Annotated in this window: 55 protein-coding genes and 1 pseudogene (1 of these 56 running past the window's edge); 26 read left to right on the top strand and 30 right to left on the bottom strand. The window is 63.0% G+C overall.

Features of this window, described 5'->3' with window-relative positions:
* On the bottom strand, positions 1–597 hold the 5' portion of the coding sequence (locus ACTJKM_RS32095) for a hypothetical protein (RefSeq protein ID WP_058328377.1). The gene continues 3 nt to the left of window position 1, outside the view; 597 of the gene's 600 nt are visible here — the first part of the coding sequence; it begins with the start codon at positions 595–597; the stop codon falls past the left edge of the window.
* Between the two features lie 118 nt (positions 598–715).
* Complete coding sequence (locus ACTJKM_RS32090) at positions 716–1,168, bottom strand: hypothetical protein (protein ID WP_162764692.1); 453 nt, start codon at positions 1,166–1,168, stop codon at positions 716–718.
* Between the two features lie 259 nt (positions 1,169–1,427).
* Here ACTJKM_RS32090 and ACTJKM_RS32085 point away from each other — a divergent pair, with 259 nt between their 5' ends.
* Together ACTJKM_RS32085 and ACTJKM_RS32080 are read left to right on the top strand one after the other, a co-directional pair.
* On the top strand, positions 1,428–2,018 hold the full coding sequence (locus ACTJKM_RS32085; protein ID WP_058328375.1) for a VOC family protein: 591 nt from the start codon (positions 1,428–1,430) through the stop codon (positions 2,016–2,018).
* Between the two features lie 93 nt (positions 2,019–2,111).
* Positions 2,112–2,801: a glutathione S-transferase family protein gene (locus ACTJKM_RS32080; RefSeq protein WP_057251645.1), complete on the top strand. Its 690-nt coding sequence runs from the start codon at positions 2,112–2,114 to the stop codon at positions 2,799–2,801.
* Positions 2,802–2,829: 28 nt separating this feature from the next.
* Here the strand turns inward: ACTJKM_RS32080 and ACTJKM_RS32075 are convergent, their stop codons facing one another.
* The 3 genes from ACTJKM_RS32075 to phnF form a co-directional block, all read right to left on the bottom strand.
* Complete coding sequence (locus ACTJKM_RS32075; RefSeq protein WP_058328374.1) at positions 2,830–3,456, bottom strand: hypothetical protein; 627 nt, start codon at positions 3,454–3,456, stop codon at positions 2,830–2,832.
* 33 nt (positions 3,457–3,489) lie between these two features.
* A complete protein-coding gene (locus tag ACTJKM_RS32070) occupies positions 3,490–4,884 on the bottom strand; it encodes a selenium-binding family protein (protein ID WP_058328373.1) in 1,395 nt (464 codons plus the stop codon).
* Positions 4,885–5,044: 160 nt separating this feature from the next.
* Positions 5,045–5,782, bottom strand: coding sequence for a phosphonate metabolism transcriptional regulator PhnF (phnF, locus tag ACTJKM_RS32065; RefSeq protein ID WP_162764693.1), 738 nt, complete (start codon positions 5,780–5,782; stop codon positions 5,045–5,047).
* A gap of 84 nt (positions 5,783–5,866) precedes the next feature.
* On the opposite strand from phnF, the gene phnG reads away from it, so the two are divergent.
* The 3 genes from phnG to ACTJKM_RS32050 are packed head-to-tail and all read left to right on the top strand — an operon-like array spanning position 5,867 to position 8,055.
* Entirely contained in the window at positions 5,867–6,334 is a 468-nt protein-coding gene (gene phnG, locus ACTJKM_RS32060; RefSeq protein ID WP_113513064.1) for a phosphonate C-P lyase system protein PhnG, read from the top strand.
* Positions 6,334–6,942, top strand: a complete 609-nt coding sequence (gene phnH, locus ACTJKM_RS32055) for a phosphonate C-P lyase system protein PhnH (RefSeq protein ID WP_440639190.1) — start codon at positions 6,334–6,336, stop codon at positions 6,940–6,942. The genes phnG and phnH overlap by 1 nt, the downstream gene beginning before the upstream one ends.
* Before the next feature lie 3 nt (positions 6,943–6,945).
* Positions 6,946–8,055, top strand: coding sequence for a carbon-phosphorus lyase complex subunit PhnI (locus ACTJKM_RS32050; RefSeq protein WP_113513068.1), 1,110 nt, complete (start codon positions 6,946–6,948; stop codon positions 8,053–8,055).
* A 32-nt stretch (positions 8,056–8,087) separates the two neighbouring features.
* Here the strand turns inward: ACTJKM_RS32050 and ACTJKM_RS32045 are convergent, their stop codons facing one another.
* Positions 8,088–8,279, bottom strand: coding sequence for a hypothetical protein (locus tag ACTJKM_RS32045; RefSeq protein WP_162764694.1), 192 nt, complete (start codon positions 8,277–8,279; stop codon positions 8,088–8,090).
* 44 nt (positions 8,280–8,323) lie between these two features.
* On the opposite strand from ACTJKM_RS32045, the gene ACTJKM_RS32040 reads away from it, so the two are divergent.
* Genes ACTJKM_RS32040 through ACTJKM_RS32025 form a run of 4 tightly spaced genes read left to right on the top strand, consistent with a single transcriptional unit; the run spans position 8,324 to position 11,297 of the window.
* Positions 8,324–9,202 (top strand): alpha-D-ribose 1-methylphosphonate 5-phosphate C-P-lyase PhnJ, encoded by an 879-nt coding sequence (locus ACTJKM_RS32040; protein ID WP_058323252.1) that lies wholly within the window; start codon positions 8,324–8,326, stop codon positions 9,200–9,202.
* A complete protein-coding gene (phnK, locus tag ACTJKM_RS32035; protein ID WP_058323251.1) occupies positions 9,199–9,975 on the top strand; it encodes a phosphonate C-P lyase system protein PhnK in 777 nt (258 codons plus the stop codon). Before ACTJKM_RS32040 ends, phnK begins: the two co-directional genes overlap by 4 nt.
* A gap of 3 nt (positions 9,976–9,978) precedes the next feature.
* Complete coding sequence (phnL, locus tag ACTJKM_RS32030) at positions 9,979–10,686, top strand: phosphonate C-P lyase system protein PhnL (RefSeq protein ID WP_057251654.1); 708 nt, start codon at positions 9,979–9,981, stop codon at positions 10,684–10,686.
* The gene (locus tag ACTJKM_RS32025) at positions 10,683–11,297 is read left to right on the top strand and encodes a DapH/DapD/GlmU-related protein (RefSeq protein WP_057251655.1); all 615 of its coding nucleotides are present in this window, start codon (positions 10,683–10,685) and stop codon (positions 11,295–11,297) included. Before phnL ends, ACTJKM_RS32025 begins: the two co-directional genes overlap by 4 nt.
* Before the next feature lie 55 nt (positions 11,298–11,352).
* Here ACTJKM_RS32025 and ACTJKM_RS32020 read toward each other — a convergent pair whose 3' ends face one another.
* The 8 genes from ACTJKM_RS32020 to ACTJKM_RS31985 form a co-directional block, all read right to left on the bottom strand.
* The gene (locus tag ACTJKM_RS32020; protein ID WP_058328368.1) at positions 11,353–11,949 is read right to left on the bottom strand and encodes a DUF922 domain-containing Zn-dependent protease; all 597 of its coding nucleotides are present in this window, start codon (positions 11,947–11,949) and stop codon (positions 11,353–11,355) included.
* A gap of 186 nt (positions 11,950–12,135) precedes the next feature.
* Positions 12,136–12,660, bottom strand: a complete 525-nt coding sequence (locus ACTJKM_RS32015) for a DUF992 domain-containing protein (RefSeq protein WP_057251657.1) — start codon at positions 12,658–12,660, stop codon at positions 12,136–12,138.
* Positions 12,661–13,003: 343 nt separating this feature from the next.
* Positions 13,004–14,722 carry a dihydroxyacetone kinase family protein gene (locus tag ACTJKM_RS32010; RefSeq protein ID WP_113513070.1) on the bottom strand — a complete coding sequence of 573 codons (1,719 nt, stop codon included), beginning with the start codon at positions 14,720–14,722 and terminating at the stop codon, positions 13,004–13,006.
* A 13-nt stretch (positions 14,723–14,735) separates the two neighbouring features.
* Complete coding sequence (locus ACTJKM_RS32005; RefSeq protein WP_440661612.1) at positions 14,736–15,674, bottom strand: sugar phosphate isomerase/epimerase family protein; 939 nt, start codon at positions 15,672–15,674, stop codon at positions 14,736–14,738.
* Between the two features lie 44 nt (positions 15,675–15,718).
* On the bottom strand, positions 15,719–17,257 hold the full coding sequence (locus tag ACTJKM_RS32000) for a tripartite tricarboxylate transporter permease (RefSeq protein ID WP_058328364.1): 1,539 nt from the start codon (positions 17,255–17,257) through the stop codon (positions 15,719–15,721).
* Positions 17,258–17,291: 34 nt separating this feature from the next.
* Positions 17,292–17,792, bottom strand: a complete 501-nt coding sequence (locus tag ACTJKM_RS31995) for a tripartite tricarboxylate transporter TctB family protein (protein ID WP_058323244.1) — start codon at positions 17,790–17,792, stop codon at positions 17,292–17,294.
* 61 nt (positions 17,793–17,853) lie between these two features.
* A complete protein-coding gene (locus tag ACTJKM_RS31990; protein ID WP_440639184.1) occupies positions 17,854–18,840 on the bottom strand; it encodes a Bug family tripartite tricarboxylate transporter substrate binding protein in 987 nt (328 codons plus the stop codon).
* A gap of 75 nt (positions 18,841–18,915) precedes the next feature.
* The gene (locus ACTJKM_RS31985; RefSeq protein WP_058328362.1) at positions 18,916–19,959 is read right to left on the bottom strand and encodes a 4-hydroxythreonine-4-phosphate dehydrogenase PdxA; all 1,044 of its coding nucleotides are present in this window, start codon (positions 19,957–19,959) and stop codon (positions 18,916–18,918) included.
* 203 nt (positions 19,960–20,162) lie between these two features.
* Here ACTJKM_RS31985 and ACTJKM_RS31980 point away from each other — a divergent pair, with 203 nt between their 5' ends.
* The 3 genes from ACTJKM_RS31980 to ACTJKM_RS31970 all read left to right on the top strand — a co-directional run bounded on the left by ACTJKM_RS31980 (position 20,163) and on the right by ACTJKM_RS31970 (position 26,715).
* Positions 20,163–20,849 carry a GntR family transcriptional regulator gene (locus ACTJKM_RS31980; protein ID WP_058328361.1) on the top strand — a complete coding sequence of 229 codons (687 nt, stop codon included), beginning with the start codon at positions 20,163–20,165 and terminating at the stop codon, positions 20,847–20,849.
* 230 nt (positions 20,850–21,079) lie between these two features.
* Positions 21,080–24,724 carry a FecR domain-containing protein gene (locus ACTJKM_RS31975; protein WP_440661610.1) on the top strand — a complete coding sequence of 1,215 codons (3,645 nt, stop codon included), beginning with the start codon at positions 21,080–21,082 and terminating at the stop codon, positions 24,722–24,724.
* A 17-nt stretch (positions 24,725–24,741) separates the two neighbouring features.
* Positions 24,742–26,715, top strand: a complete 1,974-nt coding sequence (locus ACTJKM_RS31970) for a CHASE2 domain-containing protein (protein ID WP_280938117.1) — start codon at positions 24,742–24,744, stop codon at positions 26,713–26,715.
* Positions 26,716–26,739: 24 nt separating this feature from the next.
* On the opposite strand, the gene ACTJKM_RS31965 is transcribed toward ACTJKM_RS31970, so the two are convergent.
* The 6 genes from ACTJKM_RS31965 to ACTJKM_RS31940 form a co-directional block, all read right to left on the bottom strand.
* Positions 26,740–27,456, bottom strand: coding sequence for an ABC transporter ATP-binding protein (locus ACTJKM_RS31965; protein WP_058323239.1), 717 nt, complete (start codon positions 27,454–27,456; stop codon positions 26,740–26,742).
* On the bottom strand, positions 27,437–28,201 hold the full coding sequence (locus ACTJKM_RS31960) for an ABC transporter ATP-binding protein (RefSeq protein ID WP_058323238.1): 765 nt from the start codon (positions 28,199–28,201) through the stop codon (positions 27,437–27,439). The genes ACTJKM_RS31965 and ACTJKM_RS31960 overlap by 20 nt, the downstream gene beginning before the upstream one ends.
* Positions 28,201–29,205 (bottom strand): branched-chain amino acid ABC transporter permease, encoded by a 1,005-nt coding sequence (locus tag ACTJKM_RS31955; protein ID WP_440661609.1) that lies wholly within the window; start codon positions 29,203–29,205, stop codon positions 28,201–28,203. The genes ACTJKM_RS31960 and ACTJKM_RS31955 overlap by 1 nt, the downstream gene beginning before the upstream one ends.
* Positions 29,202–30,068, bottom strand: coding sequence for a branched-chain amino acid ABC transporter permease (locus ACTJKM_RS31950; protein WP_440661607.1), 867 nt, complete (start codon positions 30,066–30,068; stop codon positions 29,202–29,204). The genes ACTJKM_RS31955 and ACTJKM_RS31950 overlap by 4 nt, the downstream gene beginning before the upstream one ends.
* Before the next feature lie 177 nt (positions 30,069–30,245).
* Positions 30,246–31,418: an ABC transporter substrate-binding protein gene (locus ACTJKM_RS31945; protein WP_113513081.1), complete on the bottom strand. Its 1,173-nt coding sequence runs from the start codon at positions 31,416–31,418 to the stop codon at positions 30,246–30,248.
* A 366-nt stretch (positions 31,419–31,784) separates the two neighbouring features.
* On the bottom strand, positions 31,785–33,095 hold the full coding sequence (locus ACTJKM_RS31940) for an aspartate aminotransferase family protein (protein ID WP_058328357.1): 1,311 nt from the start codon (positions 33,093–33,095) through the stop codon (positions 31,785–31,787).
* Between the two features lie 97 nt (positions 33,096–33,192).
* Between ACTJKM_RS31940 and ACTJKM_RS31935 the strand changes: the two genes are divergently transcribed.
* Entirely contained in the window at positions 33,193–34,041 is an 849-nt protein-coding gene (locus ACTJKM_RS31935; protein WP_058323235.1) for a LysR substrate-binding domain-containing protein, read from the top strand.
* Positions 34,042–34,059: 18 nt separating this feature from the next.
* Here the strand turns inward: ACTJKM_RS31935 and pdxR are convergent, their stop codons facing one another.
* A complete protein-coding gene (gene pdxR / locus ACTJKM_RS31930; RefSeq protein WP_113513083.1) occupies positions 34,060–35,493 on the bottom strand; it encodes a MocR-like pyridoxine biosynthesis transcription factor PdxR in 1,434 nt (477 codons plus the stop codon).
* Between the two features lie 79 nt (positions 35,494–35,572).
* Here pdxR and ACTJKM_RS31925 point away from each other — a divergent pair, with 79 nt between their 5' ends.
* The gene (locus tag ACTJKM_RS31925; RefSeq protein WP_113513085.1) at positions 35,573–36,304 is read left to right on the top strand and encodes a pyridoxamine 5'-phosphate oxidase family protein; all 732 of its coding nucleotides are present in this window, start codon (positions 35,573–35,575) and stop codon (positions 36,302–36,304) included.
* A gap of 38 nt (positions 36,305–36,342) precedes the next feature.
* On the opposite strand, the gene ACTJKM_RS31920 is transcribed toward ACTJKM_RS31925, so the two are convergent.
* Positions 36,343–36,861 carry a substrate-binding domain-containing protein gene (locus tag ACTJKM_RS31920; RefSeq protein WP_280938116.1) on the bottom strand — a complete coding sequence of 173 codons (519 nt, stop codon included), beginning with the start codon at positions 36,859–36,861 and terminating at the stop codon, positions 36,343–36,345.
* Between ACTJKM_RS31920 and ACTJKM_RS31915 the strand changes: the two are divergent.
* Positions 36,860–36,991, top strand: a pseudogene (locus tag ACTJKM_RS31915) (ABC transporter permease); the annotation flags it as partial. The gene ACTJKM_RS31920 and the pseudogene ACTJKM_RS31915 overlap by 2 nt on opposite strands.
* A 188-nt stretch (positions 36,992–37,179) precedes the next feature.
* Positions 37,180–38,664, top strand: a complete 1,485-nt coding sequence (locus ACTJKM_RS31910) for an MDR family MFS transporter (protein WP_440661605.1) — start codon at positions 37,180–37,182, stop codon at positions 38,662–38,664.
* A gap of 162 nt (positions 38,665–38,826) precedes the next feature.
* On the opposite strand, the gene ACTJKM_RS31905 is transcribed toward ACTJKM_RS31910, so the two are convergent.
* Positions 38,827–39,813 (bottom strand): cyclase family protein, encoded by a 987-nt coding sequence (locus tag ACTJKM_RS31905; RefSeq protein ID WP_082663614.1) that lies wholly within the window; start codon positions 39,811–39,813, stop codon positions 38,827–38,829.
* Between the two features lie 114 nt (positions 39,814–39,927).
* Here ACTJKM_RS31905 and ACTJKM_RS31900 point away from each other — a divergent pair, with 114 nt between their 5' ends.
* From ACTJKM_RS31900 to ACTJKM_RS31870, 7 genes are all read left to right on the top strand, one after another.
* Positions 39,928–40,824, top strand: coding sequence for a LysR family transcriptional regulator (locus tag ACTJKM_RS31900; RefSeq protein ID WP_440661603.1), 897 nt, complete (start codon positions 39,928–39,930; stop codon positions 40,822–40,824).
* Positions 40,825–41,011: 187 nt separating this feature from the next.
* On the top strand, positions 41,012–41,800 hold the full coding sequence (locus ACTJKM_RS31895; protein WP_440661602.1) for a DUF899 domain-containing protein: 789 nt from the start codon (positions 41,012–41,014) through the stop codon (positions 41,798–41,800).
* Entirely contained in the window at positions 41,797–42,066 is a 270-nt protein-coding gene (locus ACTJKM_RS31890) for a hypothetical protein (protein WP_440661601.1), read from the top strand. The genes ACTJKM_RS31895 and ACTJKM_RS31890 overlap by 4 nt, the downstream gene beginning before the upstream one ends.
* A 301-nt stretch (positions 42,067–42,367) precedes the next feature.
* A complete protein-coding gene (locus ACTJKM_RS31885; protein ID WP_113513097.1) occupies positions 42,368–42,721 on the top strand; it encodes a hypothetical protein in 354 nt (117 codons plus the stop codon).
* A 155-nt stretch (positions 42,722–42,876) separates the two neighbouring features.
* Positions 42,877–43,197, top strand: coding sequence for a FliM/FliN family flagellar motor switch protein (locus ACTJKM_RS31880; protein ID WP_057251683.1), 321 nt, complete (start codon positions 42,877–42,879; stop codon positions 43,195–43,197).
* Between the two features lie 268 nt (positions 43,198–43,465).
* On the top strand, positions 43,466–45,232 hold the full coding sequence (locus ACTJKM_RS31875) for a peptidoglycan D,D-transpeptidase FtsI family protein (protein WP_440661598.1): 1,767 nt from the start codon (positions 43,466–43,468) through the stop codon (positions 45,230–45,232).
* A 237-nt stretch (positions 45,233–45,469) separates the two neighbouring features.
* On the top strand, positions 45,470–46,237 hold the full coding sequence (locus tag ACTJKM_RS31870; RefSeq protein ID WP_058328347.1) for a 3-hydroxyacyl-CoA dehydrogenase: 768 nt from the start codon (positions 45,470–45,472) through the stop codon (positions 46,235–46,237).
* A 66-nt stretch (positions 46,238–46,303) separates the two neighbouring features.
* On the opposite strand, the gene ACTJKM_RS31865 is transcribed toward ACTJKM_RS31870, so the two are convergent.
* Positions 46,304–46,915 carry a helix-turn-helix transcriptional regulator gene (locus ACTJKM_RS31865; protein ID WP_113513101.1) on the bottom strand — a complete coding sequence of 204 codons (612 nt, stop codon included), beginning with the start codon at positions 46,913–46,915 and terminating at the stop codon, positions 46,304–46,306.
* 167 nt (positions 46,916–47,082) lie between these two features.
* Here ACTJKM_RS31865 and ACTJKM_RS31860 point away from each other — a divergent pair, with 167 nt between their 5' ends.
* The 3 genes from ACTJKM_RS31860 to ACTJKM_RS31850 all read left to right on the top strand — a co-directional run bounded on the left by ACTJKM_RS31860 (position 47,083) and on the right by ACTJKM_RS31850 (position 48,803).
* On the top strand, positions 47,083–47,691 hold the full coding sequence (locus tag ACTJKM_RS31860) for a superoxide dismutase (protein ID WP_058328345.1): 609 nt from the start codon (positions 47,083–47,085) through the stop codon (positions 47,689–47,691).
* A gap of 152 nt (positions 47,692–47,843) precedes the next feature.
* A complete protein-coding gene (locus ACTJKM_RS31855; RefSeq protein WP_440661596.1) occupies positions 47,844–48,440 on the top strand; it encodes a flavin reductase family protein in 597 nt (198 codons plus the stop codon).
* Between the two features lie 30 nt (positions 48,441–48,470).
* On the top strand, positions 48,471–48,803 hold the full coding sequence (locus ACTJKM_RS31850) for a tetratricopeptide repeat protein (protein ID WP_058323222.1): 333 nt from the start codon (positions 48,471–48,473) through the stop codon (positions 48,801–48,803).
* Positions 48,804–48,875: 72 nt separating this feature from the next.
* On the opposite strand, the gene ACTJKM_RS31845 is transcribed toward ACTJKM_RS31850, so the two are convergent.
* The 6 genes from ACTJKM_RS31845 to kdgD form a co-directional block, all read right to left on the bottom strand.
* Positions 48,876–50,156 (bottom strand): TRAP transporter large permease, encoded by a 1,281-nt coding sequence (locus ACTJKM_RS31845; RefSeq protein ID WP_058323221.1) that lies wholly within the window; start codon positions 50,154–50,156, stop codon positions 48,876–48,878.
* Positions 50,157–50,678, bottom strand: a complete 522-nt coding sequence (locus ACTJKM_RS31840) for a TRAP transporter small permease (RefSeq protein WP_058328344.1) — start codon at positions 50,676–50,678, stop codon at positions 50,157–50,159.
* Positions 50,679–50,759: 81 nt separating this feature from the next.
* On the bottom strand, positions 50,760–51,737 hold the full coding sequence (locus ACTJKM_RS31835; protein ID WP_440661595.1) for a TRAP transporter substrate-binding protein: 978 nt from the start codon (positions 51,735–51,737) through the stop codon (positions 50,760–50,762).
* Between the two features lie 129 nt (positions 51,738–51,866).
* Positions 51,867–52,739 carry an amidohydrolase family protein gene (locus tag ACTJKM_RS31830; protein WP_245296177.1) on the bottom strand — a complete coding sequence of 291 codons (873 nt, stop codon included), beginning with the start codon at positions 52,737–52,739 and terminating at the stop codon, positions 51,867–51,869.
* Between the two features lies 1 nt (position 52,740).
* Positions 52,741–53,877, bottom strand: coding sequence for a mandelate racemase/muconate lactonizing enzyme family protein (locus ACTJKM_RS31825; protein ID WP_113513107.1), 1,137 nt, complete (start codon positions 53,875–53,877; stop codon positions 52,741–52,743).
* An 18-nt stretch (positions 53,878–53,895) separates the two neighbouring features.
* The coding region (gene kdgD / locus ACTJKM_RS31820; protein ID WP_440661593.1) for a 5-dehydro-4-deoxyglucarate dehydratase at positions 53,896–54,797 on the bottom strand (902 nt) is incomplete at its 5' end.

The raw sequence follows: 54,797 nt of genomic DNA, 5'->3' as shown, positions 1-54,797 counted from the left end.
TTGCTCCGACGATCCCGTATCTTGCGTGACTGCCAATTCGACCACCGCGGCCTCGCCATCATCGAACCAGTTGGGCGCGCCGTAGAGGTTGTCACGCGGCTTGTAGATCTGTTTGCCGATGGACAGAGAAACCTTCTCCGGCTCCGGGCGATCCGCCGGCCATTCCCAGACCGCGATGAGCTTTTCCGGCATGTTTGGGTTGATGGCACTCGCGATCCATTTGTCCCTGGCGAGATAATAGACCGGCTCCGGCGATGCGATGACTCGCTCGTCCTTGATCGCGATCAGGTTCATAAAGGCATTGCTGGTGGTAACCGATCGGTTGTCGAGTTCGATATCCACCATCAGGAATCGCTTCGGCTCGAACGGCTTGGTTCCGGTCGGCGGCACGGAAGCCATGGTGGCGTCGTTGATCGTCACCCGCCACCGGCCGGTATCGATCGCCTCACCCTTGGCTGCGGTGACGGCAGGCACCGGATTCGCCGCATCATAGACTGCGGTCGCAAAGGAGACCGCAGCCGCAGCCATTCCGCCGATACCGGTGACCAGCATGATCAAAAGACGCTGCCTGATTTTCGATCGTTGCACGACCGGCATTTGTCCTCCGTCCGCCCCTTCGGATGTTGCAACCGGAAGATAGGGAGGTTCGCACGGAAAATCAAAACACGCGTATCGGGGCAAGCGTCTTTGTCGGCCCGCGTCAGGACATCAGTACCTAGATCCGTTGCATCTCGATCGGCGCCGGCTGATGACGCCAGTTCGTAGCAGGCAGCCCTCTTTCGAAGGTCGCGCGAATGGACAATGGCCTGCCTGTTGCCTGCGAAACCACCATGAACATCTGCAATTCAGGGCCACGCCGAACGAACTGAATACCGAAATGCTTGCCGCCATAGGCGCCAGCGACTGTGGATTTCCACTGCCCGGTCCCTGCGGCAAGCTCGAGGTCCAAAAAGTTCTCGATGTTCATGACGGCTTGCCAGCCGTTGTTGCTCGTGACCGTCAGCAGGTCGCCATGTCTTACGATGCCGATGTAGCACTGATCGCAACGCCCGGCCGTCGAAGTCAGTTGCCGCCATTGCCCCGCAAAGGCAGAGCCGTCCGCCCGCGCCGCGCCTGCAAGCGAAAAAGACAACAGGCAGACAACACCGACTCCCCGGAGAAATTTCACACTTCAACTCCCTGATTGTTCCCAGCCATCAGGCCGTTTGGAGCGTTGCCGACACATTCACTGATTGCACAATACACACACAGCAACCCAGAAGAAAATAGTTGAGATGTCGGATGCTTTCCGACCGCTTTGCGGGCAGCTTGCCCCCGCATTGGCGCTTGCCTTCTTGCCGCGACGGACGACAATCGAGTGGAGCGGAAAAGGGTGAAACCAGATCCCGTTTCGTCCTGTGTCCTCCGCTTCACCTGGGAGGCCTTCGATGCGAAAACTGCAGTCGCAAGGGGTTCATCACATCACGCTCGTCGGCGCCGACCGACAGACGTCGATCGATTTCTGGGAGGGGCTTCTCGGCATGCCCTTCATTTTCGAGCAGCCGAATCTCGACCGGGCGAGCGAAAGCCATCTCTATTTCGACCCGGGCGATGGCCGCCTGATCACCATCTTCACCGACGAGAACCGCAAGCCCGATCCCGAGCGAACCCCGACGGACATCGGCTGTGTGCACCACATCGCCTTTGCCGTTTCGCGCGCGACCTTCACCCAGGCGGTGGAGCGGCTCGACGAACGAAGTGTCCGGCACAGCGGCGTCAAGGACCGCGGTTTCATGGACTCGATCTATTTCGAGGACCCGCTTGGGCTGCTGGTCGAGCTTGCCTCCTATCGCTTCGAGCCACCACCGGGCCACAGCCACGCCGAGGTGCTGATGGAAGCACATAAGGTCAGGGTCGCACGCGGCGACTACAATATCGCCGAGGTGCACCTGGCCGATGCGATCGAGACACTGATCGAGCGCGCACGGCCAACGCTGTCGTCCGACCGGGAGCCGAAGGATCCTTATCGGCCGCGATAAAGCGCGTCGTGGTCCACGCCTGTCGTTCAACGCACGCGACCGCGCCGGCGAGCGAGCCGGAACTGCGGGATCGCGAGCAAAGGGAGGAGTGACATGCCTGCAATCAAGCTCAACGTGATCAAGCCCAGCGTCAACAACATGACGGCGCGCGTCTTCCTGAGGGCAGCCAAGCTCGACTTCAGCGAACAGGATGTCTACGGCCAGACCCGGACGGCCGAATACCTGGCGAAGGCACCGTCGCATCTGACACCGATGGTGGAGACTGCGGATCTGCCTAAGGGAGCCCTATGGGAGAGTTGCGCGATCATGCAGTATCTCTGCAACAAGCACGGGCTCGACGAATTCTATCCGAGGGACCCCGAGGCCCGCGCCATGATCGATAGCGCGATGTTCTATCTGATCGGCACCTTCTACCCCTATCTCGCCCGGGCCACCTATCCGGCACTGAACTTCCCGCTCTATCCGGGCGAAGTTGGTTGCAGCGATGCGGATGCGGAGACCAAGGAGAAGGCGCGCCGCGCAGCAGTCGAAGCGCTTGCCGAGCCGCTCGACGTCTTTCGGGCGTTCTATATCGGCGACAAACCCTTCATCGGTGGTTCCACCCCCTCGATCGCTGACATCAGGCTTGCGGCGACCCTCGAATTCCTGGCGGCAATCGACTACTCGCTGCCGGACTGGGCGAAGACCTACGTCGCCAACATGGAAAAGACGCTCGGCAATGCCTACACCGAACCGGCGACCGATGTGCGCGGCTACATCAGTTACGTGAAGGCCCAAAGGTAGACGCTCCGCCGGCTGCCACGTAGCAGGCTCATTGAACGAGAAGCACGATACCGGTTGCACCCAGCGCCAGCGTCCAGAGGCGATCGAAGTTGATCCACGCCGAGCGGAGTGCCGCAAGGCCGAGCCATTCGAAGACGGCGAGCGCGACCGCGGCGACGACGGCCAGCATTGCTGCACCATGAACCGCAACGGCGGCGAGCGCGACGGGAAGCGAACCTGCGATTGCGAGATCCCCGGGACTATCCGCCACGCAGAGGCTGAGGACCGCCGGCACCAGCATCAGGCCCGCCCCGTGGCTCGTCGCCATCAGGAAGGACCAGAGGCCAAGGCCGGCCATGCTGGCGCGCATGCCAACTCTCACCCGATGGCGGTGTCCGTAAAGCGCGCCGTAGGCGGCGACGCTGAGTATGAGCAGCGCCGCGACAAGCCTGAAACTGTGCGGCTCCAGCGCCGCGCCGAATGTGACGACCACTGCCAGCGTCAGCGCGGCGGAGACGGCATGACCGGCAGCAATCGGAGCAAGTGACAACCACACGATCCGACGGTCCTGGCGGTGAAGTCCGAGCGCCACGGCAAAGAGCCAGCCCATCGCCGGATTGATGCCGTGAAAGGCGCCGAGGGCGGCAATCGAAAGCCACGGCCAGAACGTCGTCATTCGCCCCGACAGGACTGCACGATCGTCCCCTCCCTACGGGTAGCAATAGGAGTCGGACGAGCAGTCACCGCCTTCGAGACGGACCTGATGCGGGCGATGGCCCTTCGGCCAGTCGACGAAGAAGTTTTCGTCGAAGGTGATGCCGCCACCGTCGGCGACGTCCAGTTTGACCATCCACCCGTCGATACCTTCGGGGTAGAACTGCGGATCGATGGCACCATAGAGCGAATTGGTGAAATAGACCCGCTTGCCGTCCCGGCTGATCTCCACCATCTGCGGCCCGCCATTCAGCGCTCCGTTCTTGGCCTTCGGATGGGATGCACGCGAAACGATGCCGCCGATCCGCACACGGCCCGTCTCCTTCGGCGCAAAGGGGTCAGAAACGTCGTACTGGATCATGTCGCCGGTGCCCCAGCAGGAAACGTAGAGGAACCGGTCGTCCATCGACAGGTCGATATCGGTGACGAGCGGCGCGACAGCGCTGAAGCCCTTGAGCACGGGGGGCAGCAAATCCGGATCGGCCGGCTCCGCCGGTATCTCGATCACCTTCTTCACCGCCCATCGGTCGCCGTCGCGATACCAGGTCCAGATCGACGCCGAGAGGTCCTTGAGGCTGATGACGCAGCCGACGAAGCCATAGGCCTTGGTCGGATCATGCGCAGGCCGCAGCTCGAAGACGAGCTGGTGCTCCTCGCCGAAATCGATCTCCTGCAGGTGCTTGCGCTTGTGTAGGTCCCAGAAGTGCAGCCGGCGGCCATATTTCGAACCGAGCAGCACCTCGGGAACCAGCCCGTTTTCGAACGTATCCGGCGTGCCCCATTCGCTGGTGATCATCGTGTCATGGCCGAGATGCCACCAGAAATCATAGGCAAGCTTCTGCGGCCCACGATCCATTTCCCATTGGCCGAGCACATCGAAACTCTGGTGGTCCAGCAGGAAGATGCCGCCGGGCGCCTTGCCGTCACGATCCGCGAGCGCGTTGATGTAGATGCCTTCGGGACCGCAATGGGTGGTGTGCAGCCGCGAATAATTTGCCTTCTCGGCAATTTCCGAAGGCTCGATCACCCGCACGATCTTCGGATTGCGCGGGTCCGGCTTGGTGTCGATGATGTGCAGACGGGAGGACCTCAACCCCGGCACTACCAGATAGCGGCGCTCGACATGCGGATGCGGCGCATTGGGGCAAAGACAGGAAGAGCAGGCATTCCAGCCGAAATGATGCAGCTCGTCGCCGACGTTCGGCATGTCGACCTGGCCGACGATCTGCGAATAGCTTGGCGACGCCGGATCGACGTCGACGACCGCAATCGCATCCGGCCGCTTCCGCTCGGGATCGAACGCCGCCACATAGGCGAGCGTTTCCTTGGGAGCCTTGGCCGCCATGCGCGGTGATGGATAGAAGGAAGGATCGGGTCGCCACGTCGCCATTGCCATTCTCCCCTACGAGAATTCTAAATGCGCGGTTCCTGATGCAGGTTCCGGTCATGCGGCAAAAACGCGTCGGAAATGCGGCCTATCCGCCACATTTCCCCGATGGAGTGCTTGAGGCCGGGTGCGGATCCTGTCGCCGTGGGCAGCCGGCGGCGTTCTATGTCTCAATCCGCAGTTTCATTCGGTCAGCGGCAAATCGGGTGCGGGAATACTCCACTGGAGAGCCGTCGAGATCGGCATTCAGCGATTGCGCCTCAAGCACGATCGCGCCCGGCGAGAGCTTCAGCATCGAAAGCTCCTCCGCGTCGGCATGCCGGGCGACGATCTCGGTCGAGGCGCGCACATAGTCATCCAAGCCGTGGGCGGCGAAGGCCTTGGTGACGGAATGCAACCGTTCGAATTCTTCGGCCATGCGCGGAAAACGATGCGCAGGATAATAGCTCGAGGATACCGACAGCGGTCGGCCATCGCCGCTGCTGACAGTCTTGAGCTCGATCACCGTATCGCCCGGCGCAATGCCGAGTGCCTTTGCGATCTCGCCGCTTGCCGGCAATTCGGCGTGGCCGAGCAGCCTCGTGCCGATCTCCTTCACTTGGCGACCGAGCCCTTGCGAGAACCGCGTGCGCTTCGAGATCGGGTAGCTCACCCTTTCCTTGCGCTCGATCATCGTGCCGCGTCCCTGGACCGCGCGCACCAGTCCCTCTTCGGCAAGAGCCGCAAGCGCGCTTCTGACCGTATGCCGGTTGACGCCGAATTCGCCCGCAAGCACCGTCTCAGGCGGCACCATGCCGGCCGCATCGTAGTCGCCATTGCTGATTGCCAGTCGGATCCGGTCGGCGATCTGCCGCCAGAGAGCGACGCCGGTCTGGCGCTCCACCACTTTTCGCATTGCCATGTCACAAGCCTGTCATTTGCGGACGTTATGGAAAAGTATAAGATGTACAGTTGTCTAGATCAATAGACATTTGAGGTGAAAATGATGGATGCGAAGCTGAAACAGGAAAGCCCGCCGGATCCGGCACGCAAGGAGGCCATGCGGTTGCTCGCCCAGGCAACCCTCGAGGAGCTGACGACGGTCTGGGAAGGGCTCGGCGACAAGCCAGAGGTCCATCCGGTCCGCGGCCCGGAAACCGGTCTCGTCATGGTGCGTGGCCGCATCGGCGGCGGCGGCGATCCCTTCAATCTCGGCGAGGCGACGGTCTCGCGCGCCACCATCCGGCTTTCGACCGGCGAGATCGGCCACGGGCAGCTGCTCGGCACGGACCGACAGCGCGCGCGGCTTGCAGCGATCTTCGACGCGCTCTCCCAGCGCGACGGTGACAAGGCGGATGTCGAGTCCCTGCTTCGACGCGTCGCCGAGCGGCTTGCACAGGAGGAGCGCCGCAAGGCCGAAGAGACCGCGGCTACCCGCGTCGACTTTTTCACCATGGTCCGGGGAGACGACTGATGGCCAGCCAATCGCAGATTTACGCCGGCGCCTTCGCCGATCCGGTCTTTGCCGCCCAATCCGTCTTCCGCAACCTGATCGACGGTTTTGCCCGCCCAGGCGCGATCAAGCAGCTTTCGGCCAAGAGCACGCCGCCCGCGCCGCTCGGCGCCGCGGCCGGCGCCGTGGCATTGACGCTTTGTGACCATGACACGCCTCTCTGGCTGACGCCGGCGCTCGGAAAATCGGCCGTTCCGCAATGGGTCGCTTTCCATACGGGCGCCTCGGTGACCACCAGCAAGACCGAAGCCCGATTCGCCTTCGTCGAAAAAGGCGCCACCTTCCCAGGTTTCGACCAGTTCTCGCTCGGCACCCAGGAATACCCGGATCGATCGACGACGCTCGTCATCGAAGTCGAGGCGCTGACCGGCGGCCCGTTGCTGACCGCCAAGGGTCCCGGCATCAAGGACGAGACGGACTTTGCCGTGAAGGGCCTGCCCGACGTCTTCCTCGAATTCTGGACCGCCAACCGCGCAATCTTCCCGCGCGGCGTCGATCTCGTGCTGACGGCTGGAGAAGACCTGCTCTGCCTGCCGCGCTCAACCCGTCTTTCGCAGAAGGAGGCGTAATCCATGTACGTAGCCGTCAAGGGCGGGGAAGCCGCCATTGCCAATGCCCACCGCCTTCTCGCCGATCGCCGTCGCGGCGACCGCAACCTGCCGTCGATCACCATCGAACAGGTGGTCGAGCAGCTCGGCCTCGCCGTCGATCGGGTGATGGCGGAAGCCTCGCTCTATGATCGCGCGCTCGCAGCGCTCGCCGTCCGCCAGGCGCGGGGCGACTTGATCGAAGCGATCTTCATCCTGCGCGCCTACCGCACGACGCTGCCACGCTTCGGTTACTCGGAACCGGTCGACACCGCCAACATGAAGGTCGAACGCCGCGTATCGGCGACCTACAAGGATCTGCCCGGCGGACAATTGCTCGGCCCGACATTCGACTATACCCACCGCCTGCTCGACCCGTCGCTGATCGCCGACGAGAGCGTCGCCGAACCGGCGGTCAAGGAACCCGGCGAAGATGTGATGCGCGTCTCCGACATTCTCGACGGCGAGGGCCTGATCGAGGGCGACGGCCAGATGCCCGAGGGCCATGTCATGGGCGACCTTACGCGCGAGCCGATGGAATTTCCGATGGCCCGGGACCTCCGCCTGCAGGCGCTCGCCCGCGGCGACGAAGGATTCCTCCTGGCGCTCGCCTATTCGACCCAGCGCGGTTACGGCCGTACCCATCCGTTCGTCGGCGAAGTGCGCATCGGCGAAGTGGAGGTCGAGCTCGATCTGCCCGAGCTCGGCTTTGCCGTCTCGCTCGGCGCGATCCGCGTCACCGAATGCCAGATGGTCAACCAGTTCATGGGCTCGGCCAAGCAGCCGCCGCAGTTCACCCGCGGGTACGGCCTCGTTTTCGGTCAGAGTGAACGCAAGGCGATGTCGATGTCGCTGGTCGACCGGGCGCTGCGCACGGACGAGTTCAGCGAGGATATCGTCGCGCCGGCCCAGGATCAGGAATTCGTCATCTCGCACGCCGACAACGTTCAGGCGACCGGCTTCGTCGAGCACCTGAAGCTACCGCACTATGTCGACTTCCAGGCCGAACTGGACCTCGTCCGGCGCATGCGCCGCGGCTACGAGGCGGCCAACGCCGACGACACGGCGAAGGAACAACGGGAGGCGGCCGAATGATCGGGCAAACCGCATGGACGCGCGCTGACTGTTCAGTCGCCGCCGCCATCTCCACCGCCGCAATCGCCACCACTGTCACCGGCAAAGACGACACCGGCATCGCCGGAACCATCGTCCTTGCGCGCCTCGGCGTCCGGCTCGCGCCGGGCATTGCGGGCGGCCCAGAACAGGGCGGCCACCACCACCGCGACGATCACAACCACCCAGAAAACTATCTCGCTCAAATCCTGACCCCATCCGCGGTCGACACACTCAAGGGTAATCGGCGATGAACGACCTTGCTACTTATAATTTCGCCTATCTGGACGAACAGACGAAACGCATGATCCGCCGCGCCATCCTGAAGGCGATCGCGATCCCCGGCTACCAGGTCCCCTTCGCCTCACGCGAAATGCCGATGCCCTATGGCTGGGGCACCGGCGGCGTCCAGGTCACCGCTTCGATCCTCGGGCCGGAGGACGTGCTGAAGGTCATCGACCAGGGCGCCGACGACACCACCAACGCCGTCTCGATCCGCGCCTTCTTCCAGAAGGTCGCCAATGTCGCCGTCACCACCCGGACGAAGGAGGCGACGATCATCCAGACGCGCCACCGCATCCCCGAGGAAAAGCTCTCGGAAGGCCAGACGCTCGTCTACCAGGTGCCGATCCCGGAACCCTTGCGCTTCCTCGAACCGCGCGAGACCGAAACACGCAAGATGCACGCGCTTGAGGAATACGGGCTGATGCATGTGAAGCTCTACGAGGACATCGCCCGCAACGGCCATATCGCCACGACTTACGCGTATCCGGTCAAGGTCGAGGGCCGCTATGTCATGGACCCCTCGCCGACACCGAAGTTCGACAATCCGAAGATGCATATGTCGGAAGCGCTGCAGCTCTTCGGCGCCGGCCGCGAAAAGCGCATATATGCCGTACCGCCCTACACCGACGTCGTCAGCCTCGACTTCGACGACCATCCCTTCGAGATCCAGAGCTTCGACAAGCCCTGTGCACTCTGTGGTGCGGAGGACGTCTATCTGGACGAGGTCATTCTCGACGACAAGGGCGGGCGCATGTTCGTCTGCTCCGACACCGATCACTGCGAAGACCGCCGCGCCTGCGGCCATGCAGGTCACATGCTCGCCCGCCAGGAGGCCGCAGAATGAGTACCCTCCCGCTTCTGAAAGTGAACGACCTCTCGAAGTTCTACGGAAGCCGCATCGGCTGCCGCAACGTCTCCTTCGAGCTTTATGCGGGCGAAGTGCTCGCCATCGTCGGCGAATCCGGCTCCGGCAAGACGACGTTGCTCTCGTGCCTCTCGACCCGGCTGATGCCGACCTCGGGTATCGTCGAGTACCATATGCGCGACGGTCAGTACCGTGATCTTGCCCGCATGGGCGAAGCGGAACGCCGCTTCCTGATGCGCACCGACTGGGGCTTCGTTCATCAGAACCCGGCCGATGGCCTGCGCATGACGGTCTCGGCCGGCGCCAATGTCGGCGAACGACTGATGGCCGTCGGCGATCGTCACTATGGCAACATTCGCGCCACCGCCAGCGACTGGCTGGAGCGAGTGGAAATCGGCGTCGATCGCATCGACGACCAGCCGCGCGCCTTCTCCGGCGGCATGCGCCAGCGCCTGCAGATCGCCCGCAACCTCGTCACCTCCCCACGCCTCGTCTTCATGGACGAGCCGACCGGCGGTCTCGACGTGTCGGTGCAGGCACGCTTGCTCGACCTGGTGCGCGGGCTTGTGCATGACCTCGGCCTTGCCGCTGTTATCGTCACCCACGACCTTGCCGTCGCCCGCCTGCTTTCACACCGCATGATGGTGATGAAGGATGGCGCAGTCATCGAACAGGGACTGACCGACCGGGTGCTCGACGATCCGCGCGAGCCCTATACCCAGCTCCTCGTCTCCTCGATCTTGCAGGTGTAAATCATGGCTACGCCCCTCGTTGTTTCCGAAGTCGCAAAAAGCTTCACCATGCACCTGCGCGACGGCGTCCGCCGGCCCGTCGTCGCAAATGTCTCCTTCTCGGTCAAGGCAGGCGAGTGCGTTGTTCTCGGTGGCCCCTCCGGCGTCGGCAAGAGCTCGATCCTGAAAATGCTGTACGGCAATTACGGCGTGGACGAAGGCCAGATCCTGATGGATCACGACGGCAAGCTGGTAAACCTGGCAACGGCCGAGCCGCGCACCGTGCTTGAGGTCCGGCGCACGACGCTCGGTTATGTCAGCCAGTTCCTGCGTGTCGTGCCCCGTGTCTCCGCTCTCGACATCGTCGCGGAACCCTTGCAGGCCCGCGGCACCCCGATCGAAGAGGCGCGTGCGCACGCGGCGGAACTCTTAAGCAAGCTCAACCTGCCGCGCGAACTCTGGAGCCTGCCACCAGCCACCTTCTCCGGCGGCGAGCAGCAGCGCGTCAACATCGCCCGCGGCTTCATCACCGACCACAGGATCCTGCTGCTCGACGAGCCGACCGCATCGCTCGACGCCAAGAACAGGGCCGTCGTCGTCGAACTGATCGCTGAGAAGAAGGCGAAGGGTACGGCGCTGATCGGCATCTTCCACGATGAAGAGGTCCGCGACGCCGTTGCCGACCGCATTCTCGACGTCTCGGCCTTCTCGCCGCGAAAGGCTGCCGCATGAGCCAGAAGCTTGGGCTCGAGCCCTTCATCCATCCGACGGCGAGCGTCAACAATTCGACGTTCGGCCGCTATACTGAAGTCCAGGAGCGTTCGCGGCTCGACGAGGTCGAGTTCGGCGACTATTCCTACATCATGCAGGACGGCTCGATCTGGTGCGCGACGATCGGCAAGTTCGTCAACATCGCCGCCGCCGTGCGCATCAACGCCACCAATCATCCGACCTGGCGGGCCACCCTGCACCACTTCACCTACCGCGCACCGAACTATTGGGATGATACCGAACTCGACCACGACCTCTTCGCCTGGCGACGATCGAACCGGGTGACGATCGGTCACGACGTCTGGATCGGCCACGGCGCCACCATCCTGCCTGGCGTCACCGTCGGCAATGGCGCGGTGATCGGCGCCGGCGCCGTCGTCTCCAAGGATGTCGAGCCCTATACCATCGTCGGCGGCGTCCCCGCGAAGCTCATCCGCAGCCGTTTCAACGAAGGTATTGGCGAGCGGTTGGACACGCTCGCCTGGTGGGACTGGGACCACCAGCGCCTCCGCCGCGCGCTTGACGATTTCCGCGAACTGACGGCCGAGGAATTTCTGGTGCGCTACGCATAAGTGATCAGGCGCCGAGCGCAGGTTCGGCGCCCTCTCGAGCTGAGAACGAGGCGATCTACGGCCCGTTCACCAGTCTCAGAATCAACTGGTGGATATTGCCGCCGTCGGTGAGCTCAACCTGGTCGAAGTCGCGGCTGCGCTGGCGTTGTGCCTGCGAGAGCGCGCCGAGGCGCTTGGTCATTTCGGTCCTGATCTTGCGGCACTTCGGGTCGTCGGGAACGGTGAGGCCGAGGGTCGCAGACTCGATCGCGCGCACCATCTCCTTGATGAAATCGCCGTGCACGAGTTCATGCTTGCGCACGCTGTCGATGAAGATGTCCCAGTTTTCGCGCGTGCCCGCAGGCAGAGGCTTCGCGGGCTTCGGCAGGGTATAGGTGATGATCAGCTTCGGCTTTGCCGTCGTCAGCACGCAGGCGCCTGCCTGTTCTTCGTACTTCCGCGTCCAGGTCAGCTTGAAATTGGTATGGGCGATCGCCCGGCCAAGTCCGGCCTTCGGCCCGCGCTCGCCGATCGACGCATAAAGGTCCGCGCCCGTCTGCCCTTCGATGGCATAGGGCGCTTCCTTCTCGACCGCCTGCCACTCGGCAAACGCACAGCGCGGCGTGGACGCGAAGCAAAGGGCAACCACCCCCAGACAAAGGCTTTTGTTCAATCCAAACCTCGACGTTCGCCCCTTACGGCGCACAACTTTACCAGCCTTCCTTAAACGGGAATCGGCGGATGGCAACAGTTCAATTGCAAAGGCACCGCAGCCCAATCTGAGCCGCAGTGCCCTTGTCGTTTATGCGATCGTGTCGGGCCAGTTGCGGGAGGGGTCAACAGGCCGACGATAACGACCTTAGTTGACGGCAGTCAGCGTCATCGATGTGCCGGTTGCCGCAAGGTTGAGGCCGATCTGGCCGGTCACGCTGACCGTCTGCAGATGGATCGAACCGGAAGTGCCGCCGACGAGGATGTTGGCGCCGATGCCGGCGCCGACCGTCGCTTCGGCAGTTGCACCCTGATAGAGGCCACCGAGCGAGCCGCGGTGGTAGCCAGCGGTCGGTGCAAACACCGCCCAGATCAGCCGGCTCTGCGTCGTGAAGCCGACATCGACACCCATCTTGCGGATGGCGCCAGCGTAGTGGTCGGAAGCCTCAGCCCCCATCGTCGAGCGGAAGACGCAATCGACTTCCTTGGCAGAACCGAGCACATAGCCGACGCCGCCGGCGATGTTGCAATCGAGGTAGCCGATCTTGACGCCGTTGCTGGTGTCCGGCTCCGGTTGCGGTTGTACTGTCGCGAGATCGGCTGCGTTTGCGGCCATCGCACCAGCGAGAACCAGAGACGCTGCGGACACCTTCACGGCAAAACTCTTTTTCATTCTTGTCTCCTTCTCGGAACTTCAGAAATCATTGGCAGTTAACCGGCGGCACACGAACTCAAGCACTTAGCGCACGCTGCAGGAAAGACGAGGCATAGCCCGCGATCCGGCAATTCCGTGGCAGATATTCGTTAGCCGAGAAAATTGATGGGGTTTCCCCAACAATGACCGGAGATTGTGTTGAAAAAGCCACGGCCGACGGTATCGGCACGCCGTCCCGGAAGCCAGATCCGCCCCGACGGGAGCAATTCGCGCGCGCGAAAAGAAAAAGAGAGAGAGAGAGAGAGAGAGAGAGAGACACGATCGGGCGGCACTGCGGCCACCCGATCGGAAGATTGAGGGCTCAGGCCATCGCCGATTGCAGCAGGAACCCGCCGGCAATTCGCGCCGTCAACGCCAGCGAAACGGCGCCGGCATCGGGGTGACCGATGCTCTTTTCGGCGAGCGGACGGGCGCGGCCAAGCTTCGGCGTCAGGCTGGAAGTCGCCTCTGCGGCGGCGGTCGCGGCCTTGGCGGCAGCCTGCCACGCCTCGATCAGACGCTTGCCGGCGGCAAACTCACGCTCCAGGGTTTCGACAAAGGGCACCAGCGCATCGACGAGGGTCTTGTCGCCGACGCGTGCACGGCCGAGGCGCGTGACGCCATCGAGGGCGCGGCGTGCGCCATCGACGATGGCGGCGTCCGAGGGCGCCGTCGCGTCGTCGAAAGCATTGCTCCACGAACGCAGCAACAGACCCCAGATCGCACCCGACGTGCCGCCGGCGCGATCCGCCCAGGCATCGCCCGCCGCCGCGAGGACGCTTGCAGCGCCGGCGCCGGCCGCGACCGCCGTCTTTGCCGCCTCGTCGGCTGCGGCGGAACCGCGGCGCATGCCCTGACCGTGGTCGCCATCACCGGCGAAGGCGTCGATACGGCCGAGTTCGTCTTCCGCCTCCTTCAACGCTTCGGCAATCTTGCCAATCAGTCGGGCAATGCACTTGCCGCTCTCCTTCGAAGCATCGGATGCGGGGGCAAACATCTGCGGGCCGTCCTCGACCTTGATCTCTTCGGTCGCGGGCTCGGCCGCGATGATCGCGCCCTTGCGCAGCACCGGCGCATCGCACGGCGCGCGCCAATAGGTCTCAAGCTCATCGTTCAGCCACATCAGCGTTAGCGAGCAGCCCTGCATGTCCAGGCTGGTGACGAATTCGCCGCATTCGGGATCGACGATCTCGAGGCCGGCCGCCTTCAGTTCCTTCTCGACCGCGACCCAAAGCACGAAGAGTTCCTCGTATTTCGTCGAGCCGAGACCGTTCAGGACAGGCGCAACTTTGCGGACATCCGCCGGGCGTTCGGCCAGCAGCTTGCCGACCAGAAGCTTGGCGAACTCGCTCGCCGAAACCATCTTTTCTTCGCGGATGCCCGGCTCGCCGTGGATGCCGAGGCCAAGCGCCATCTCGCCCTTCGGCACGGCAAAGAGCGGTGCCTTGGCGCCCGGAAGCGTACAGCCGCCAAAGGCCACGCCGAAAGAAACGGTGCGGTCGTTGGCAAGGCGAGTGACGCGCTCGACCTGATCCAGGTTAAGGCCGGCTTCGGCAGCAGCGCCCGCGATCTTGAAGACCACGAGGTCGCCGGCAATACCGCGGCGCTTGGAAGGCGTTTCAGCGGAAGCGCTGGCAACGTCGTCCGTCACCGGCACGATGCGCACGTCGATGCCTTCAGCGCGCAGGCGCTCGGCAGCGACGCCGAAGTTCAGGACGTCACCGGCGTAGTTGCCGAAACCGAGCAGCACGCCACCGCCCTGATCGGCCTGGCGGCAGACGCGGGCAACGGCCGCGGTCGAGGGAGAAGCGAAGACATCGCCGGCAACGGCGGCATCCGCCATGCCCGGGCCGACATAGCCGGCAAAAGCGGGGTAGTGCCCGGAGCCGCCGCCGATGACGACAGCGACCTTGCCCTTCGGCACCTGGGTCGAGCGAACGACTCCGCCCTTCACGAGACGGACGTTGCGCGCGTAAATCGAACTGAAGCCGGCAAGCGCGGTCGTGGCGAACTCTTCCGGTGCGTCAAAGATTGTGGTCATCGCGTCTCTTCCCTTATTCGCGAGGCAGAATGCGCCTCAGATAGTCCCGGTTGGCAGCGCTGACGGAGAGGCCGTCGCCGCCGTAATGTTCGCAGAGGAACGGGCTGTTGAAGCCGTGGGTAAGCGCCATTCGGATCGCGGCGCGGTAGTTGATCACACCGAACTCCAGCGGCGTAGGATGGGTAACGATCAGGCCCGACGTTTCGTCCTCGGTGCGGTAGTAGTTCTTGACGTGCCAATACTTCGCGAAGGGAGCAACCTTGGCCATCATCTGCTGCCAGTGCTCGACCGGACGGTGCAGGCGAACGAGGTTGCCCAGATCGGCATTGATGCCGACGTTCGGCAAGCCGACATCGGTGACGAAGCGCACGGCACTGTCGGCCGAGCCGATATAGGTATCCTCGTACATTTCGAGCGCCAGCTCGATGCCGAGTTCCTCGGCATGACGGCCAAGATCACGAATACGCTGAACGGCCTTCTGCCAGGTGGCGGGCTCGTCGGGGTTCTTGACGCCATCGACGGTCCAGAACCACAGCGCCTTCTTCTGCGCGTCAGTCAGCGGGCCAAAAAAGCCGAAGGAAACGGAGCCCGCACCGATGGCGGCCGCGGTTTCAATGACCCGGTGGCCGTAGGCAAGATACTCGTCGCCATGCTCCGGGTCGATCACGCTGCGCCGCGCAGTCGAGATCGCCGGCATGGTGAGGCCGAGGTCAAGGGCGAGCTTGACGAAGCTGTCGAGTCGATCCGGCGAGAGGTCAGCAAGCCGGATCCAGCTGTCGGTGGGGTCGAGTTCGGTGAAGCCGGCATCGACCACATCGGCGAGCGTTTTTGCCCATTGCTCGACCGATTGCTCCTGCACCGAACTGCCGTCGGCCAGCACGTTTGGATATTGGATCATGGCGGCCGCGATCGGCCAGGTTTCACGGGTCCATTTGCGCGATGTGTTCGCCATGACCTTCCTCGTCGTGTCTGGATGTTGGGGGTGCGGCGGCTCCGTCAAGCCGCCGCGCTGCCGTCGCCATGCGGGGCATCGGGATCGTGGTTGCGCTTGCGGACCAGGCCGATCAGTCCGAAGACAAGCGGCGACAGCAGGAGTGCAAGAGCGAGCGCCATCAGAGAGGAAACCAGCGGGTTCGACCAGAAGATATTGAGGCTGCCGCCTGAAAGCAGCATGGACTGGCGGAAGGCGTCCTCGGCTTTGTCGCCAAGCACCATGGCGAGAACCAACGGCGCCAGCGGGTACTCGAGCTTCTTGAAGACATAGCCGAGCACGCCGAAGCCGATGACCAGGAAGATGTCGGAGACCGAGTTTGCCACCTGGTAGGCGCCGGAGAAGATCACGGCGACGATAATCGGGCCGATGATCGCAAAGGGCACGCGCAGGATCGAGGCGTAGAGCGGCACGGTGGCGATCACCAGGAACACGGCGACGACGTTGCCGAGATACATCGAGGCGATCAGCCCCCAGACGAAGTCCGGCCGCTCGGTAAAGAGCATCGGGCCGGGCGTCAGACCCCAAATCATCAGGCCACCCATCATGACGGCGGCCGTTGCCGAGCCGGGGACGCCGAGCGCCAGCATCGGAAGCAGTGCCGAGGTACCGGCGGAGTGGTCAGCGGTTTCGGGTGCCACAACGCCACGCGGATCGCCCTTGCCGAACTTCGACTTATCGCGGGCCGACCGACGGGCAACGCCGTAGCTCATGAAGGAGGCCGCCGTCGGGCCGGCGGGCGTGATGCCCATCCAGATGCCGATGATCGTCGAGCGCAGGATCGTGAACCAGTAGCGCGGGATCTCGATCAGCGTGCGGCCGATCTCGACGAGCTTGACGCGCGCCTTGATGCCCTCGAAGCGCAAGCCTTCTTCCGTGGTCAGCAAGAGTTCGCCGATGCCGAAGAGGCCCATGACGGCGATCAGGAAGCTGACGCCCTTGATCAGGGTCGGGATATCGAAGGTAAGCCGCAGGTCACCGGAGATCGTGTCCATGCCGACGGAGGCAAGCGCAAAGCCGAGCATCATCGAGACGAGCGTCTTGAACGGCGATTGCGCACCCATGGAAATGAAGCTGGCGAAGGCCAGGAAATAGACCGCGAAGTATTCCGGGGACGAGAAGCGCAGCGCAAAGTTCGCGACCCAGCCGGAGAGCAGCGTGATCATAACGACGCCGGCAAGCGCGCCGATGCCGGCAGACACGAAGGCGAGCGTCAGTGCGCGGCTCGCCTGGCCGGCTTTCGCCATCGGATATCCGTCGAAGGTCGTCGCCACCGACGAAGGTTCGCCGGGAATGTTGAAGAGGATCGATGTGGTCGACCCGCCGAAGAGTGCGCCCCAGTACATGCAGGAGAGCAGGATGATGGCGGAGATCGGATCCATCGAGAAGGTCAGCGGCAACAGCAGCGACACGCCGTTGGGCGCGCCAAGGCCCGGCAGCACGCCGACCAGAATGCCGAGCGTGACGCCGACCATCATCAGCAGGATATGGTTCCAGCTGAGGATGTGGCCGAAGCCATCGATCAGAAGACCGATATTTTCCATGTCATTCCTCCCGGGAAAGCGTGGGCGGTCGGGATCAGTAGATCCCGAACCAGGCCTCGACCGGTCCCTTGAGCAGGGGAACCTTGAAGCCGATCTCGAATACGATGAAGAAGAACAGCGAAACGGCGACGCCCGACGGCAACGCGATCCACCATTTGTAACGCCCCTGGAAAAGCATTGTGCCGGCGATATAGAGCGCCGTGCCGACGTAAAGGCCGAGCCAGGCGGAAACGCCGGCAAAGGCGATCAGCGGCAACAGAAACGACGAGACCACCTTGGCGCGGTGACCGTCGATGAAGATCTCACCCGTGCCGCGATGCTTGGCGAAAGCGTGGATCGCGTTCGCAGCGCTTCCGAGAAGGATCAGAAGGCCGACATAGAAGGGAAAATAACCGGCTTCCGGCCCGAATTCGGTCCATCCCGCACCGATATCGAGGGACCCGTAGCAGACCGCCGCGCCGAAGGCGCCGGTCAGCGCAGCAACGCCAAGCTCAACCGCGAAGCGGGAGACCCCATTCGCACCGTTCTCGCTCATGATCGTGACCTTTCAAAGCGGATGACGGGTACCCGAAGGCACCCGCCTCAATGTCTCGCCCTTAGTTGGCGAGCCAACCTTCGCGCTTCAGCACTTCGCCGACGGCAACGCCGTCCATATCGATGGCGGCCTTGAAATCGTCGCCAGCGATGTAGGAGGGGGACTGTGAGGTGTCGGCGAGGTACTTCGCCCATTCCGGCGTTTCCGAAACCTTGCGCATCAGGTCCGCATAGAACTTGACCACATCCTGGTCAACGCCGGCCGGCAGCCAGACGGTGCGCGGCATCGAGTAGTTGTCGATGGCGATGCCCGATTCCTTGCAGGTCGGAATATCGCTCCAGCCCTTGTCACCGGCGATCTTGGCGTCGTTCGAAAGCTTGACGCTCTTGAAGACGCAGAGCGGCTTGACCATGCCGGCCTGCCACTGGCCGAGGTTTTCGCTCGGGTTGTTGACGTTGGCGTCGAGGTGTTCGCCGGCAAGCTGGACGGCTGCTTCACCGCCGCTCTTGAACGGGATGTAGTTGATCGTAGCACCAGTCGCCTCGTTGATCATCGAGGTGAGGATCTGGTCGACGTCCTTGGACTGACTGCCGCCGATCTTCAGGCCGCCTTCCTTCGCCTTGGCAGCAAAGTCGGCCGCCGTGTTGTAGGTGGCCTTGCCGTTGACCCAGAGAACGAATTCGTCGGAAGCGAGCGCCGCGACCGGGGTCAGGTCTTCAGCCTTGTACGGCACCTTGGCGCGAACCGGCAGCAGGTAGGCATTGTTCGTGCCGAAAGCGAGTTTGTAAGCGTCGCCCTTGTTGGTCGCCGTGTAGACGAAACCTTCGGCGCCGCCGGCGCTGCCCTTGTTGGTAACGACGACCGGAGCCTTCATCAGCTCGTACTTGCCGATGATCGCCTGGATCGTGCGGGCGAAGATGTCGGTGCCGCCACCGGGACCTGCCGTGACGACGAATTCAACCGGGCGATCGGGTTCGAAGGCTGCGGCCGGAGCAGCAACCCCGAAGACGGCTGCCATGATGCATGCGATGGAGACGGTATTCTTCAAGTCGGGTCCTCCCGTTTTGTGGTTCTGTGGCGCAAGACCTCCTCCTGCGCCGTTATTGCGTGAAAGCGTGCGAAATCAGGCGGCGGCCTTGAGCGCGGCCTTTTTCTTTGCCATGCGCACGGCGAGCAGCAGCGCTTCGCGGCTGGCGCCGACGTCGGCAATGCCCTTGCCGGCGATGTCATAAGCCGTGCCATGGGCCGGCGTGCAGAGCGCGAAAGGCAGACCGCCCATCATGGTCACGCCCTTGTCGAAGCCCATTAGCTTCATCGCGATCTGGCCCTGGTCGTGATACATGGTGAGGACGGCGTTGTAGCCTTCCTTGAGAGCGCGACCGAAAACGGTATCGGCCGGGAACGGCCCCTCGACGTTGAAGCCGAGTGCCTTCGCCTTTTCGACCGCCGGTTCGATGATGTCGATCTCTTCCATGCCGAAGCTGCCGCCGTCGCCGGCGTGCGGGTTGAGACCGGCAACCGCGATCTTCGCCTCTTCATAACCCGCCTCCTTGAGGCAGGCCCGGGTCAGCTCGAGTTCGGCGATGATACCGTCGACCGAGAGGTTGTCAGCTACGTCCTTGAGTGGAATGTGCGAGGTGACGCGCGCGTTCCAGACCTTCTCGAGGACGTTGAACTCGCGAACCTTGCCGGTGAAGCAGAGAACATCGGCAACGAAACGGATTTCGTCGTCATAGCCCGGATAGGCAAAGCGCATGGCCTTCTTGTTGAAGGGCGTGAAGCAGACGGCGTCGGCCTTGCCAGCATGCGCCAGTTCGAGCGCGGCGCGGAAGTTGCGGGTAGCAAAGGTTCCGCCCGCAAGCGTCGCTTCGCCGCGCACGACATCTGCCGGATCGAGGTGGGCGAGGTCGACGAAAACGTGGCGCGACGTGCCGGCCTTTTCCAGATCCTCAAGCGTCGACGGCTCGAGATCGAGCGTCACGCCCGCAGCCTTGGCGCCTTCATCCAGGATCCTGCGATCACCGATCGTGATGATGTGTGCGGCTTCGCGGATATCGGCAAGCGCCAGCAGCTTTGCTGTGAGTTCCGGGCTGATACCCGCCGGATCGCCCATGGCGAGCGCGATGACAGGACGCGCGCCGTTACCGGCAGCACCGTTAGTCGTCATGTGAGATGTCCTCCGCTTCATTCTTTCGGTTGCCGTCATACGTTATTCAAAATTCTGCATCAAGTCTTTTGTATTCTGTATGCAGCATTTTCTGTTGACGATGGGACTGCCGGTCTCCATGCTTTAATGAGACAGCGCTGATTCAATCGGCACGAACGGGAACAGACGGTCGACACCCAGTCGCCAGACGAAGAAGCAAAACAATGAACGAAATCACATCTCTGGAGAGACGGCCGGATGGCGGCCCTGGCCCGATCAGGCGCACGGCGCTGCACGACACGCTGGTCAGCCACCTGCGCGACATGATCATCGAAGGCGACCTATCGCCCGGCACCCGCCTGCACGAAGGCCAGCTTGGCGAACAGCTGGGCGTGTCCCGCACGCCACTGCGCGAAGCCATCAAGTATCTGGCGAGCGAGGGGCTGGTGGAGCTCGTCCCGAGCCGAGGCGCCGTCGTCAAGCGCTTCAGCGCCAAGGACGTGCACGACATGCTGACAGTCCTGCAGACGCTGGAGGAACTGGCCGGCAAGCTCGCCTGCGAGGCGGCAAGCGACGCGGGCATTGCCGAAGTGCGTGCGCTGCACGACGAGATGGTCCAGCGCTACAAGGCCAGCGACCGGCTGCAGTATTACAAACTCAACCAGCAGATCCATTCGGCCATTGTCCAACTCGCGGGAAACGCCGCCTTGGTCGACATGCACGCGGTGCTTCAGACGCGGTTGAAGCGCATCCGCTTCATCGGCCACGAGGGGCCGGAGAAATGGGCAGCTGCCGTTGCCGAACATGAAGAGATGATCGTCGCGCTCGAGGCCCGTGACAAGGCAAAGCTGTCGGAGGTTCTCGGCCGTCACCTGGTGAACGCCTGGGAGCGCGTCAAAGCTTCCGTTTGATTCTTCTCTGAGGGCAGGTTTTGCTCTCGACATACGGTAATTCGAAGGGCGCCCGATGGGCGCCCTTCGTCATTCAGCGGCCAAATGCTGCAGCCGAGCGAATCGGTTGCGGAAGCTGTTTCCCGAATAAGACACACTGCTTGGAAAACAACTTAGAATATTCGAACACTATTGACTTTGACCTGGTCGAAATTCACTGAATCCATGGCGGGGTGGAGACGGGAACAAAGATGGGGCGGCAAAGACTTCGGGTACTGCTGGCTACGGCAGCGATAGTCTGTCCAAGCATGGCATTCGCTGAGCCGGTTCAGCGGACGCCGCCCGTTGCCGGATCGGTAATCGCCCGCAAATCCGGTGAGGAAGTTCGCTTCGTCGATGTCTCCAACTGGCGCTTCGTCGATCTCGCCCAGGATTTGCTGTCCGGAGACGTGCTGCGCACCAACGCAACCGGCGCGCTTGCGGTTCTCTTTTCCGACCACACGCAGATCCGGCTCGGCCGCAACACGGCCCTGCGCGTCAAGCGCATGGGGGCGGATGGCGACACCAATCTCGAACTGCAATCGGGCACGATCTGGGCACGTGCGGAACGCGGCGGACAGGGCCTGGCAATCGATACGCCGGCCGCAACGGCCGCCATTCGCGGCACCGACTGGACATTGACCGTTGGCCCTGACGGCAAGACCTCGCTGATCGTGCTCGAAGGCGTCGTCGAACTCAGCAACGCACAAGGCAGCGTCACGGTTGCCCAAGGCGAAGGCGCGGTCGCGGCAATCGGTAAGGCGCCGTCCAAGGTGGTGGTCGTCAATCCGAAGGATCGCGAGCAGATGCTTTTCCATCTGTCGCTGCGCGATTCCTTCGTCTGGATGCCGGCGACGCCGCTTCGCGTGCCCGACATGCGTGGGGAACGCGAACGCATCGAGGGCAAGCGCCCCGAGTCGCGCTCGGTCGAAGACTGGCTGACGCTCTCTGAAATCTACCTGACACTCGACGGCCGCCAGAAGGCCCAGGCAGCTCTGGCCGAGGCGCGCCGCGGACGGCTCGGCGCAACACAGCAGGCGCGCGCCGATCTCATCGATGCCCTGATCGCCGGCTCGGAAAAGCGTTATGACGATGCGGCAAAGCTTTTTGCACACTCTGCCCGCGGACTTGATGCCAAGCGGCGTTCCATCGCTGCCTATGGTGGCTATTTCGCCCGGGCGCTTGCCAATCCGGATCGGGTCGAGGCACCGCCGCAGGGTACGACCGGTGCCTATGGCGCGATGGCCAAGGCCTGGACCAACGGTTTCCGCGACGATATCCGCGCCGCCATCGAAACGCTCAAGCAAGCCGAGCGCCAATATCCCGATGATCCTACCCTGCCGGCCGCCCGCGCGCGCTTTGCGCTGCTGCTCGACGACCGGGAACAGGTCCGCGATGGCATCGCGAAGGCGCTTGCCATCGACCCTGCGGACCCGACTGCGCTCGAAGCCCGCTCCGACTACCGCTACCATTACGAAAACGACCTTGATGGCGCGCTGGCGGACCTGGAGGCTGGGCTGAAGACGGCTCCGGGCTCCTCCTCCCTCTGGAACTCGCTTGGCCTGGTTCAGGGACAAAGGGGCGACAACCGCGCAGCAGAAAGGGCCTTCAAGCAGGCGATCGCACTTGATCCCAGCGACCCGGTATCCCACGCCAATCTCTCGATCCTCTATCTCGACGAAAACCGGATGAAGGAAGCGAAGGCTGAGATCGACGCGGCCCTGGCCGCCGACCCGTCCTTCGACATCACTCTGGTCGCACGCGGGCGCTACCACATGCAGACGGGCGATCTGGACAAGGCCCTGAACGACCTGCTCGCCGGTTCGACCGCCAATCCCGCCTACTCCAACGCCCAATTGCTGCTGGCGGGCGCCTACTACGAAAAGGGCGACCGCATCCCCGCCGCGCAAGCGCTCGACAATGCCGATCGCCTTGATCCGAACGATCCGGTCATCATGCAGATGCGGACCGCCATTGCGATCGACGAATATGATTCCGACGCGGCGATCCGATATGCCCAGGAATTGATGCGCCGAACCCGGGCGCGCGGCGGCGAAAGTGCGGCCCTTGGCGCCAACCAGGACGCCGGCTCGACGCTCAACGACGCCTTTCGTCTGCAGGGGCTCAACGTCTGGGGGCAATATTACGGCGATGTGGTCTTCGATCCGTTCACGGGATCGAGCTATGTCGACCAGGCGATCCACGGCAGCGTCAATCCGCTGTTCAACGACTATGATTTCGACGGCAGCCCGGTCGTCAACACCGCCAACCCGCAGAGCTTCTCCGCCTTCTTCCAGGGCCTGCTGATCGAACCGCATATGCTGGCAAGCCGCGAACGCACGGCCAATATCGTCCAGCGGCCATTCTTTGAAGCAGCACTTGGCGGCGGCATCATTGCCGACAACGATCACACCGGCTGGATCGGCGAGGCGGAACTACGCGGGCTCACCTTCTCGCCCTTCCCGATCAGCGTCTACGGCAACCTCCATTGGGAGGAGCCGCGCGATACCATCGACTTCGCGCAGGGTCTGGCGATCGAGCGTGAAACGCGCCTGCTCGGCGGCAACGGCTATCTGACCGCCTCGCCGACACCGGACGACCGGATCGTCGCCTATGCCAATTACGGCAAGTTCGATGACGACAAGAGTGTCCTCGACTATCCGACCACGAGCTTCGACAACCTCCTCCATGACAAGGCCGATAGACTTTTGTCCGGCGTCGCCTGGAGCCACACCTTCGGCTACCGCAACATCGCCAATGCCGCCCTTTTCTTTTCTGATCGGGATGTCGTGGAAAACGAGAAGGTCAGCGCCTCCCGCGTCGGGCTACCGGACCTTGCCACGAGCCGCAGCGAGGAAAAGCAGAAAACCTATATCGCCGCCATCAATCACCTCTACGGAGACGGCGACTTCACGTGGCGCTACGGGATCGAAGGCGGCGTTGTTCGCTCCGACAGTTCGTTCGACATCTTCGATCCGTTTGCGATGAGGGTCGGCAGCAACAACACCCCCTTCATCGGATCCGGCTCGACATCCGCGGCGCAGACCGTCGCCAAGGCCTATATCGATACAATCTACGAAATCACGCCGGACCTGAAGGCAGAAGGCGCGCTGTTTGCCCGCTACATCGAGGATGCCAACGACGGCAACATCCGGCTCGAACCGAAGCTCGGCATCGCCTGGGCGCCCGCGGAGGGTCATTGGTTGAGGGCCGCCGCCATGCGCGATGGCTTGAACTTCGATGTCGCCACCCTCGCTCCGATCGGCATCGTCGCCCTGCAGCCCAACCAACTTCGCTTCGGTGCAGAAGGTTACGCCGACACTCTGGCGTTCCGCTGGGACGCGGAGTGGAACAACTGGCTTTTCACCGCGCTCGACTACCAGCACCAGGAGGTGCGCGAACTGTCGCTCAATGTCCCGCTGTCCCCCATCAATCTGGACTACGCCAAAGTGGGGCTGGACCGGGTCGCGGCGACCGCGAACTTTGCAATCGGCCACGGTTTCGGCCTTTCCCTGACGGCGGCCCATACGGAAGCCGACGTCAGGGAAAACACCGTCAATCAGTTGGACGAGCTTCTCTTCGTACCCGAAAACACCGGCCAGGTGGCGCTGACTTGGGTCAACACCGCAAACGTGAAGGCAACGATCGCCGCAAACTATATCGGCTCGCGACCGGCCGGCGGGGTGACACTCGACGACTTCTGGACGCTCGACGCATCGCTGCAATGGGAGCCCTTCGACAAGCAGATCGAAGTCGATCTGGCGGCATTCAATCTGCTTGACGAGGACTTCGAGCTCAGAAGCGGTCTCCCCGGTTGGGGACCGACGTTCAAGGGCACAGTCAAGGTGCGGTTCTGATCAAGGAGCACGTCGCCGTGCAGGCATCGGGCGGCCGATACGGACAGTTGGATGCTCGTCGCCTCGCGTTGCGGCGGCTGAAGCTTCTGGGTCTTGCCGCCTTCGTCAGCATCGCGCTTTCGCTTGCGACCTTGTCCAATGCCTGGCTGCTCAACGAATTGCGCAGCTTCGACTATCTGTCGACCATCGGCACACCGCCACTGCCCGAAAACAGCCCCGTCGTCGTCGCCATCGACGAACCCTCGATGGCCGAGATCGGCCGGCAGTGGCCGTGGCCACGCGCGCTGCACGCCCGTCTCATCGAAGCGCTGCGCAAGGCCGGCGCCCGCGCGATCGGCATGGACGTCATTTTCGCCGAGCCGTCGGCCGATCCGGTGAACGACGACGAGCTGGAAAAAGCTCTTGATACCGGCGTCGTCCTTGCCGGCGACCAGACGCTGGTGGAAGCGCCGCAGGCCGACCAGTTCGTGCGCACCGAGCCCCTTGCCCGCTTCACCGCCAAGGGGGCAAGAACCGGGATTGCCTCGGTCAACCTTGGTGGCGACGGCACGCTACGCTCCATCCCGGACTATCCCGACGGCTTTGCCGCCGTTCTGGCCGGGATCGCCGGCACGCGGACGCAACCTCCCCCGACCGATGCCCTCATCCAGGTCTTCGGACCGGCGCGAACCTATCCGACCGTCTCCTATTACCAGGCGCTCGATCCCACCAATTTCCTGCCGGAAGGTACCTTTCGCGATCGGGTGGTCCTCGTCGGGCTCAGCTTGCAGAACGCTCCGTCGATTGCCGATGGGGGCGCGGACGCATTCGCGACGTCCGATACCGTCCATTCGAACAAGCTCGTTTCCGGCGTAGAGATGCAGGCGACGATCTACGACAACCTTGCGCACGAACTCTACGTCCAGCGGGCTCCACGACCCGTTGTGATCGCGGCGATCGCGTTTGCGGCGATCCTCGCCGCCTTCGCGGTGCTCAGAACAACGGGGTGGCGCACGCTCGGATCCACCATTGTCGCGCTGAGCCTTATTGTGCTGGCAAGTTATGTGGCCATGCGCCTCGGGCATGTCTTCCTCTCGCCGCTCGGCCCGGGGCTCGCCTTCCTGACCGTGGCCGCCGGCCAGGCCGGGCTTGACTATGCCGAAGAGCGCCGACGGCGCCATGAAATCACCCGCGCCTTTCAGCAGTACCTTTCCCCCGCCCTTGTCGAACGACTGGCGAAAGACCCGTCGCATCTGAAGCTCGGCGGCGAACGCCGCACGCTTTCGATCCTCTTCTGCGACATCCGCGGCTTCACCACCATCGCTGAGGAGATGAAGGACGATCCTGAGCGGTTGACGACACTCGTCAACCGCCTACTGACGCCGCTGTCGGATGCGGTGCTGAAACAGGGCGGAACCATCGACAAATATATCGGCGACTGCCTCATGGCCTTCTGGAATGCGCCGCTTGACGACCCCGACCATGCGGTTCACGCGGTGCGCGCAGCGCTCGACATGCTTAAAGCGCTCACGCGGGTCAACGAGGAATTGGAGGCTGAGGCGAAGCGGGAGCGGCGGCCCGCGCAAACGCTGCGGATCGGCATCGGCATCAACACCGGCGAGTGCGTCGTCGGCAACATGGGTTCGCACCAGCGCTTCGACTATTCCGCCCTCGGCGATGCGGTCAATCTCGCATCGCGTCTCGAAGGGGCTTCCAAGGACTACGGCATCTCGCTGCTCCTCGGCGAAGAAACTGCGCGTCTCGTGGAAAAAACCTTCCCTATCGCCGAACTGGATCGGATTACCGTCAAGGGACGCAGCACCGTATCGCCCGTCTTCACCGTCACTGTCGGCGCTAAGAAGGAAGCGCTTGAGCGGCACCGGTCCTTCGTGCAAGCCAAGTATGATGGCGCGCTTCTGGTGGATGATGCGGTCTTCGACCAACTGAAGAATGCCCTGCCGCCGCTCGCACGCTACTACGAGCGCGAGCGCAGCCGTCTCGTTGTCCGTTAACGACCGAAGTAAGCCGTTTCCGGTTCAGTGGAGGCCGCCCACTCCCAGCAGCCGTTCGACGGCATCGTGGTCTCTGGCGAGCGCTTCCGGCGTTCCACTCCAGGCGATGCGCCCGCGCTCGAGCACGATCACCTGATCGGCAAAGTCGAGGGCGCTCTGGATCCGTTGTTCGACCAGCAAGATGGTCATGTCGCCGGTCTTCGCCAGTTCGGCAAAGGCCTTCATCAGTTCCTCGCAGATGACGGGTGCCAGCCCCTCCAGCGGTTCATCGAGCAGAAGGATCGAGGGCCGCCCGAGGATTGAACGCGCCGTCGACAACATCTGCTGCTCGCCGCCGGAAAGCTGGCTGCCGAGGTTTCTTCGCCGCTCGTGAAGCCGCGGAAACATGTCGTAGGCTTCCTGGATGGCGCTCTTCGGACGGTTCTTGAGCCCGACGAACAGGTTCTCCTCGACGGTCAGCGTCGGGAAGACGCAGCGCGCCTGCGGCACGAAGCCAAGCCCTTGCATGGCGCGCGAGGCGCTCGGCAGCGCGGTCACATCGGTACCGCCCATGCGGATGCGTCCGTCATAGCGCCGCGTCTGGCCGGCAAGGGTCGCAAGCAGGGTCGTCTTGCCCATGCCATTGCGGCCAAGAACGGCAAGGCGGGCGCCCGCCGGAACGGCAAAGGACACGCCTTCGAGCACGCGCGTCGGGCCGTAGCCCGCGGACAGGTTTTCCACCTCAAGCGGCGTGGCTGGCATTGGCATAGCTCCCCAGATAGGCTTCCCGGACGCGCGGGTCCTTGGTGACCTCCGACGGCGAACCGTCGAAGATGATCGCGCCCGCAGCCAGCACCACCACGCGCTTGGCAAAGCGGAAGACGAGATCCATGTCGTGCTCGATCATCAGCACGGCGAGGTCGGCAGGCAGATCGGCCAGCGCCTGCTCGATGCGGCCGGTATCGCTTTGCGGCACGCCGGCAGCTGGCTCGTCGAGCAGCAGCACCCTCGGTTTCAGCGCCAGGGCGACGGCTATCTCCAGCAGTCGCTGCTGGCCATAGGCGATCTCGCTCACCTTGCGGTGCATCAGTTCCTTGAGGCCGAGCTTGCCGAGAAGTTCCTGAACCTCGGCCATGACATCGGACATGCCGAGAAAATTGCCGAAGAGACGACCGGCGCGGCCGCTCCGCTGAAGCACGGCAAGCGCAACATGCTCGGCCGGCGTCATGTCGGCAAAAAGCCGCGTCACCTGGAACGAGCGCACAAGCCCGCGCCGAACGCGGCCAATCGCGTCGACGCCGGTCACGGGCTCGCCGGCGATGCGCACTTCGCCTGAGTCAGGCCGAAGGTTGCCGGTAACGAGATTGACGAACGTCGTCTTGCCGGCACCGTTTGGGCCGATCAGCGCCACCCGGTCTCCCGGCGCCATACTGAGGCTGACATCGTTGGTGACCGCAAGGCCACCGAAGGCGCGCTTCAAATTGCGGACTTCGAAGATCGGCTGCATCACTTGGCCTCCCGGCGGCGGGCAACGAAGGCGGCCGCGGTGCCGTAGAGGCCCTTCGGCGCGAACAAGACGACGGCGATCAGCAGCGCACCCACCATCGTCAGCCAATGGAAGGGGTTGGCGGCCGAGACCACATCCTCGAAGAACATGAAGACCACCGTGCCCGTCAGCGCGCCGAAGAGGGAGCCGGTGCCGCCGAGCACCAGCATGACAAGGCTCTCGGCCGACATCGTAAAGGAGAGGCTGTCGAGGCCGACGACCTGGGTTGAGATCGCGTTCAGCGCCCCGCCGACGCCGGCAACGGCGCCGGATATCAAGTACATTTTCGTCAGCGCGATCTTCGGCGACGCGCCCATGGAGCGGATGCGGACCGGATCTTCCTTGATGCCACGACACAACATGCCGAAGGGCGAACGCACGATCAGCCGCAACAGCACGAAGACGATGGCGAGCAACACGACGCCGAAGACGTAGGCCGTGCGGCCCCAGAGGTCGAACTCATAGAGTCCGAGGAGCGCAGTCGGCGCGATCCCGGAAAGGCCGTCGCTACCGCCGGTCCAGGACGATGCCTTGTTGGCGAACTCGTGGAAAAGGTGGATGAGCGCGATCGACAAAACCAATTGCGGAAGACCGTGGGCGCGCAGGATCACGACCCCGCAGATAAGCCCCGCAACCGCACCGGCCACGATGCCGAACGCCAGCATGGCAAGCGGATCGTTGATGCCGTAATGCGCCGAGGCAATGCCCGCTGCATAGGCGCCGGCGCCGAAGAGGGCAGCGTGCCCGAGTGTCGCGACGCCGCAATAGCCGGTGACGAGATCCAGCGACAGCACCAGAAGTGCCGCGGCGATGATCCGGGTCAGAAGCGCCAGATTGTTGGGAAAGAGGAAATAGCCGATCACCGCGACCAGCAGGATGATCGCCACGCCGATGACGTCTCCACCGCCGAAACGCCGGCGCGCTGGGGATGCCGCAATCATGTCGTTCGTCGTCGTCATGGTCATCCCTTGGCCCTCCCGGCGAGCCCGCGCGGAAAGACGCAGATGATCGCGATCACGGCCAGATAGAAGAAGAACTCGCCGAATTCCGGCATGAGATAGCGACCGGTCGTATCGATCGCGCCGAGCAGCAGGCAGGCGACGAGCGCACCCGGGATCGACCCGGCACCGCCGACGGAGACGACGACCAGGAAGGTCACCATGTAGCGCAGCGCATAATAGGGCTCGACCGGAAGCAACTCGGCGCCGACGACGCCGCCGAAGGCGGCGAGCCCGACGGCAACCGCAAAGCTCACGGCATAGACGATCTCCGTGCGCACCCCGAGGGCGGCAGCCATCGCCGCATTGTCGACCGAGGCACGCAGCTTCACGCCAAAGGCGGTCCTTTCGATCGCGTACCAGAGGCCGGCGGCAACCGCGAGGCCGCAGACGATTGCGAAGATGCGGTGCGTGGCGATCGCCCGGAAACCGAGATCCACCGATCCCTGCAATTCGCTCGGCAACGGCACCGTCTTCAACGTCGGGCCGAAGACGTAGTTGGCGATTCCGATAATGCAGAAGGTGATGCCGATGGTCATCAGCACCTGGGTCAGTTCCGGCGCGCCATAGATGCGCCGGTAGAGCAGGCGTTCGATGGGCACGGCAATAACGATAGTGCCGAAGATCGCAAGCAGCACGGCAAAGCCATAGGCAAGGCCAAGATCGCGGGCCGCATAGGAGGCGATGTAGCCGCCGATCATGGCAAAGGCGCCGTGCGCCAGATTGACCACGCGCATCAGGCCCATGGTCACCGAAAGGCCGATGGAGATGACGAAGAGCACCATGCCATAGGCAAGGGCATCGATCGCAATGCTGAGGACGGTTTGCATGGGGCTATCCGTGCCCTTTCTTCCAGTTTTTGCTGCGCCGGATTCGGGGCGCATTATATGCGCGGAGCGCTACTCCTGCGCCAGCACTGTGACGTCGCGGGCGGGCACATGGCTTCGTTCATGGGCGCCGCTGATCAGCGCATCATCGGTGTCGGNTGTGCGCCCGCCCCAACCTGCCTACTTCAGCGCAGCGAGACCGGGGTCGCCCTGCTTCTCGAAGGTCTGGATTTCCTTGTTGTAGTAGGTGCCGTCATCAGCCTTGGCGACTTCGCGCAGGTAGATGTTTTGCGTGATGTGGCGTGATTCCGGATCGATCGTCACGGGGCCGCGCGGGCTTGTCCAGGAGAAACCCTTTACGGCCTCCACTGCCTTGGCCGCATCCTGCTCGCCACCGGTCGCCTCGATCATCTTGTAGATGACATGCATGCCGTCATAGGCACCGACCGAAGGGAACGAGAGTTCGGCCGGATTGCCGATCGCCTTGCCGGCAGCTTCGACGAAGGCCTTGTTCTCAGGCGAGTCATGCGAAACCGCGTAGTGGAAGGTCGTCTGGATGCCGAGCGCTGCCTCGCCGAGTGCCGGCAGGTCGGATTCCTGCGTCAGGTCGCCGGGGGCGAAGAACTTGATGCCGCCGTCCTTCAGGCCGTTCTCCTTGAAGGCCTTGACGAAACCGAGCGTCGTCGGACCGGACGGCAGGAAGGCGAACACGCCCTCGGCGCCCGAATCCTTGATGCGCTGCATGATCGGCGAGAAATCATTGGTCGCGAGCGGCATGCGGATCGCCTCGACGACCTGACCGCCGGCCGCCTCGAAACCCGCCTTGAAGGCGTTCTCGGCATCGACGCCCGGGCCGTAATCGCTGACGACCGAAATGACCTTGGAAACGCCGGCGTCCTTGGCAACCTTGGCGATCGGCGTCGAGGTCTGCCAGGTGGTGAACGAGGTGCGCACGACGAGCGGGCTCTTCGTAACGATTGCCGAGGTTGCCGCGTTCATGATGACGAGCGGCACGTTCGCCTGGGTAAGGAGCGGCGTTACCGCCATGGCATCCGGCGTGAAGTAGAAGCCGGCGAGATATTGCACGCCTTCTTTCACCACCAGTTCCTGTGCCAGCGCCTTCGCCTGGGCCGGATCGGCCTGCGGCACGTCGCGATAGATGATCTCGATATCGTCGTCGCCGACCTTGCTGCCGTTCAGCGACATATAGGCATCGATGCCAGCCTTGAAGTTCTTGCCCTGAAGCGCGAACGGACCGGAGAATGGCCCGACAACACCGATCTTGATCGTGTCGGCATAGGCCGCGCCGCTCATTGCCAAAGCCGCGATCGCAGCCAGAATCATCCGTTTCATGTTTCCTCCCTGCGACGCCGATCGCTCCCGAACCCGCATCGTCCTCACAAACCCCGTTGATTTGATAGGCGTCAACTTGCCATGCCAAACGGTGATGTAAAAATGAAATATGGGGCCAAAATCATAATCGGGGAGTTATGTTTCCTGCGAGATCGGGTCCAGCCGCCGGGCGCGTATTTAACGGCGATGCGCGCCACGTCGACGAAAACAGAATGACGACGCCGCCCCTATCGGCTGCAAGGTCGCGTCCATGATGGCTTTGGCGCTATGCTTCAACCTGCCAACGGGACAGGCCAACCCGCATCAGGTTTCCGATGCGGGTTGGCGGTATCTTGGGATGAAACGAAAATCTGCACGCGAGCGCGTTCAGCCGGCACGCATGGCCGCGTCGATGGAAGCCGACAGGATCTCCAGTCCGAGATCGATCTCTCCGTCCGAAACGGTCAGTGGCGGAGCGATGCGAAAGACGCCGCCCATCCCGGGAAGCTTGACGATGTTCATGCTGAGACCGCGCCGCATCGCCTCCTCCATGACCCTGGCACCCAGATCGAAGCCCGGAGCCTTCGTCTGCCGATCAGCGACAACTTCGAGCCCAAGGAGAAGGCCGCGGCCCCTGATATCGCCGACACATTCGAACCTTTGTTGAAGCGACAGGAGACCCCTGCGCAACAGCTCGCCGCGCGCGATCGCCTGTTCGACCAGGCCGTCACGTTCGACCACGTCGAGCACCGTTACGCCGACTGCCGCTGGCAGCGGATCCGAGACGTGGGTGGTATAGAAGAGGAAGCCCCTTTCATGGGCCTTTTGCTCGATCTCCGCCGTCGTCATGACGGCGGCAAGCGGCAGCCCGGCGCCCAATGTCTTCGACAAGGTGAGAATGTCGGGCGTCACGCCGTCACGCTGGAAGGCGAACATATGCCCAGTCCGGCCGATGCCCGTCTGGGCCTCATCGAGGATCAGCAGCATGCCCCGTTCCTCGCACTTGCGCTTGAGCGCGGCGAGGTAGCCCGGCGGAAGTTCGAGGATCCCTCCGCTCGAAAGGATCGGTTCTGCGATGAACGCCGCGAGGCTGCCCGTCGACTGCCGGTCGATCAACGAGAAGGCATCGTCGAGCTCCGTCTGCCAATCATTGCTCCCATCCGGGTGGGTGAACCGCGGCCGGTAGGCGTTCGGCGCCGGGATCACGAACGAGCCGGCGGCGGCGGGACCGTATCCCTTTCGGCCGGCGCTGTAGGTCGCTGAGGCGGCGGCCCCCGTCATTCCGTGCCAGCTCTGCGCGAAGGCGACGACCTCGTGGCCGCCGGTCACCAGCTTCGCCATGCGAATGGCCGCCTCGTTCGACTCAGCGCCCGTTGTCAGAAGCTGAACCCGGTCGAGCCCCGGCGCAAGCGCGGCAAGGCGCGTGGCGAGCTCGACGACGGGCCGCGACAGCATGCCGCTGAAGAGATGGGCGACCGTCCGCATTTGCCGGTCGACGGTCGCAACAATGTCAGGGTGAGTATGGCCGAGAACACCGCTCATCTGTCCGGAGGTGAAGTCCAGAACGGCGCGACCGTCCGCATCATAGACGAAGCTTCCCTCCGCGCGTTCCACGATGATCGCCTCGAAACCGGGCCCATAGCGCGTGAGATGTTTGTTGGCGGAGGCCCAGAAAGCAGGATCGGAATTCAGCGACATCAGATTGCTCCTCGTTGGCGGTTCTCAATGGCTAGTGGGAGTTATGGCCTCATGCAAATTGATAGTATTCCGCTCCGATATTGGATATTTTGATATCATGAGAAATCTCGATCTTGCCTTGCTTCGAAATTTCGCCGTCATCGCGCGGGCGGGCTCAATCAGCCTTGCCTCCCTTCAGGTCGGGCGAACGCAATCGACGCTCAGCATGCAGATGCAGCGTCTGGAGGACTTTCTCGAGCAGGCGCTCTTCCATCGCACCGGATCCGGCGTACGGCTGACCGCGGCCGGTGAAAAGCTGCTGGCCCATGCCGAACATCTTCTCGCCGGGCACGATGAGATCCTGGCGGAGATGGAAGGCAAGGGTCTCAAAGGTTCCGTGACCCTGGGATGCCCGGAAGATTATTCAATCGCCTTTCTCCCAGGGATCATCGAGCGCTTTCTCGATCAGCACCCGGAGGTCGAATTGCGCATGGTCTGCGCACCGACCACGGAACTGCGCCCAATGTTGCTGCGGCGGCAAATCGATCTGGCGCTCGTGTCAATTGCCGATGTTTCAAACGGCGAGACCATTCGCACCGAAGACTTCGTGTGGGTCGGCAAGGCTGCAGAACCGGAGATCCTCGACCGTGTCTCCCTGCCCTTAGCCTTGTCAGCCCCGACGACGCTCGACTACCGGGCAGCCTGCGACGCGATGGAGGCGGTCAATCGTCGGTACCGCGTCGCCTTTGCGAGCAACAGCCTTGCCGGTCTCATCGCATTTGCCCGATCCGGCCATGCGATCAGTGTTCTAACGAGAACCGCCGTCCCCTCCGACCTGCACGTCATTTCGGCCGGATTGCCGAAGCTCCCGACGATCGGCATTGCGCTCGAATTTGCCGAACTTCGCCCGTCATCCGCGGTGAAGGCACTCGCGGACCACGTAAGAACCGTGTTGCCCACCATTTGAAGGTGTCGCGTGGGGTGGTCACCACCGAGAATCGTCGGCCAGTTTGAGCGCGGTGGTTCCCAGGCGCGTGGCTGCCGCCCGCAGCGCACCGGTTTCATATCCTGAGAACCCGAGGATGAGGCCTTCGGCGTCGCGTCGCTCCATGAAGGTTTCGGACAGAAGCACCGCTTCGATTTTCGCTTCCGCCCGGATCAATTGCGACAGGCCCGGCGCGAGCCCGTCGCGCGGCCGGACGATCATGTGAAGGCCCTGTTCCGGGACATCCGAGCACAGTGTCCCCCGGGATGTGGCGTTGACAATTTCAGCCAGTTGATCGCGGGCGACACGATAGCGCCTCTGGCTCTTGCGCAAATGGGACGCGACCGATCCATCCGCCAGGAGATCGGCCACGGCGTTCTGCAGGAAAACCGGCATGAACCGGTCGAAGGCGGCGCGACGCGCCAACACCCGTCCCAATGCGCCTGGAGGCACCACCACGTAACCCAGCCGCAACCCCGGAAACAGCGTCTTGGCGAAGGTCCCGAGATAGACGACGCGGTCCGGCGCAAGCCCTGCCAGTGCCGTCAGCGGAGGACCTGAATAGCGGAACTCGCTGTCGTAGTCGTCCTCGAAGATCCAGGCGCCAGTCGCGTCAGCCCAATCGATCAGCGCCACACGTCGGTCCATCGCCATTTTCACACCGGTCGGAAACTGGTGCGAAGGGGTGACATAGGCAGCCCTGGCGCCAGGGTTTCGTGCAAAACCCGCTGCAACATCGATCCCTGCCCCGTCGACCGGCACCGGCACAAGCCGCACACCTGCTGCCATCAGTGTCGAGCGCGACACGCCATAGCCGGGCTCCTCGACCCAGGCACAATCTCCCGGCGCAAGCAGTGCGTCGACGCACAGCCTCAGCCCGTGCTGGGTGCCGCTGACGATCACCACACAGCCTGGATCGCAACGGATGCCTCGGTTGACGGCCAGGAAGTCTGCGATCTGTCGGCGCAAATGCAAGCTGCCGCGCGGGTCGCCATAGGCGAGGTCGTCGACGCTCGCCTCCGCGATATGACGCCGGGTGGCCGCAGCCAGCCGTGCAAGAAAAGCCGGCTCCACATGGGTCTGGCCGAGAGCGAAGGGCGGCCGGCCGCCAAAGGCCAGCGGGATATCCGGTGCCGTTGCAATGGACGGCGGTGTCGGCAGGCTGGACGAGACATAGGTGCCCGAGCCGTGACGGGCCTCGATCAGTCCGTCGCTCGCGAGATGCTCATAGGCCGCAACGATCATATTGCGGCCTATGCCAAGTTGGGCGGAAAGCTCGCGGCTCGACGGCAGACGGGAGCCGGGCGCCAGCAAACCGTCGACGATGGCGGCACGCAACCCACTGTGGACCCGAAGCGCCTGGTTGCGGATCGAGCGATCAAGTTCGATCGGCGGGAAGGCCGATCCCTGTCTTGGAAGAGAAGTGGTTGGCATGAAGATTACAAAAGTGGACCTATTTCAAACCAGTCTGTTCATGCGAACCTTCAGGATGCAAGCCTGAAAGGAACCAGCCGTGACCGAACATTCCACGCCCGCCTACCCCGTCGATACGGTCAACCGCGTCAAGCGCCGCCATGACCGTGGTTTCTACGACCACGAGACGGTGCACAGGCTGCTCGACGCGGCGGCACTCGCCCACGTCGCCTATGTCATCGACGGCCAACCCTTCTGCACGCCGACGCTCTTCTGGCGTGAAGGGCGTCACCTCTACTGGCACGGCAGCAGCGCCAGCCGCATGCTGCGCAACCTGTCGGCGGGCGAGCCGGCCTGCCTGACCGTCACACACCTCGACAGCCTCGTGCTTGCCCGCTCCGGCTTCAACCATTCGGCCGATTACCGCTCGGTCATGGCTTTCGGAACCGCCCGCCTGGTCGAGGACCAGGAGGAGAAACTGCGTGCCCTGACGATGATGGTGGACCGGCTCTTTCCGGACCGCACCGCGACCCTGCGCCCGAGCACTGCTCAAGAGATCAAGGCGACCGCTGTCATCGTCATGGAAATCGAACGGGCCTCAGCAAAGATCAGGGCCAAGGGTATCGCCGACGATGAGGAGGACTACGATCTGCCTGTTTATGCGGAGCGCCTTCCCGTGCACACCATTTTGGGCGCACCCGAACCCTGCTCGCGCTTGCCGCACGGCGTCGCGCGGCCCGAGACGCTTTCTCCCTATCGATTGGGTCGCCCGCTGGAAGAGGCGCTAACGGAAGCCTACATCGCCGCCTATGCCAACGAAGCGGACGACTAACGACGCTCTATCCTGTTTCCCGAAAGCGTTGCGCTGCTCTATCGCTTTGCCTGCGCGGCCCGGGCGGGCCAGCCGGAGGTGGTTTCGCGAACCACCAAAGGCCCGTCGACCTTTATGGTCATCGGACGCATGTGTTTTCCGTGGATCGCCATGTCGATCAGGATCTCGGCGGCCCTCTGTCCCATCTCGTAGTTCGGCAGCACCAGCGTCGAGAGCGGCGGATGGGTGTAGCGCGCTAGTTCCTGGTCGTCGTAGCCCATGACCGAAAGATCGGCGGGCACACGAAGCCCCTTCTCCTGTGCCGCCTCCATCACGCCGATCGCCATCAGATCATTGCCGCAGAAGATGGCGGTCGGCGGGTTTGGCATGGAGAGCAGGTCCAGCCCGGCCTCGTAACCGCGTAGCGGCAGCCAGTCGCCATCGCGCACAAGCGTCTCGTCGAAGGCGATGTCGGCGGAAGCGAGCGCCTGCTTATAGCCTTTCAGGCGGTCCATGGCCGCGTCCATCCAGCTTTCACCATTGATGAAGCCGATGCGCTTGTGACCGAGGGCCGTCATCCTGAACTTCGAAAACGGTCTCGGCTGGATTTCGCTCTCCGCCTACTGGCAATCGGTCATCCGCGGCGCTTTCCTGCTCGTCGTGGTCGTGCTTCAGGCCAAGCTGATGGCACGGCACCGAAGTGCCTAGCCCGGTCGCCCCGCAGACTGCCTCGCCCGCCAGATCCGTCTCACGAGGCGGCTCGGTCGACCCCGCTTTGCTTCCCCCGATCATCAGGCGGCGAGAAGCTCCCGGTCACTCGGACGGTTGACTATCGCGCGCCCAAGCATTCTGAATGCCTCTCGTCAAAGTGGAAATGACTGCATCGGACCACCCGCATGAATGAGATACGTCACCCTAGTGAAACGACCGCGACGGCGGCCTCTCTCTCGGAGCCGGAGAAGAACGTCATCATCGGGGGAGTCCTTCTCGCGATGCTTCTGGCCGCACTCGACCAGACGATCGTGGCACCCGCCATGCCTACGATCGGCAAGACCCTCGGACACAGCGACTATCTGCCCTGGGTCGTGACGGCCTATCTCCTGACCGCGACGGCCATGGCTCCCCTTTATGGCAAGATCTCCGATATTCACGGGCGACGGCCGACGATCTTCGCCGCCGTGATCATCTTCCTTGCGGGATCGCTGATAAGCGCGCTGGCGCCGAACATGCTGACGCTGATCATCGGCCGCGCGGTCCAGGGCCTGGGTGGCGGCGGTCTCTTCGCCCTCTCGCAAACGGTGATCGGCGACCTCGTCCCACCACGCGAGCGCGCACGCTATGCCGCTTGGATTTCCGGAACATGGGCCGTGGCAAGCATCGCCGGGCCGCTTTTGGGCGGCACCTTCGCCGAACATCTCCATTGGTCGTTGATTTTCTGGATCAACATCCCGCTCGGCCTTGCGGCCCTGGCGATCATCAGCAATCCGTTGAAGAAACTGCCTGTTATAACCAGGGCGCACCGGATCGATGGAGCAGGCGCCACATTGCTCGTCGCCGCGACCGCGCTTCTGCTGCTGGCGCTGAATTGGGGCGGCAGCCGCTATGCATGGCTTTCGCCGGAGATCGCCGGTTTGCTCGGCTGTTCGGCGCTTCTCTGGGGTGCGTTCGCCTTGCGCCTTCGGCGCGTGACCGAGCCTCTGATTTCGCTCGAAGTGCTCAGCAATCCGATCGTGCGTTATGGAACCCTGGCGATGTTTCTGGCGCAGGGCGCCAATGTCGGCCTTTCAGTCTACCTCCCGGTCTACGCGCAATCGTTCCATGGCCTCTCCGCCGGTGGCTCGGGGCTGATCATGCTCGGCCTGTTGCTTGGCACCGTGTTCGGAGCAACGACCAGCGCGCGGACGATACCGCGCCTCGTCCACTACAAGCGAATGGCACTCGTCGGCAGCATCCTCAGCTTCCTCTGCCTGGCGGCGCTCGCCGCTCTCGCCGGGCGAACAACCCTATCGGTGCTGGTGCTATTGACCTCGGGCGCGGGCTTCGGCTCCGGCATGACGTTTCCGGTCGCGACCATTTCCGTGCAAAACGCCGTCGACCAGGCGCATCTCGGCGTGGCAACCGGCGTCCTGACCTTCCTGCGATCGCTCGGCGGCGCCCTTGGTGTCGCGATCCTCGGCGCGATCGCGCTCGGCAATGGCCTACCGCTGGGTGGTGAAGCCATTCAGGCGATCAGTGCCACGACCGCCTCGGCACTGCCATTCGCCTATATTTTCGCCGCTTGCACCGCGGCGATGGTGCTGTCGCTCGCGATGTTCCATCTGATGCCGGAAAAGCCGCTGCGCGGCCGCGCCGAAACAGAGATACCCGCCGCCATCGATTAGTGGCACCGCAGAAAGCGCGCGGGCGTTTACCAATCGGTGAGACAGGGCCTGTTTTCAGATCGCGCGATGACAGAGCGAAGGCGCCCCGGAGTTGCCGCGGCGCCTTCGTCGTTTGATCGTTCGGCTGGCTCTTCCTCTCAAGCAAGAGCTTTCAGGAAAAGACTAGCGCAGCGGGAAGGCGACGGGGCGGATCGGTGCGGCATCAGCCCCGCGGAACTTGAGCGACGCGCCGACAAAGACGAACTCGTAGATCCGGTCCTTCGACAACTCTTCGAGATTGATGAGCTCGATGATCGGCGCGCCCTGCTGGGCCAGCAGATAGGTGTGAACCGGGATGTAGTTGTTTTCGGTTTCTGCCGGAAACGCTTCGAAGCTCAGGTTGTCGGCACCGACGACCATGGCGCCGCCGTCTTCGACCAGGAACTTCGCCGCATCGATGCTCAGCCCGGGTGGGTTGCTCATATAGGCGGACTTGTCTTCGTAGTGCTGCATACGCCCCGTGCGGATCAGTGCCACGTCGCCTTGCTGGAGCTTGACGCCCTGGCTGTCGAGCGCCTCCAGCAGGTCCTTGCGGGTAATGCGGTAGTTCTCCGGCAGCATCTGCATGCCCTTCGCCGCCGCGACATCGATCAGGACGCCGCGCGCAACAATCGGCGGCAGTTTCTCCGCGCCGGTGACGGTCCAGCCCTGGTCTCCGAGGTGATCGGCTGCCGCATAACCGTTCCATATCTTGCCGTTCAGGCCGAAGTGGTTCAGCGCATCGATATGCGTGCCCATATGCGCGTACATCGAAACGGCCGAGCCGGAGTAACTGACGTGCTGGTTCATCTCTTTGCCGACCTTCATCGGGTCAGAAACCGTTGTTCCGTGCGGCGTGTGGGTCATCCACATCTGGTATGGCGGGTCGCCGGCCGCCTCCCAGCTTGGCATGCCGATGAAATACTCCACCGCGAGGTCGTAGGACTTGGCACCCTCGATGCGCGATAGGATCGCAGCCCGTGAGGCGGGCGTGATCAGGTTGAGGCGCCCGATTTCGTCCTTCGGCCCCCAGGGGCTCTTGCCGACCTCCTGCGCGAAGGCCGCGCTCCCCAGCAATCCGGCCACGAGAGAGACCGCCACTGTGCGGCTGAACGTTGCGGTGTTGAACATGGTGAACTCCTTTTCTGCATTGCCTGAACATCAGGAAGCTGAGCTCACCTTATTGCTGGCGGCATCTCGAATAATCAGCGATATGGAGAATAGATATTTAACTCTGGAGAAATTATGGATCTGTTGGCCGCCATGCGGGCGTTTCGGCGCGTCGTTGAGCTTCAAAGCTTCAACAAGGCGGCCGAGGAGCTCAGACAATCGAATGCGTCGATCAGCAAGCAGATCCGGCAACTCGAGGAACGCCTCGGCACCGTGCTCATTCTGCGCACCACCCGGCGCATGAGCCTCTCAGAGACCGGGCGTGGTTACTTCGCCGAGTGCTGCAGGCTCCTCGACGAACTCGACCAGCTGGAGCGTTCGACATCGGGCGAAGCCGGTGAGATCAATGGCCGGCTGCGGATCAACGCTCCCCTCTCCTTCGGGCTGACGGTCCTTGCGCCGATGCTGGCCCGCTTCATGGCGCTGCATCCGCAGTTGAAGGTCGACATGACGCTCGACGATCACGTGCTCGACGTCGTCTCGGAGGGGTTCGATGTCTCAATCCGCGTGCGCGCAGCCCTTGCGGATTCATCGCTGATCGCCAAGCGGCTCGGCGAGGTCGAACAGATCATCTGCGCCGCGCCCGCCTATCTGTCGGCCAGGGGTACGCCGGCAAGCGTGGGCGAACTCAAGAACTATGATTGCCTCCGCTACCGGCTCGCCGACCAGGCGGGAAGCTGGATCGTGGAAGGTCCCGACGGCAGGTCGAGCATCGAACTGCCTGCACGCTTCGTCGTCGACAACAGCCTGATGCTGAGCGAGATGGTCCAGGCCGGCATCGGTATCGGCGCCTTGCCATCCTTCATTGCCAACCCGCTGCTCGCCCAAGGCAAGCTCGTGCGGATTCTGCCGCAACACAAACTTGCTGAGCGCGGCATCTATATCGTCTACCCAACCAATCGATTGCTGCTGCCGAAGGTAAAGGCCTTTGCCGATTTCGTCGCCGGCGAGATCCGGCTGGCCGGGCTCTAGACTAGGAGGAAAGGTCGCCGGCCCACACGCCCCCATCGCGCCGCTCCGAATGAATACCGTCACAGTTGTTACTCCCGCCATTTGATCCGCGGTGCCAAACTACCCTCGATGACGGCACGACGACCTGCATCCCGGCGCTCTCACCCGTGCGACGCAGGCTTCGTCTAAAACGAGGAGATTGAAAGCCATGACCAAGACAGTCGAGAATGCAACCGACCAGCCAGCCATGCAGAAGCCGCAGGTGGTCTCGCAACAGGCCTGGGAAGAGGCGCGCCAGAACCTGCTCGTCAGAGAGAAAGCACACACGCATGCTCGCGATGCGCTTGCTGCAGAGCGCCGGCGCATGCCGTGGATGGCGGTCACGAAGGAATATGTCTTCGAGGGCCCCGAGGGCAAGGAAAGCTTGCTTGACCTCTTTGCTGGCCGGCATCAGTTGATCGTCTACCGCGCCTTCTACGAGCCCGGCGTCTATGGCTGGCCCGAGCACGCCTGCCGCGGCTGCTCCATGGTCGCCGACCAGGTTGCCCACCTTGCCCATCTCAATGCCCGTGACACCACTCTGGTCTTCGCTTCGCGGGCGCCGCAGGCCGATATTGCCCGGCTGAAGGCGCGCATGGGCTGGACGATGCCGTGGTACACCATCACCGACAGCTTCGACCTCGATTTCGGCGTCGACGAGTGGCACGGCCACAACGTGTTCTTCCGCGACGGCGACCGGCTGTTCCGTACCTACTTCATCAACAACCGCGGTGATGAGCAGATGGGCGGCACCTGGAACTATCTCGACATCACGCCGCTCGGCCGACAGGAGGTCTGGGAGGACTCTCCCCAAGGCTATCCCCAGACGCCGACGTACAAGTGGTGGAACTGGAACGACAGCTATGTCGAAGGCGCCGCGCCCGATCGGCGCTGGGTCGAGGTCTCGGACGCCGGCGAGGCCGCGATGCGAAACCAGGACGCGAGCTCGGTACGATGAGCGCGAGCCTCTCTGCGGGCGCGCGGGAGGTCCACCGGACGGCAGCACGGAGGGCGGCCGATGGGCTCGCCCTCGCGGCATCGCCGACCTTCGCGCTCATGGCGATTTCGACCGGCGCATGGGGCGCCGATGTCGGACAAATGTTATGTGCCAGCGAGCAGGGACTGAAGATTGGCGGGATGACCGTGATGTACATCTTCATGAGCGTCTTCCACCTGACCCCATGGCTGCGGCTTCTCCAAACCGGCAAGCGCGAAGCAGCCTAGAGGCGGCCGGTCGACATATCCCCTGGCAAGGCACCGTATCGGCCCTACTTGAAGGTGAAGTGGGGCCGATGTTGCAGACACTCAAAAGGTGTGGAAACGACCAGGACCATATGTCCCTGATATCGACGAATGGGCATGCTGTTGATTCTGAGAGGTCGTGACCTCTTTGGATTGAAGCAGGGAACGGCTTCCGCAAAGCAGATCCGGCCGCCCACGAACAGCATCGTCTATAACGGCTGCCGGGTAATGCCGCGTGAGAACGGTCCCGATAGCAGTATTTGATCGAATCGGGAAAACGAACTTGAGTGTTGCAACACCTCAGCCGACGCCAAAACGTTTCAAGCTGCGCCTGATGCCATCGCTGGTCGGCGCCCTCCTCTGCGCCGCCGCCCTTGCGTCGTCGCTATACTATCTCGTTGGTCCCCAAAACGTCCCCTCGGAAGTGGCGGCGATCGATCCGTCAGGGGCTCCGACAGGTGCAGGCGCTTCCCCGAACCAGCCGAGCTTCGAGATCCTCTACAGCAACGGTGATCAGGGTCTGATGGTGTACGAGGGCTACGTCTATGTCGTGCGACTCGGTGACAAGTTGCCGAACGGCCGTCGTATGATCGGTTTCCAAAAACGGGACGGAAACTGGAACGCGGTGACGCTTTGAGGCCTTCTGCCGGGCGCGCGTTGTGGATGTTAACTGTTTGTTAACGCTCCCTTGCGAGGCAGAAAGAACCCCCATTTAGCCACGGTTGCCACCCAGGGCGAACTGGCGCAACTCTTTGTTAAAGAGTCGTGAATCAGTGCTTTGGATGGTGCAGAATGATTAACAAGAAGCTACAGGATGAACTGGTCGAGCTCGATGAGAGACCTGCGCTCGAGAGCCGCTCGGTGATGAGCGAACGGGCGGTCCAGGGCATCCCGCTCGCGATCGAGGCGGTCATCGGTCGCGCCAGGCTGACGGTCTCACAGATTTCAAAACTCCACCCTGATGATACGATCCACCTCGACCGCGATTTCGGCGATCCGGTCGAACTCAAGGTCAACGGGATGGTCATCGGTAGAGGAGAGATCGTCTATGACGAATCCAGCAACGCCGTCGGCATCAGGATTATCGATATATCGCCGATCGCGCAGCGCTAGTTTCAACGCCGCGCAATCCGCGCCGGAGAGACGCGGAGGCCCTTTTCTTCCGGCGTTGATCCGGTCTCCACGCGGTTCTCCGTCGATTGCCTGTGGATCAACAACCAGAACGCGCAAGGGTTAATAGGTTGTTAGGACATACCGAACAATTTTAGCCGCACAGGCAAAGCCTATCCTCTTTTAATTCCCGTCCGAGAGCCTTGTTCGGTGTGCCGGCTGGCAGACTGATCCCATAGCTTCGGGTGGCTTAGATCTGGATGCGTTCGGAATGACATTGATCTCTCTCGCCGTCCGGCTGAAAAGCCGGGCACATTTTTCCCTGAAAAGAAACGTCAGTGGCAAAAGCGGAGCGGTCGTCGGCATCACCCTGGGCCGGAGAGCGCAGGCAAAGCAACGGCTTGGCATCATCATCGCCGGCTTTGCCGTGATCTTTCTGGTGATCATGGGCCGCCTGATCCAGTACGGACTGGAAAGACCTGTCGCGACGGCGTGGATCAACTACACCAACCACGCTGTGGCCTCCCGCCCTGACATCGTCGATCGGCATGGGGAACTGCTGGCGACCGACGTCAACATGGTGTCGCTCTATGCCGAGCCGCGAAAGATCGTCGATGCGGACGAAGTCGTCGAGAAGCTCGCGACCGTCATTCCCAATCTCGATTGGCGCGATACGCACCGGAAGCTTCGATCCGGCACCGCCTTCCAGTGGTTGCGGCGGCAGCTCACGCCGCGACAGCAGGCGGACATACTGGCACTCGGCATTCCCGGCACCGGCTTCCGGCCGGAAAAGCGGCGCTTTTATCCGGGCGGATCGACGGCCTCGCATATCCTCGGGCATGTCAACGTCGACAATCAGGGCCTGCAGGGCATGGAGCGCTACATCGATCAGCAAGGACTTGCCCATCTCCGGGCGGCGGGATTGACCGGCAACACCCCGCTCGAGCCGGTCAAGCTCTCGATCGACATTCGCGTTCAGAGCATCGTTCGGGAAGCGGTTGCGCGCGCCATGATCGACTACCAGGCGGAAGCCGCCGGTGCCGTGGTCCTGGATGTGGAGAGTGGAGAAGTCATCGCGATGGCTTCGGTGCCCGACTACGATCCGAACCAGCCTTCGCGCACGCTGCCGGATGGCAATATCGACAAGGAATACGAAAAGGGCTGGTTCAACCGGATGAGCAATGCGACGTTCGAGATGGGCTCGACGTTCAAGAGCTTCACCCTGGCGATGGGCCTGGACGCCGGCAAGATCAGCCTCAACTCCGTGGTCGATGCATCGCGCCCCATCCGCATGGGCGGCTTCACGATCAAGGATTTTCGCGGCAAGTATCGCCCCCTCACCATTCCCGAGGTCTTTCAGTATTCATCCAATATCGGAACCGCCGCGGTCGCCGACATGGTCGGCATCGAGGGACATCAGGCCTTTCTAACCAAGCTTGGGCTTCTTTCCAAGATGGAGACCGAGCTGCCGGGCGTGGCAACGCCCACGCAGCCCCGGAGCTGGAAGAAGATCAATTCGGTGACCATATCCTTCGGACACGGCGTTGCGACCACGCCGCTCCAAACCGCGGTCGCTGCTGCCGCTCTCCTGAACGGCGGCACCCTGATCTCTCCGACGTTCCTTCCGCGATCCCCCGAGACGGCGAAGGCGCAGGCTCAGCAAGTCCTGCAACCGACGACGAGCGCCGACATGCGCTACCTTTACAACCGCAACGGCCAGCTGGGCTCCGGCCGCCACGCCCAGGTGCCCGGCTTCCATGTCGGAGGAAAGACGGGCACGGCGGACAAGGTCATCAATGGCCGATACGCCACAAACCTCAATTTCAATGCCTTTCTAGCGGGCTTTCCCATGGATAACCCGCGCTACATCGTCCTTTCGATCGTCGATGCACCGCTGACGGGCGAGAGAGGCGGCCGTCAGGCAGCGCACACAGCGGCGCCCGTCGTCCGGGAGATCATCAGTCGCGCCGGTTCCTTCCTCGGCGTCCAACCCCGCTTTGGACCCGAGCGCGAACCGCACCTGGTGGCGGACTTCTAAAGCGGTTTGCGGAAAGGAGGCGGTGACGCGGACCGGGAATGGACGCATCGCCGCACCCGCCACCCTTGGCTTCATGCCTCAGCAAGGCTATGTCCATGTCCTGCAGCGCCGCGCGTCTCGTTAGACGCGCTAGGGTCGCTGTAGCACTTTGACGTGCTGCATGTTTTTGCCCTTTGATCGAGCACGATTAAAGGAAACATGCACGAACGACACGATCCGGTACGGGAGGAGCCTCAGATGCTGATCGATGGAAAAGTCTTTATCGTGACCGGTGGCGGTTCGGGCCTCGGCGCAGCCGTCGCGCGGCGACTGCATGGCGAGGGTGCCCGTGTGGTTCTTGCCGACGTCAACGCCGAGGCCGGCCAGAAGATGGCCGAGGAACTTGGCAGCAACGCCCTCTTCCAGAAGACGGATGTCACCAACGAAGCGGATGGCGCCGCCGCCGTTGCAGCGGCACTGGATCGCTTCGGCCATCTCCATGGACTGGTGAACTGCGCCGGTATCGCGCCGGGCGAAAAGGTACTCGGCCGCGACGGCCCGCATCGCCTCGAAAGCTTTTCGCGCGCGGTCGGCATCAACCTGATCGGCACCTTCAACATGCTGCGGCTTGCCTCCGAGGCGATCCAGCGGGAGGAGCCGGGCGAGGACGGCGAACGAGGCGTGATCGTCAACACCGCATCGGTTGCCGCCTTCGACGGCCAGATCGGCCAGGCCGCCTATGCGGCGTCCAAGGGCGGCGTCGTCTCGATGACGTTGCCGATCGCCCGCGAGCTTGCGCGCTATGGCATCCGTGTCGTCGCCATTGCACCGGGCATCTTCGAAACGCCGATGATGGCCGGCATGCCGCAGGAAGTGCAGGATTCGCTCGGCAAGAGCGTGCCCTTCCCGCAGCGCCTCGGTAAACCGGAGGAGTTTGCGGCCCTCGTGCAGCACATCTGCGAGAACCGCATGCTGAATGGCGAAGTCATCCGCCTCGACGGCGCCTTGCGTATGGGCGCGCGCTGACAGGACCAGCACCGGCACCGCGCTCGTATTCAACCGGGCGCGGCGCCACGCCTTTACCAAGGCAGATCAGGCGGCCTGATCGACCATCCTGACGACATAGGCGCAGCGGCGGGCGCCGGCGAGGATGTGCTCGGCGCGCTCGACCTCGACCCCGGGGCCAAGCACTGCGCGGAACACGCTCAACTCCGCCCGGCAGAAGCCCTGGCAGCTCGTCGCAGCGGCGCAGATCGGACAATGGTTCTCGACAAACAGCAGCGTTCCGTCGCCGGGATCCTCGTAGGCCGCCATGTAGCCCTCCTGCGACCGCAACCGCACCAATTCGTCCACCCGCTCGCGCAGGCTCTTCTTGTCACTCATCGCCGCGCTGTAGTTCTCCCGCGTCTCGTTCTCCCGTGCCGCGATCAGCCGATCGATCGCCGCCTCGCCGAGCGTCTGGCGGATCGTCCTCAACAGCTGGACGGTCAGCTCCGCATGCGTGTCGGGAAACTCAGCGTGTCCAAGTGCGGTCAGCCCCCAGAATTGCGACGGACGACCGACGCCTTTCGCCTCCGACCAGGACAGGACGAGACCATCCTCGGCAAGGCGAACCAGCTGTTGCCGTACGGCCTCGCCGGTAATCGTCAGACGCTTGCCGAGTGCCGCCGCCGTTTGCGGACCATGCAGCTTCAGCGCCAGCATGATGCGCTCTCCCGGCGTGCGGCCCCTGCTTTGCTCCGGATTTAACAAGTGATCGCTTGACATATTCCTGCGCGCAGATTTACAAAGAATTGTCTTGCTAAATACACTCTCATCCATTCGCAGACAAGTGATCCGTCGAGAGTGTCCCGCCCGCAAAGGAATTGATCATGGCCTTCGAACTTCCCGCCCTTCCCTATGCACCCGCAGCACTCGCTGAAAACGGCATGAGCGCCGAGACGATCGAATTCCACCACGGCAAGCATCACCAGGCCTATGTCACGGCGCTGAACGGCTTCGTTGAGAAGGACGCATCGCTTGCCGGCCTGTTGCTCGAGGAGATCATTCGTCTCAGCCACGGCAAGGCGGAACTGGCGCCGGTCTTCAACAATGCCGGCCAGCATTGGAACCATATCCTCTTCTGGAAAAACCTTTCGCCCAAGGGCGGCCAGATCCCAGGCGCGCTCGAAAACAAGATCACCGAAGACTTCGGCAGCGTTCAAGGCTTCAAGGATGCCTTCAAGGCCGCCGCCACCGGCCAGTTCGGCTCCGGCTGGGCCTGGCTCGTACTCGGCCCTGACGGCAAGCTCAAGGTGACGAAGACCGCCAACGGCTCCAATCCGGTCGCAACCAACGAAGGCAAGGCCCTGCTTGGCCTCGATGTCTGGGAACATGCCTATTACATAGACTACCGCAACCGCCGACCGGACTACACCTCGAACTTCCTCGACAAGCTCGCCAACTACGAGTTTGCCGAAGCGGAATTGAAGTCCGCCTGACCAGCCGATGAGCACCGCGAGCCGGAACCGGCTCGCGGATCGGATGGTCAGAGAATTTGCGACGGCCCTCTCGCCCCGCCTGCGCCTGGGCTTTCGCAAACCCCCGTGGCGTCTCCCCGCCGCCACGGGCTATCCCAGTTGGAACACGACCCATGCGCCAGACATATTCGCTCTCTGTCGATATCGACGCTCACGCCAACCTGGCCGTGTCGAAACCGGAGTTCGCCGACACCCTGTCGCATCTTGCCGCCACCGTCTGCGTGGCAAGCGCCGGCAAAAGCACAGATAGTCTCGGCCGGACCGTGACGGCAACCTTTTCGCTTTCCGCCAACCCGCCGTCGATCGTCATTTCGATCAAGGCGGACAGTCCGCTCGCCACATTGATCGCCGCTGAAGAGGGTTTCTCGCTGGCCATGCTGGCTGAAGGGCAGGAACTAATCGCGGATGCCTTCGCCGGCAAGATCGAAGCGTCCAAGCGTTACCTCGTCGGCATCTGGGCCGACTGGCCGAGCGGACGGCCAAGGCTTCTCGGAGCCGCCGCTGCGCTCGACTGCGTGCTCAGCGCTTCGATGCAGGTCGGGGACCACACGCTGTTCGTCGGAACAATTGTCGCAACCGAGACTTCCACCCATGCCGACCCCTTGATCTGGAGCCGCCGGCGATATCAGTCTCTCGACAGGACGAGATCGTTGCCGTCGCCGCCGGGCAACGGACATGCGACCCTCGCCCCAACTAAGCCTGCGGCCTGAATCGGCGATCGCGTCGGAGGAACTCCAGCAATGCGGCAAGTGCTCGAAAAGCTCTTACAGGACGGCAAGGACGACGCCCTGCTGCGCTTCACGCTCGGCAGCATCTGCCTTCAGGAGGCGGATCTCGAAACCGCCCTTGCCCATGTCGAGCGGGCGATCGCCTTCGACCCGGATTACTCGGCAGCGTGGAAACTGCGCGGTGCCATCTTGCACAAGCTCGCCCGGTTCGAAGAGGCGATCCAGGTCTGGCGTGAAGGCCGCGTCGTAGCCGAACGGAAGGGCGATCTGCAGGCGGCAAAAGAGATCGGCGTTTTCCTGAAACGCTTGGAGCGGCAATGCATCGCTGCCAACAGGAACGAATAGCAGCAGACCCTGTGTGAGGGGGACCGGGCCCGGCCGCGATGCCGAGCCTCGATAGGATCACGAATGGTCAACTCACTTGAAGACCGACGGTAGCCAGAGCGACAGGGCCGGGATGTAGGTGACCGCCATCAGCACCGCGATGCTGGCGCCGAAGAACGGCCAGATGGTGCGCATCGCCTCGCGAATGGAAATCCCGCCAACGGCACAGCCGACGAAGAGCACCGTGCCGACCGGTGGCGTGTTGAGCCCGATGCCGGCGTTGAGGATCATCACCACGCCGAAATGCACCGGATCGATACCGAAGGCCTTCACCACCGGCAAGAGCACCGGCGTGCAGATGATCACCATCGGCGCCATATCCATGAAGGTGCCAAGAAACAGCAGGATGATGTTGATGACAAGCAGCACGATGATCGGGTTTTCCGAGATCGCGCTGATCGCGCTGATCATCAGCGCCTGCACCTGCAGGAACGCCATCAGCCAGCCGAAGGACGCCGCCATGCCGATGACCAGAAGCACCATGGCGGTGGTCCGCACCGCCCCCATCACCGCCTCGACGAAACCCGTCCAATCCAGCTCGCGGTAAACCAGCATGGCGACGAGGAAAGCATAGAGCACGGCGATGCAGGAGCTCTCGGTGGCTGTGAAGACGCCGGAGCGTACGCCTCCGAAGATGATGCCGATCAGCACGATACCGGGGAACGAGGCGAGCAGGTAATAGAAGACCTTGGAAAATCCCGGAAACGGCTCGGCCGGATAACCTCTGCGCCTTGCAACGATATAGGCCGTCACCATCAGCGAAAGCGCAAGCAGCAGGCCGGGAATGATGCCGGCGGTAAAGAGATCGGCGACGGAGACGTTGCCGCCGGCTGCGATCGAATAAAGGATCATGTTGTGCGACGGCGGCACCATCAGCGCGATGATCGCCGCATTGACCGTGACGTTGACGGCATAGTCGCGGTCATAGCCGCGCTTTGCCATTTGCGGGATCATCAGGCCGCCGACCGCCGAGGCATCCGCCACTGCCGAGCCGGAGATGCCGCCGAAGAGTGTAGAGGCGACGATGTTGACCTGGCCGAGACCACCGCGAAGGTGCCCGACGAGGCCGGCGGCAAACTGGATCAGCCGGTTGGCAATGCCACCGCGCACCATGAGGTCGCCGGCAAAGATGAAGAACGGGATCGCCATCATGGCGAAGATGTTCATGCCGGAATTCAACTGCTGGAACACCACCACCGGCGGCAGGCCGAGATAGAGAACGGTGGCGAACGAGGCGATGCCGAGGCAAAACGCGATCGGCGTGCCGATGAACATCAAGAGGGTGAAGACCCCGAAGAGGATAGTGTAAGCCATTTAGGCCATCTCCTGCACGACGACATCTGCGGCGACATCGACACCCAGAACCAGATCGATCAAACGCTCGGCGGCAAACAGGGCAATCATCCCACCGCCGACAATGAGCGGAAAAAAGTCGACCCCTCCCGGCCAGCCGAGAACGGGAATGGTGGCCGTCCAAGTGCCGACGCAAAGAAGCAGGCCGTAATAGGCCATGGAGGCGCCGAAGATGACGATCAGGCCAAGGCTCGTCAGGTCCATGGCCATTTGCACTGAAGGCTTCATCACATGACGGATGACATCGAGCCCGAGATGCACACTTTCGCGCACGCCGACGGCGGCACCGAGCATGATGAACCAGGCCATGAGATGGAGGGCCAAGGGTTCAGACCAGCTTGGCGAGTCGTTCAAGACGTAGCGGGCAAAGACCTGCCAGCCGACGATCAACGTCATGGCGACCATGCCGGCGCCGGCGATATAGAGCGACGCGCGGCTTAGCGCTCCGAGAACCGGGCGCATCGCCCGCATGAAACGACGCATGTCTCTTCCTCCTCCGCAAAAGCGATCAATGGACAGTTGCGAAAGCCGGCTCCATTCTCGGAGCCGGCCCGCCGTCTGCTGTCACTTGACCGCCTTCACCCGCTCGAGAAGGTCCTTGAGCTTCGGGTCGCTGACGAACTGGTCGTAGACCGGCCCCATGGCGGCAGCGAACTCTTCCTTGTTGACCTTGATGACGTTTGCACCGGCGGCGCGAACCTTCTCTTCCGAGACTTTTTCGCGCGCGCTCCACAATTCGCGCATTTTGCCGACGGAATCCTTTGCCGCCTGGCGGATCAGGCCCTGGTCATCGGAGGAGAGCTTGTCCCAGCTCATCTTGGAGACCACCAGGATTTCCGGATTGAGAGAATGTTCGGTGAGCGAGTAGTTCTTGGCCACCTCGAAATGACGGGCGGACTCATAGGACGGCCAATTGTTCTCGGCACCGTCGACGACACCGGTTTCAAGCGACGAATAGACCTCGCCCATCGGCATCGGCGTCGGGTTGGCGCCGAAGGCCTGCATCATCGCGATCCAGAGGTCGGACTGCTGCACGCGGATCTTCAGCCCCTTAAGATCGGCCAGTTTCTCGATCGGCTTTTTGGTCGTGTAGAAGGAACGGGCGCCGGAATCGTAGAAGGCGAGACCGATCAGACCGTGCGGCTCGAAAGCGGCGAGAACCTCCTCGCCGATCGAGCCGTCGACCGTCTTGTGCATGTGCTCGGTCGAGCGGAACAGGAATGGCATGCCAAGGACCATCGTCTCCTTGACGAGGTTGTTGAAGGGCGCGGCGTTGACCCGGTTCATGTCGATGACGCCGAAGCGGGTCTGCTCGATCGTGTCCTTCTCGCCACCGAGCACGCCGTTGTTCATGACCTCGATCTTGATCCGGCCGTTGCTGCGTTCGGACAGCAGCTGCCCCATGTACTTCACGGCCTCAACCGTCGGATAGCCATCCGGGTGGATGTCCGCCGAACGCAAGGTGATTTCCTGCGCCTGCGCCGCTGTGCCGGCAAACGCCAGCCCCATTGCGACGCAAAGCATGCCTGCAATTTTCTTCATGTTTTCCTCCTCCTCTAATCGTGCTTCGGCCTCTCCCAAGGCCGAGTTGCTGCCCGTCCGGGCCGGTATGCGAAATCTCATGTCCTTGGGCCCGACAGGGAGCCTCCCGGCTCCGGCCGCGGGTCGAAGTCACGCCGCCGCGAAGGCCGGCAGCTTGAACAGGTGTTCCGGGTTCTCCACGAGGGCCAGATGCTTTGCCCGGTCGTTGGCAAGCCAGCCGAGCACCAGTTCGGCGAGCCGCGCGTCATTGGGATAGTCTTCCGTTTTCCGGATCATGTTGTGCGGCCAGTTCGAGCCCCAGATGATGCGTTCCGGGGCATGGTCTGCGATCCTGCGCGAAAAGGCGGCCACATCCTCGTAGGGCCATCCCGCTCTCGAACTCTCGTAGACGCCCGCGAACTTGAACCAGACATTGCCCCGGTCGATCAGTTTGAGAAGTGCTGCAATCTCCGGCCCATCCGGGTCGACGCCGGCGAAGAATTTGCCGTGGTGATCGAGCACCCAGCGCGAACGGATGCGCTCCAGCCGCGGCAGGTGGTCAAGTATCCTGTTGCCATCGAACTGCACGGCGATCATCCAATCCGCCGCGTGTGCCCGTGCGTCGATCGCTTCCAGCGCGTCGAGCCCCACCGCGCCACCGGGCAGATCCATGATGCGTGCGCCGACGGCGCCGGATGCGCTCAGCGCGCGCATGTCCGCATCGGACGTGGTTTCGTCGATGACGACGACGGCACGTGCTGCATCCCTCATGGCGGCGACACAGGCAAGCGTGTTGGCGTTGTCCCGCTGGTGGGCATTGCCCTGGGTGATGATCACCCTGTCGATACCGAGCCAATCCATGACCCCGCGATAGGCCGTGACGTCTGGCAACGGTTCAGCCGGTAAAGGCGGACCGCCGGGAAGCGACGGAAACCCCGGCAGATACATGTGCATTTGGGCATCGACCGTGCCCTTCGGCAGACGGGGTTCAGGAGGACGGCCGGAGAGGGTGCGCTCGATCATCTCAAGCCTCGGGCATCTTGAACTGGGCGAGCGCACCGCGATCGATCTCTATGCCGAGACCAGGCGCGTCCGGGATCGCAACGACACCATTCACGGCCTCGATCGGCGTCTTCAGCACCGCCTGGCGGAAGGGATTCTCCGTCCGGTCGAACTCCATGATCGGCTCGATCGGGTTTACCCGCACCGGATCTGGCGTCATCGCCGCCATGAACTGTAGCGCCGCGGCAAGATGCACGCCGGTACCCCAGACATGCGGCACGATGCGCACGCCGTGCAACGTAGCAAGACTTGCAATCTTCGCCATCTCGGAGAACCCACCGCAGCCGCAGAGATCCGGCTGCAGGATATCGACGGCGCGGCTCTCGATCGCTGGCCACATGCCGTAGCGTGTATGCCAGGTCTCGCCGCCGGCGACCGGGATGGGCTGCCCGGCTCTCACCTCGCAATAGGCCGAAAGCTGTTCCGGCACCACTGGCTCCTCGAACCAGTCGATATCGTAGTCCGCCGCCGCCTTGCCGAGGCGGATCGCCTCGGTGACGGTGTAGCCGTGGTTGGCGTCGATCATCAGCCGCATTTCATCGCCGATCGCCTCGCGCACGGCGCGGATGACGCGCAGGTCTTCGTCGATGCTAAAGCCGATCTTGATCTTGCAGGCGTGAAACCCCTGCGCCCGGCGTTCCGCCATCTCCATGGCATTGTCGGAGACGCGGTCGACCCCGTCGCGCTTGAAGCTGCCGGTCGCATAGGCGCGCACGCTCTCGCGCCAGCGGCCACCGAGCAGCATGGAGACCGAGGCACCGTGATGTTTGCCCTTGATATCCCAGAGCGCGATGTCGATGCCGGACAGCGCCGTGATCGCCAGACCGCGCTGCCCCTGATCACGCAGCGCATTATAGAGGATCGCCCAGAGTTTTTCGGTCTGGCGCGGGTCCTGGCCGATCAGCCAGGGGGAATAGGCGGCGACCACGGCCGCATTGGGTCTCGCCGGCCCAAGGCATTCGCCCCAGCCGACGGTCCCGTCATCGCATTCGATCTCGACTAGCACATGCGCGCGCCGATCAAAGCGCATCGACGCGCTTTCGAACGGCACCGCCAGCCGGTGCTCGAGGAGATGGGTGCGGACGGCGGTGATCTTCATGCCACTCCTCCCTGCCCGTCACGCTTTGCGCTTGTGACTGCCGATGAGGGCGTCGAGCAGCTCGACTTCGGCCCCCGTCAGGTCCTTGAGCGGGCTGCGCACCGGACCCGCATTGAACCCCTGCAGGCGCACGCCCGCCTTGACCGCCGAAACGGCATAGCCCTTGGCGCGGTTGCGGATGGCCATGAACGGATAGAAGAAATCGTTGAGGATGCGCTCGCAGGTGGCGCGGTCGCCGCTGCGCAGCGCCGCGTAGAACTCGTTGGCAAGACCCGGAACGAAGTTGAAGACGGCGGACGAATAGGTGGTGAAGCCAGCACCGAGATAGGCCTCGGCAAAAAGCTCGGCGGTCGGCATGCCGCCGAGATACATCAGCCGGTCGCCCATCTTGGCGGTGACCTGGCGCACGAGGCCGATATCACCGGTGCCATCCTTGAAGCCGATCAGGTTCGGGCATTCGTCACAGAGCCGCGCCAGCGTGTCGGGCTGCAGCACGGAGTTGTCACGGTTATAGACCATGACACCGATGCCGACCGACTGGCAGATCGTCTTCACATGGGCGTAGAGCCCTTCCTGCGGCGCATCGATCAGGTAGTGCGGCAGAAGCAGAATACCGTCCGCACCCACCCGCTCGACCGAGCGGGCAATATCGACCGCAACCTCGGTGCCGTAGCCGCAGCCGGATACGATCGCCGTATCGCCGGCAACCTCCTTGGCGGCGGCGACGATGCCGGGGATTTCATCGGGCTTCAGCGAGAAGAACTCGCCAGTTCCGCCGGCCGCAAACAGCACCGGCGCCTTGTAGCCGGCCAGCCACTCGACATGTGCCTTGTAGCTCTCCGGCGCAAAGCGACCGTCTTTGTCGAAGTGCGTGACCGGGAAGGAAAGGAGGCCCGATCCAAGCGCGGCCTTGATCTGTT

The organism is Ensifer sp. 22460, from assembly GCF_052044935.1.
GTDB lineage: Bacteria > Pseudomonadota > Alphaproteobacteria > Rhizobiales > Rhizobiaceae > Ensifer.
This window is presented reverse-complemented; position numbering and strand designations above follow the sequence as displayed.

What these genes read in the sequence shown, in the direction of transcription:
- ACTJKM_RS32085 (WP_058328375.1), top strand. Translation starts at nt 1,428, where the DNA reads ATGCGAAAACTGCAGTCGCAAGGGGTTCATCACATCACGCTCGTCGGC.
- ACTJKM_RS32080 (WP_057251645.1), top strand. Translation starts at nt 2,112, where the DNA reads ATGCCTGCAATCAAGCTCAACGTGATCAAGCCCAGCGTCAACAACATG.
- ACTJKM_RS32075 (WP_058328374.1), bottom strand. Translation starts at nt 3,456, where the DNA reads ATGACGACGTTCTGGCCGTGGCTTTCGATTGCCGCCCTCGGCGCCTTT.
- ACTJKM_RS32070 (WP_058328373.1), bottom strand. Translation starts at nt 4,884, where the DNA reads ATGGCGACGTGGCGACCCGATCCTTCCTTCTATCCATCACCGCGCATG.
- phnF (WP_162764693.1), bottom strand. Translation starts at nt 5,782, where the DNA reads ATGGCAATGCGAAAAGTGGTGGAGCGCCAGACCGGCGTCGCTCTCTGG.
- phnG (WP_113513064.1), top strand. Translation starts at nt 5,867, where the DNA reads ATGGATGCGAAGCTGAAACAGGAAAGCCCGCCGGATCCGGCACGCAAG.
- phnH (WP_440639190.1), top strand. Translation starts at nt 6,334, where the DNA reads ATGGCCAGCCAATCGCAGATTTACGCCGGCGCCTTCGCCGATCCGGTC.
- ACTJKM_RS32050 (WP_113513068.1), top strand. Translation starts at nt 6,946, where the DNA reads ATGTACGTAGCCGTCAAGGGCGGGGAAGCCGCCATTGCCAATGCCCAC.
- ACTJKM_RS32040 (WP_058323252.1), top strand. Translation starts at nt 8,324, where the DNA reads ATGAACGACCTTGCTACTTATAATTTCGCCTATCTGGACGAACAGACG.
- phnK (WP_058323251.1), top strand. Translation starts at nt 9,199, where the DNA reads ATGAGTACCCTCCCGCTTCTGAAAGTGAACGACCTCTCGAAGTTCTAC.
- phnL (WP_057251654.1), top strand. Translation starts at nt 9,979, where the DNA reads ATGGCTACGCCCCTCGTTGTTTCCGAAGTCGCAAAAAGCTTCACCATG.
- ACTJKM_RS32025 (WP_057251655.1), top strand. Translation starts at nt 10,683, where the DNA reads ATGAGCCAGAAGCTTGGGCTCGAGCCCTTCATCCATCCGACGGCGAGC.
- ACTJKM_RS32015 (WP_057251657.1), bottom strand. Translation starts at nt 12,660, where the DNA reads ATGAAAAAGAGTTTTGCCGTGAAGGTGTCCGCAGCGTCTCTGGTTCTC.
- ACTJKM_RS32010 (WP_113513070.1), bottom strand. Translation starts at nt 14,722, where the DNA reads ATGACCACAATCTTTGACGCACCGGAAGAGTTCGCCACGACCGCGCTT.
- ACTJKM_RS32005 (WP_440661612.1), bottom strand. Translation starts at nt 15,674, where the DNA reads ATGGCGAACACATCGCGCAAATGGACCCGTGAAACCTGGCCGATCGCG.
- ACTJKM_RS32000 (WP_058328364.1), bottom strand. Translation starts at nt 17,257, where the DNA reads ATGGAAAATATCGGTCTTCTGATCGATGGCTTCGGCCACATCCTCAGC.
- ACTJKM_RS31995 (WP_058323244.1), bottom strand. Translation starts at nt 17,792, where the DNA reads ATGAGCGAGAACGGTGCGAATGGGGTCTCCCGCTTCGCGGTTGAGCTT.
- ACTJKM_RS31985 (WP_058328362.1), bottom strand. Translation starts at nt 19,959, where the DNA reads ATGACGACTAACGGTGCTGCCGGTAACGGCGCGCGTCCTGTCATCGCG.
- ACTJKM_RS31980 (WP_058328361.1), top strand. Translation starts at nt 20,163, where the DNA reads ATGAACGAAATCACATCTCTGGAGAGACGGCCGGATGGCGGCCCTGGC.
- ACTJKM_RS31975 (WP_440661610.1), top strand. Translation starts at nt 21,080, where the DNA reads ATGGGGCGGCAAAGACTTCGGGTACTGCTGGCTACGGCAGCGATAGTC.
- ACTJKM_RS31965 (WP_058323239.1), bottom strand. Translation starts at nt 27,456, where the DNA reads ATGCCAGCCACGCCGCTTGAGGTGGAAAACCTGTCCGCGGGCTACGGC.
- ACTJKM_RS31960 (WP_058323238.1), bottom strand. Translation starts at nt 28,201, where the DNA reads ATGCAGCCGATCTTCGAAGTCCGCAATTTGAAGCGCGCCTTCGGTGGC.
- ACTJKM_RS31955 (WP_440661609.1), bottom strand. Translation starts at nt 29,205, where the DNA reads ATGACCATGACGACGACGAACGACATGATTGCGGCATCCCCAGCGCGC.
- ACTJKM_RS31950 (WP_440661607.1), bottom strand. Translation starts at nt 30,068, where the DNA reads ATGCAAACCGTCCTCAGCATTGCGATCGATGCCCTTGCCTATGGCATG.
- ACTJKM_RS31945 (WP_113513081.1), bottom strand. Translation starts at nt 31,418, where the DNA reads ATGAAACGGATGATTCTGGCTGCGATCGCGGCTTTGGCAATGAGCGGC.
- ACTJKM_RS31940 (WP_058328357.1), bottom strand. Translation starts at nt 33,095, where the DNA reads ATGTCGCTGAATTCCGATCCTGCTTTCTGGGCCTCCGCCAACAAACAT.
- ACTJKM_RS31935 (WP_058323235.1), top strand. Translation starts at nt 33,193, where the DNA reads ATGAGAAATCTCGATCTTGCCTTGCTTCGAAATTTCGCCGTCATCGCG.
- pdxR (WP_113513083.1), bottom strand. Translation starts at nt 35,493, where the DNA reads ATGCCAACCACTTCTCTTCCAAGACAGGGATCGGCCTTCCCGCCGATC.
- ACTJKM_RS31920 (WP_280938116.1), bottom strand. Translation starts at nt 36,861, where the DNA reads ATGACGGCCCTCGGTCACAAGCGCATCGGCTTCATCAATGGTGAAAGC.
- ACTJKM_RS31910 (WP_440661605.1), top strand. Translation starts at nt 37,180, where the DNA reads ATGAATGAGATACGTCACCCTAGTGAAACGACCGCGACGGCGGCCTCT.
- ACTJKM_RS31905 (WP_082663614.1), bottom strand. Translation starts at nt 39,813, where the DNA reads ATGTTCAACACCGCAACGTTCAGCCGCACAGTGGCGGTCTCTCTCGTG.
- ACTJKM_RS31900 (WP_440661603.1), top strand. Translation starts at nt 39,928, where the DNA reads ATGGATCTGTTGGCCGCCATGCGGGCGTTTCGGCGCGTCGTTGAGCTT.
- ACTJKM_RS31895 (WP_440661602.1), top strand. Translation starts at nt 41,012, where the DNA reads ATGACCAAGACAGTCGAGAATGCAACCGACCAGCCAGCCATGCAGAAG.
- ACTJKM_RS31890 (WP_440661601.1), top strand. Translation starts at nt 41,797, where the DNA reads ATGAGCGCGAGCCTCTCTGCGGGCGCGCGGGAGGTCCACCGGACGGCA.
- ACTJKM_RS31880 (WP_057251683.1), top strand. Translation starts at nt 42,877, where the DNA reads ATGATTAACAAGAAGCTACAGGATGAACTGGTCGAGCTCGATGAGAGA.
- ACTJKM_RS31875 (WP_440661598.1), top strand. Translation starts at nt 43,466, where the DNA reads ATGACATTGATCTCTCTCGCCGTCCGGCTGAAAAGCCGGGCACATTTT.
- ACTJKM_RS31870 (WP_058328347.1), top strand. Translation starts at nt 45,470, where the DNA reads ATGCTGATCGATGGAAAAGTCTTTATCGTGACCGGTGGCGGTTCGGGC.
- ACTJKM_RS31865 (WP_113513101.1), bottom strand. Translation starts at nt 46,915, where the DNA reads ATGCTGGCGCTGAAGCTGCATGGTCCGCAAACGGCGGCGGCACTCGGC.
- ACTJKM_RS31860 (WP_058328345.1), top strand. Translation starts at nt 47,083, where the DNA reads ATGGCCTTCGAACTTCCCGCCCTTCCCTATGCACCCGCAGCACTCGCT.
- ACTJKM_RS31855 (WP_440661596.1), top strand. Translation starts at nt 47,844, where the DNA reads ATGCGCCAGACATATTCGCTCTCTGTCGATATCGACGCTCACGCCAAC.
- ACTJKM_RS31850 (WP_058323222.1), top strand. Translation starts at nt 48,471, where the DNA reads ATGCGGCAAGTGCTCGAAAAGCTCTTACAGGACGGCAAGGACGACGCC.
- ACTJKM_RS31845 (WP_058323221.1), bottom strand. Translation starts at nt 50,156, where the DNA reads ATGGCTTACACTATCCTCTTCGGGGTCTTCACCCTCTTGATGTTCATC.
- ACTJKM_RS31840 (WP_058328344.1), bottom strand. Translation starts at nt 50,678, where the DNA reads ATGCGTCGTTTCATGCGGGCGATGCGCCCGGTTCTCGGAGCGCTAAGC.
- ACTJKM_RS31835 (WP_440661595.1), bottom strand. Translation starts at nt 51,737, where the DNA reads ATGAAGAAAATTGCAGGCATGCTTTGCGTCGCAATGGGGCTGGCGTTT.
- ACTJKM_RS31830 (WP_245296177.1), bottom strand. Translation starts at nt 52,739, where the DNA reads ATGATCGAGCGCACCCTCTCCGGCCGTCCTCCTGAACCCCGTCTGCCG.
- ACTJKM_RS31825 (WP_113513107.1), bottom strand. Translation starts at nt 53,877, where the DNA reads ATGAAGATCACCGCCGTCCGCACCCATCTCCTCGAGCACCGGCTGGCG.